Origin of the sequence: Pseudomonas sp. SMSB3, from assembly GCF_052041965.1 — a bacterium.
In the GTDB taxonomy this organism is placed as follows: Bacteria; Pseudomonadota; Gammaproteobacteria; order Pseudomonadales; family Pseudomonadaceae; genus Aquipseudomonas.
In genome coordinates this window covers 1-57,055 of the sequence record NZ_JBKGGV010000014.1, presented here as the reverse complement: position 1 = coordinate 57,055, position 57,055 = coordinate 1, and the positions used below count along the sequence as shown (strand labels likewise).

The 57,055-nt window shown below is 63.5% G+C and carries 47 protein-coding genes, 2 tRNA genes and 1 pseudogene (1 of these 50 cut by a window edge); 26 read left to right on the top strand and 24 right to left on the bottom strand.

What is annotated here, in order from left to right:
- The 17 genes from rlmE to ACLEJW_RS19855 form a co-directional block, all read left to right on the top strand.
- Positions 1 to 524, top strand: partial view of a 23S rRNA (uridine(2552)-2'-O)-methyltransferase RlmE gene (gene rlmE, locus ACLEJW_RS19935; RefSeq protein WP_145190746.1) — the 3' portion only. It extends 103 nt beyond the left edge of the window; the window shows 524 of its 627 coding nt (coding positions 104-627); its start codon lies beyond the left edge, outside the window; it ends in the stop codon at positions 522 to 524.
- A 201-nt stretch (positions 525 to 725) separates the two neighbouring features.
- Entirely contained in the window at positions 726 to 2,630 is a 1,905-nt protein-coding gene (gene ftsH, locus ACLEJW_RS19930) for an ATP-dependent zinc metalloprotease FtsH (protein ID WP_145190749.1), read from the top strand.
- 8 nt (positions 2,631 to 2,638) lie between these two features.
- Positions 2,639 to 3,490 carry a dihydropteroate synthase gene (gene folP / locus ACLEJW_RS19925; protein ID WP_313299351.1) on the top strand — a complete coding sequence of 284 codons (852 nt, stop codon included), beginning with the start codon at positions 2,639 to 2,641 and terminating at the stop codon, positions 3,488 to 3,490.
- 16 nt (positions 3,491 to 3,506) lie between these two features.
- Positions 3,507 to 4,847, top strand: coding sequence for a phosphoglucosamine mutase (glmM, locus tag ACLEJW_RS19920; protein ID WP_145190755.1), 1,341 nt, complete (start codon positions 3,507 to 3,509; stop codon positions 4,845 to 4,847).
- A gap of 66 nt (positions 4,848 to 4,913) precedes the next feature.
- Entirely contained in the window at positions 4,914 to 5,669 is a 756-nt protein-coding gene (gene tpiA / locus ACLEJW_RS19915; RefSeq protein ID WP_145190758.1) for a triose-phosphate isomerase, read from the top strand.
- Positions 5,670 to 5,673: 4 nt separating this feature from the next.
- Positions 5,674 to 6,069 (top strand): preprotein translocase subunit SecG, encoded by a 396-nt coding sequence (gene secG, locus ACLEJW_RS19910; protein WP_145190761.1) that lies wholly within the window; start codon positions 5,674 to 5,676, stop codon positions 6,067 to 6,069.
- A gap of 21 nt (positions 6,070 to 6,090) precedes the next feature.
- A tRNA-Leu gene (locus ACLEJW_RS19905) sits at positions 6,091 to 6,176 on the top strand.
- Between the two features lie 100 nt (positions 6,177 to 6,276).
- Positions 6,277 to 6,353: transfer RNA gene (locus ACLEJW_RS19900), tRNA-Met, on the top strand.
- Between the two features lie 130 nt (positions 6,354 to 6,483).
- Entirely contained in the window at positions 6,484 to 6,942 is a 459-nt protein-coding gene (rimP, locus tag ACLEJW_RS19895; protein ID WP_033696040.1) for a ribosome maturation factor RimP, read from the top strand.
- Between the two features lie 59 nt (positions 6,943 to 7,001).
- Positions 7,002 to 8,483, top strand: a complete 1,482-nt coding sequence (nusA, locus tag ACLEJW_RS19890; RefSeq protein ID WP_145190764.1) for a transcription termination factor NusA — start codon at positions 7,002 to 7,004, stop codon at positions 8,481 to 8,483.
- 27 nt (positions 8,484 to 8,510) lie between these two features.
- A complete protein-coding gene (gene infB / locus ACLEJW_RS19885; protein ID WP_145190767.1) occupies positions 8,511 to 11,036 on the top strand; it encodes a translation initiation factor IF-2 in 2,526 nt (841 codons plus the stop codon).
- Positions 11,037 to 11,152: 116 nt separating this feature from the next.
- Positions 11,153 to 11,548, top strand: a complete 396-nt coding sequence (gene rbfA / locus ACLEJW_RS19880; RefSeq protein WP_145190769.1) for a 30S ribosome-binding factor RbfA — start codon at positions 11,153 to 11,155, stop codon at positions 11,546 to 11,548.
- A gap of 3 nt (positions 11,549 to 11,551) precedes the next feature.
- On the top strand, positions 11,552 to 12,469 hold the full coding sequence (truB, locus tag ACLEJW_RS19875) for a tRNA pseudouridine(55) synthase TruB (RefSeq protein WP_145190772.1): 918 nt from the start codon (positions 11,552 to 11,554) through the stop codon (positions 12,467 to 12,469).
- 147 nt (positions 12,470 to 12,616) lie between these two features.
- Positions 12,617 to 12,886, top strand: a complete 270-nt coding sequence (rpsO, locus tag ACLEJW_RS19870) for a 30S ribosomal protein S15 (protein WP_016391796.1) — start codon at positions 12,617 to 12,619, stop codon at positions 12,884 to 12,886.
- 46 nt (positions 12,887 to 12,932) lie between these two features.
- Complete coding sequence (locus tag ACLEJW_RS19865; protein ID WP_440778099.1) at positions 12,933 to 13,121, top strand: hypothetical protein; 189 nt, start codon at positions 12,933 to 12,935, stop codon at positions 13,119 to 13,121.
- 15 nt (positions 13,122 to 13,136) lie between these two features.
- Complete coding sequence (pnp, locus tag ACLEJW_RS19860) at positions 13,137 to 15,242, top strand: polyribonucleotide nucleotidyltransferase (RefSeq protein ID WP_313299365.1); 2,106 nt, start codon at positions 13,137 to 13,139, stop codon at positions 15,240 to 15,242.
- A gap of 268 nt (positions 15,243 to 15,510) precedes the next feature.
- Complete coding sequence (locus tag ACLEJW_RS19855; RefSeq protein ID WP_313299368.1) at positions 15,511 to 15,861, top strand: BON domain-containing protein; 351 nt, start codon at positions 15,511 to 15,513, stop codon at positions 15,859 to 15,861.
- Positions 15,862 to 15,946: 85 nt separating this feature from the next.
- Here the strand turns inward: ACLEJW_RS19855 and ACLEJW_RS19850 are convergent, their stop codons facing one another.
- The 5 genes from ACLEJW_RS19850 to ACLEJW_RS19830 form a co-directional block, all read right to left on the bottom strand.
- On the bottom strand, positions 15,947 to 18,883 hold the full coding sequence (locus ACLEJW_RS19850; protein ID WP_440778098.1) for a DUF748 domain-containing protein: 2,937 nt from the start codon (positions 18,881 to 18,883) through the stop codon (positions 15,947 to 15,949).
- Positions 18,884 to 18,962: 79 nt separating this feature from the next.
- A complete protein-coding gene (locus ACLEJW_RS19845) occupies positions 18,963 to 19,832 on the bottom strand; it encodes an oxygenase MpaB family protein (protein ID WP_440778097.1) in 870 nt (289 codons plus the stop codon).
- A 42-nt stretch (positions 19,833 to 19,874) separates the two neighbouring features.
- On the bottom strand, positions 19,875 to 21,809 hold the full coding sequence (gene acs / locus ACLEJW_RS19840) for an acetate--CoA ligase (RefSeq protein ID WP_440778096.1): 1,935 nt from the start codon (positions 21,807 to 21,809) through the stop codon (positions 19,875 to 19,877).
- A gap of 130 nt (positions 21,810 to 21,939) precedes the next feature.
- Positions 21,940 to 23,604, bottom strand: a complete 1,665-nt coding sequence (pgi, locus tag ACLEJW_RS19835) for a glucose-6-phosphate isomerase (RefSeq protein ID WP_145190790.1) — start codon at positions 23,602 to 23,604, stop codon at positions 21,940 to 21,942.
- 157 nt (positions 23,605 to 23,761) lie between these two features.
- Complete coding sequence (locus tag ACLEJW_RS19830; RefSeq protein WP_440778095.1) at positions 23,762 to 25,099, bottom strand: MATE family efflux transporter; 1,338 nt, start codon at positions 25,097 to 25,099, stop codon at positions 23,762 to 23,764.
- A 179-nt stretch (positions 25,100 to 25,278) separates the two neighbouring features.
- On the opposite strand from ACLEJW_RS19830, the gene ACLEJW_RS19825 reads away from it, so the two are divergent.
- Complete coding sequence (locus ACLEJW_RS19825) at positions 25,279 to 30,177, top strand: alpha-2-macroglobulin family protein (protein WP_440778094.1); 4,899 nt, start codon at positions 25,279 to 25,281, stop codon at positions 30,175 to 30,177.
- A gap of 76 nt (positions 30,178 to 30,253) precedes the next feature.
- Here the strand turns inward: ACLEJW_RS19825 and ACLEJW_RS19820 are convergent, their stop codons facing one another.
- Positions 30,254 to 30,547: a hypothetical protein gene (locus ACLEJW_RS19820; protein ID WP_440778093.1), complete on the bottom strand. Its 294-nt coding sequence runs from the start codon at positions 30,545 to 30,547 to the stop codon at positions 30,254 to 30,256.
- Positions 30,548 to 30,624: 77 nt separating this feature from the next.
- Here ACLEJW_RS19820 and pbpC point away from each other — a divergent pair, with 77 nt between their 5' ends.
- Complete coding sequence (gene pbpC, locus ACLEJW_RS19815) at positions 30,625 to 32,979, top strand: peptidoglycan glycosyltransferase PbpC (protein ID WP_440778092.1); 2,355 nt, start codon at positions 30,625 to 30,627, stop codon at positions 32,977 to 32,979.
- A gap of 18 nt (positions 32,980 to 32,997) precedes the next feature.
- Here pbpC and ACLEJW_RS19810 read toward each other — a convergent pair whose 3' ends face one another.
- From ACLEJW_RS19810 to ACLEJW_RS19775, 8 genes are all read right to left on the bottom strand, one after another.
- Entirely contained in the window at positions 32,998 to 33,774 is a 777-nt protein-coding gene (locus ACLEJW_RS19810) for a response regulator transcription factor (RefSeq protein ID WP_145190804.1), read from the bottom strand.
- A gap of 120 nt (positions 33,775 to 33,894) precedes the next feature.
- A complete protein-coding gene (locus ACLEJW_RS19805) occupies positions 33,895 to 34,365 on the bottom strand; it encodes a prepilin peptidase (RefSeq protein WP_313299397.1) in 471 nt (156 codons plus the stop codon).
- 162 nt (positions 34,366 to 34,527) lie between these two features.
- Entirely contained in the window at positions 34,528 to 35,097 is a 570-nt protein-coding gene (locus ACLEJW_RS19800) for a DUF4136 domain-containing protein (RefSeq protein ID WP_440778091.1), read from the bottom strand.
- Between the two features lie 19 nt (positions 35,098 to 35,116).
- Entirely contained in the window at positions 35,117 to 35,752 is a 636-nt protein-coding gene (locus ACLEJW_RS19795) for a DUF4136 domain-containing protein (RefSeq protein WP_313644121.1), read from the bottom strand.
- A 21-nt stretch (positions 35,753 to 35,773) separates the two neighbouring features.
- Positions 35,774 to 36,523: a methyltransferase domain-containing protein gene (locus ACLEJW_RS19790; protein WP_313299406.1), complete on the bottom strand. Its 750-nt coding sequence runs from the start codon at positions 36,521 to 36,523 to the stop codon at positions 35,774 to 35,776.
- On the bottom strand, positions 36,520 to 36,825 hold the full coding sequence (locus tag ACLEJW_RS19785) for a MazG-like family protein (protein WP_145190821.1): 306 nt from the start codon (positions 36,823 to 36,825) through the stop codon (positions 36,520 to 36,522). The genes ACLEJW_RS19790 and ACLEJW_RS19785 overlap by 4 nt, the downstream gene beginning before the upstream one ends.
- A gap of 66 nt (positions 36,826 to 36,891) precedes the next feature.
- Positions 36,892 to 37,743, bottom strand: a complete 852-nt coding sequence (locus ACLEJW_RS19780; protein ID WP_440778090.1) for a MaoC family dehydratase — start codon at positions 37,741 to 37,743, stop codon at positions 36,892 to 36,894.
- Between the two features lie 2 nt (positions 37,744 to 37,745).
- Positions 37,746 to 39,098 carry a 3-oxoacyl-ACP reductase gene (locus ACLEJW_RS19775; protein ID WP_440778089.1) on the bottom strand — a complete coding sequence of 451 codons (1,353 nt, stop codon included), beginning with the start codon at positions 39,096 to 39,098 and terminating at the stop codon, positions 37,746 to 37,748.
- A 117-nt stretch (positions 39,099 to 39,215) separates the two neighbouring features.
- Between ACLEJW_RS19775 and ACLEJW_RS19770 the strand changes: the two genes are divergently transcribed.
- Together ACLEJW_RS19770 and ACLEJW_RS19765 are read left to right on the top strand one after the other, a co-directional pair.
- The gene (locus ACLEJW_RS19770) at positions 39,216 to 40,493 is read left to right on the top strand and encodes an acetyl-CoA C-acetyltransferase (protein WP_145190831.1); all 1,278 of its coding nucleotides are present in this window, start codon (positions 39,216 to 39,218) and stop codon (positions 40,491 to 40,493) included.
- A gap of 52 nt (positions 40,494 to 40,545) precedes the next feature.
- Positions 40,546 to 41,325 carry an AraC family transcriptional regulator gene (locus ACLEJW_RS19765; protein WP_145190834.1) on the top strand — a complete coding sequence of 260 codons (780 nt, stop codon included), beginning with the start codon at positions 40,546 to 40,548 and terminating at the stop codon, positions 41,323 to 41,325.
- 38 nt (positions 41,326 to 41,363) lie between these two features.
- Here the strand turns inward: ACLEJW_RS19765 and ACLEJW_RS19760 are convergent, their stop codons facing one another.
- The 5 genes and pseudogenes from ACLEJW_RS19760 to ACLEJW_RS19740 form a co-directional block, all read right to left on the bottom strand.
- The gene (locus ACLEJW_RS19760; RefSeq protein WP_371918165.1) at positions 41,364 to 42,092 is read right to left on the bottom strand and encodes a methyl-accepting chemotaxis protein; all 729 of its coding nucleotides are present in this window, start codon (positions 42,090 to 42,092) and stop codon (positions 41,364 to 41,366) included.
- A gap of 129 nt (positions 42,093 to 42,221) precedes the next feature.
- Positions 42,222 to 43,307, bottom strand: a pseudogene (locus tag ACLEJW_RS19755) (HAMP domain-containing protein); the annotation flags it as partial.
- Positions 43,308 to 43,487: 180 nt separating this feature from the next.
- Positions 43,488 to 43,898, bottom strand: coding sequence for a Cu(I)-responsive transcriptional regulator (gene cueR / locus ACLEJW_RS19750; protein WP_440778088.1), 411 nt, complete (start codon positions 43,896 to 43,898; stop codon positions 43,488 to 43,490).
- Positions 43,895 to 46,294, bottom strand: coding sequence for a heavy metal translocating P-type ATPase (locus tag ACLEJW_RS19745; RefSeq protein WP_440778087.1), 2,400 nt, complete (start codon positions 46,292 to 46,294; stop codon positions 43,895 to 43,897). The genes cueR and ACLEJW_RS19745 overlap by 4 nt, the downstream gene beginning before the upstream one ends.
- 52 nt (positions 46,295 to 46,346) lie before the next feature.
- Positions 46,347 to 46,733, bottom strand: a complete 387-nt coding sequence (locus tag ACLEJW_RS19740) for a hypothetical protein (protein WP_313299430.1) — start codon at positions 46,731 to 46,733, stop codon at positions 46,347 to 46,349.
- Positions 46,734 to 46,878: 145 nt separating this feature from the next.
- Between ACLEJW_RS19740 and ACLEJW_RS19735 the strand changes: the two genes are divergently transcribed.
- The 3 genes from ACLEJW_RS19735 (at position 46,879) to ACLEJW_RS19725 (ending at position 49,405) form a co-directional block, all read left to right on the top strand.
- Entirely contained in the window at positions 46,879 to 47,076 is a 198-nt protein-coding gene (locus tag ACLEJW_RS19735; protein WP_145190846.1) for a heavy-metal-associated domain-containing protein, read from the top strand.
- A gap of 104 nt (positions 47,077 to 47,180) precedes the next feature.
- On the top strand, positions 47,181 to 48,359 hold the full coding sequence (locus ACLEJW_RS19730; RefSeq protein WP_145190848.1) for a multidrug effflux MFS transporter: 1,179 nt from the start codon (positions 47,181 to 47,183) through the stop codon (positions 48,357 to 48,359).
- A gap of 338 nt (positions 48,360 to 48,697) precedes the next feature.
- Positions 48,698 to 49,405, top strand: a complete 708-nt coding sequence (locus ACLEJW_RS19725) for an ArsR/SmtB family transcription factor (RefSeq protein WP_145190851.1) — start codon at positions 48,698 to 48,700, stop codon at positions 49,403 to 49,405.
- Positions 49,406 to 49,422: 17 nt separating this feature from the next.
- On the opposite strand, the gene ACLEJW_RS19720 is transcribed toward ACLEJW_RS19725, so the two are convergent.
- From ACLEJW_RS19720 to ACLEJW_RS19700, 5 genes are all read right to left on the bottom strand, one after another.
- Positions 49,423 to 50,370 (bottom strand): adenosine deaminase, encoded by a 948-nt coding sequence (locus tag ACLEJW_RS19720; protein ID WP_313299437.1) that lies wholly within the window; start codon positions 50,368 to 50,370, stop codon positions 49,423 to 49,425.
- Positions 50,371 to 50,452: 82 nt separating this feature from the next.
- Positions 50,453 to 51,139: an SDR family oxidoreductase gene (locus ACLEJW_RS19715; protein ID WP_145190857.1), complete on the bottom strand. Its 687-nt coding sequence runs from the start codon at positions 51,137 to 51,139 to the stop codon at positions 50,453 to 50,455.
- A 361-nt stretch (positions 51,140 to 51,500) separates the two neighbouring features.
- Positions 51,501 to 52,085 (bottom strand): IMPACT family protein, encoded by a 585-nt coding sequence (locus ACLEJW_RS19710; RefSeq protein ID WP_313299441.1) that lies wholly within the window; start codon positions 52,083 to 52,085, stop codon positions 51,501 to 51,503.
- A 20-nt stretch (positions 52,086 to 52,105) separates the two neighbouring features.
- On the bottom strand, positions 52,106 to 52,768 hold the full coding sequence (locus tag ACLEJW_RS19705) for a TetR/AcrR family transcriptional regulator (protein WP_145190862.1): 663 nt from the start codon (positions 52,766 to 52,768) through the stop codon (positions 52,106 to 52,108).
- A gap of 90 nt (positions 52,769 to 52,858) precedes the next feature.
- Positions 52,859 to 53,776 (bottom strand): LysR family transcriptional regulator, encoded by a 918-nt coding sequence (locus tag ACLEJW_RS19700; RefSeq protein WP_145190865.1) that lies wholly within the window; start codon positions 53,774 to 53,776, stop codon positions 52,859 to 52,861.
- A 118-nt stretch (positions 53,777 to 53,894) separates the two neighbouring features.
- On the opposite strand from ACLEJW_RS19700, the gene ACLEJW_RS19695 reads away from it, so the two are divergent.
- The gene (locus ACLEJW_RS19695; protein ID WP_313457973.1) at positions 53,895 to 55,241 is read left to right on the top strand and encodes an aspartate aminotransferase family protein; all 1,347 of its coding nucleotides are present in this window, start codon (positions 53,895 to 53,897) and stop codon (positions 55,239 to 55,241) included.
- A 73-nt stretch (positions 55,242 to 55,314) separates the two neighbouring features.
- Entirely contained in the window at positions 55,315 to 56,808 is a 1,494-nt protein-coding gene (locus ACLEJW_RS19690; protein WP_440778086.1) for a CoA-acylating methylmalonate-semialdehyde dehydrogenase, read from the top strand.
- Positions 56,809 to 57,055: the final 247 nt, after the last annotated feature.

Below are 57,055 nucleotides of genomic sequence, written 5' to 3'. Positions count from 1 at the left end.
ACAAACTGCTTGAGATCCAGGAAAAGGACCGCCTGATCCGTCCCGGCATGAGCGTCATCGACCTCGGCGCCGCGCCCGGCGGCTGGTCGCAGGTGACCAGTCGTCTGATTGGCGGTCAGGGGCGCTTGATCGCCTCGGACATCCTGGAGATGGACTCGATCCCCGACGTGACCTTCATCCAGGGTGACTTCACCCAGGATGAAGTGCTGCAGCAGATCCTGCAGGCGGTCGGCGATTCGCACGTAGACCTTGTGATTTCTGACATGGCCCCCAATATGAGTGGTACGCCTGCGGTCGACATGCCGCGAGCCATGTTCCTTTGCGAGCTGGCCCTGGATCTGGCGACGCGCGTGCTACGACCAGGCGGCGATTTCCTGATCAAGATTTTCCAGGGCGAAGGTTTCGACATGTACCTCAAGGACGTGCGTAGCAAGTTCGACAAGGTGCAGATGCGCAAGCCGTCGTCGTCGCGCGACCGTTCCCGCGAACAGTACCTGCTGGGCAAGGGTTTCAAAGGGGCATGAGGCGTTATGCGGGGTAACCGATAGTTATTTCCAATCGGCCGCCCCGTCTGGATTGTCCGAACTTCGTGTAGTCTAGCTTTCACAAAGGGTTACAGACGGTGCCTGCGGATGCGTAGGTAATGTAGTAAGTTAGGGCGATGAATATCATGCGAGGCACGGCTGCGTCGTGCGCCGGCCTCAGAGGGTAGCGAATTGAACGACATGGCAAAGAATCTGATCCTCTGGTTGATCATCGCAGCTGTCCTGGTGACAGTGATGAACAACTTCTCCAGCCCTAACGAGCCGCAGACCCTCAACTATTCCGACTTCATCCAGCAGGTCAAGGATGGCAAGGTCGAGCGCGTGACCGTCGACGGCTACATCATCACCGGCAAGCGCGCCGACGGCGACAGCTTCAAGACCGTGCGCCCGGCCATTACCGACAATGGCCTGATCGGCGACCTGGTCGACAACCACGTTACCGTCGAAGGCAAGCAGCCAGAGCAGCAAAGCATCTGGACGCAACTGCTGGTGGCGAGCTTCCCGATCCTGGTGATCATCGCCGTCTTCATGTTCTTCATGCGCCAGATGCAGGGTGGAGCAGGGGGCAAGGGCGGGCCGATGAGCTTCGGCAAGAGCAAGGCTCGCTTGCTGTCCGAAGATCAGGTCAAGACCACCCTGGCTGACGTCGCCGGTTGCGACGAGGCCAAGGAAGAAGTCGGCGAGCTGGTCGAGTTCCTGCGCGATCCGGGCAAGTTCCAGCGCCTGGGTGGGCGCATCCCGCGCGGCGTGCTGATGGTCGGCCCACCGGGTACCGGTAAGACCTTGCTGGCCAAGGCCATCGCCGGTGAAGCGAAAGTGCCGTTCTTCACCATCTCCGGTTCCGACTTCGTCGAGATGTTCGTCGGTGTCGGTGCCAGCCGTGTTCGCGACATGTTCGAGCAGGCCAAGAAGCACGCCCCGTGCATCATCTTCATCGACGAGATCGACGCGGTGGGTCGTCACCGTGGCGCCGGCATGGGCGGCGGTCATGACGAGCGCGAGCAGACCCTCAACCAGTTGCTGGTCGAGATGGACGGCTTCGAAATGAACGACGGCATCATCGTGATCGCCGCCACCAACCGTCCGGACGTGCTCGACCCGGCGCTGCTGCGTCCTGGTCGCTTCGACCGTCAGGTGGTGGTCGGTCTGCCGGATATCCGTGGCCGTGAGCAGATCCTCAAGGTCCACATGCGCAAGGTACCCGTGGGTGACAATGTCAACGCTGCAGTCATCGCCCGTGGTACCCCTGGCTTCTCTGGCGCCGACCTGGCCAACCTGGTCAACGAGGCTTCGCTGTTCGCTGCACGCTCGAACAAGCGCCTGGTCGAAATGAAAGAGTTCGAACTGGCCAAGGACAAGATCATGATGGGCGCCGAGCGCAAGACCATGGTCATGTCCGAGAAAGAAAAGCAGAACACCGCCTACCACGAAGCCGGTCACGCCATCGTCGGCCGTCTGGTGCCGGAGCATGACCCGGTCTACAAGGTCTCGATCATCCCGCGTGGTCGTGCCTTGGGCGTGACCATGTTCCTGCCCGAGGAAGACCGCTACAGCCTGTCCAAGCGCGCATTGATCAGCCAGATCTGCTCGCTGTACGGTGGTCGTATCGCTGAAGAGATGACCTTGGGCTTCGACGGCGTCACCACCGGTGCCTCCAACGACATCATGCGTGCCAGCCAGATCGCGCGGAACATGGTGACCAAGTGGGGCCTGTCCGAGAAGCTCGGCCCGCTGATGTACGCTGAAGAAGAGGGCGAAGTGTTCCTCGGTCGCAGCGCCGGCAGCCAGCACGCCAGCGTTTCTGGCGAGACGGCCAAGCTGATCGACTCCGAAGTGCGCAGCATCATCGACCAGTGCTATGCCACGGCCAAGCAGCTGCTCACCGACAACCGCGACAAGCTCGATGCCATGGCCGATGCCTTGATGAAGTACGAGACCATCGACGCCGAGCAGATCGACGACATCATGGCTGGTCGCACGCCACGCGAGCCACGCGACTGGGATGACGACTCGGCATCGGGCAATTCCGCGACCCAGGGCGACCGCCCGGAATCGCCGATCGGCGGCCCTGCGGCTCAACACTAAGGGCAGTTATGAGCTCACAGCTGTACCCGACCCGGTTGCCTTGCGGCAACCGGGTTCTTGATTTGTCCCGGACGCACGTCATGGGCATCCTCAACGTCACGCCCGATTCCTTCTCCGATGGCGGTCGCTTCAGCCACATGGATCAGGCCTTGCGCCATGCCGAGGCGATGGTCGCGGCAGGTGCCAGCTTGATCGACATTGGCGGCGAGTCGACCCGGCCGGGTGCGCGCGCGGTCTCGGTGACCGAAGAGCTCGAGCGCGTGGCGCCGATGGTCGAAGCGATCAACCAGCGCCTGGACGTGGTCATTTCGGTCGATACCTCGACCCCTGCGGTGATGCGCGAGTCGGCCCGTCTGGGCGCCGGCCTGATCAACGACGTGCGTGCCCTGGAGCGCGATGGCGCCCTGGATGCGGCCGCCGACACGGGCCTGCCGGTGTGCCTGATGCACATGCGCGGCGAGCCCGGCACCATGCAGGACGACCCGCATTACGATGATGTCAGTGCCGAGGTAACGCGCTATCTTGAACAGCGCATGGCCGCCTGCGCGGCCGCAGGCATTCCTGGCGAACGAGTCATCCTTGATCCAGGCTTCGGTTTCGCCAAGACGCTGGCGCATAACCTGAGCCTGTTCAAACACATGGAAGCGCTCTATCGTTTGCAGCGCCCGCTGCTGGTGGGTGTTTCGCGCAAGAGCATGATCGGCCTGACGCTGGATCGTCCGGTCGGTGAGCGGCTGTACGGCAGCCTCGCGCTGGCGGCTCTGGCCATGACCAAGGGGGCCAGTATCCTGCGCGTCCATGATGTGGCCGAGACCGTCGACGTGGTGCGCATGATTGCCGCGGTACAGCACGCCGAATAAAAACATTGGAGTCCCTATGAGCAGAAAATACTTTGGTACCGACGGCATTCGTGGCCGCGTCGGCGAATACCCGATCACCCCGGACTTCATGTTGAAACTGGGTTGGGCGGCCGGCATGGCCTTCCGCAAGCAGGGGCATTGCCGCGTGCTGGTGGGCAAGGACACGCGTATTTCCGGCTACATGTTCGAGTCCGCACTCGAAGCCGGTTTGTCCGCTGCTGGTGCCGACGTCATGCTGCTCGGGCCGATGCCGACTCCGGCGATCGCCTACCTGACGCGTACGTTCCACGCCGAAGCCGGCATCGTCATCAGCGCCTCGCACAACCCCCATGACGATAACGGCATCAAGTTCTTCTCCGGCCAAGGCACCAAGTTGCCCGACGAGGTCGAGCTGATGATCGAAGAGCTGCTCGACCAGCCGATGACCGTGGTCGAGTCCGGCAAGCTGGGCAAGGTCTCGCGCATCAACGACGCCGCCGGCCGTTACATCGAGTTCTGCAAGAGCAGCGTGCCCAGCAGCACCAGTTTCGACGGCCTCAAGCTGGTGGTCGACTGCGCCCACGGCGCCACCTACAAGGTCGCGCCCAGCGTGTTCCGCGAGTTGGGCGCCGATGTCACGGTGTTGCATGCGCAGCCGGACGGGCTGAACATCAACGAAGGTTGTGGCTCGACCCATATCGAATCGCTGCAGGCCGCAGTGTTGGTCGGCCATGCTGACCTGGGCATTGCCTTCGATGGCGATGGCGACCGGGTGTTGATGGTCGATCACACCGGGGCCATCGTCGATGGTGACGAACTGTTGTACGTCATCGCCCGAGACTTGCAGGAACGCGGCAAGCTGCAGGGTGGGGTGGTCGGTACCCTGATGAGCAACCTGGGCCTGGAGCTGGCGCTCAAGGATCTGGACGTGCCGTTCGTGCGGGCCAAGGTCGGTGACCGCTACGTGATGGCCGAGCTGCTCGAACGCAATTGGCTGCTCGGTGGCGAAAATTCGGGTCACGTGGTGTGCTGCAACCACACCACCACGGGGGATGCGATCATCGCGGCGCTGCAGGTGCTGATGGCGCTCAAGCGCCGCGGGGAAACCCTGGCGCAGGCGCGTCAGGCCTTGCGCAAGTGCCCGCAGGTGTTGATCAATGTGCGCTTCGGCGCCAGCCAGGTCGATCCGCTGGAACATCCTGCGGTCAAGGAAGCCAGCGCCAAGGCCACCGAAGCCATGGCTGGTCGCGGGCGGGTGCTGTTGCGCAAATCCGGTACCGAGCCGCTGGTGCGGGTCATGGTCGAAGGCGACGATGAAACCCAGGTTCGCGGCCACGCGGAGGCTCTGGCCAAGCTGGTAACGGAAGTTTGTGCCTGAAAGAGGCTTGCCAGCGCAGATCGGGTTGGGTAAGATCTGCGCCCACTTTGACCGACGAGGTAAAGCATGCGTCGCCCCATGGTAGCTGGTAACTGGAAGATGCACGGTACCCGCGCCAGCGTCGCTGAGCTGATCCTGGGCCTGGGCAATTTGTCCGTGCCGAACGGTGTCGAAGTCGCGGTGTTTCCACCGTCGTTGTTCATCCATCAGGTTGTCGATGGCTTGGCCGGCAAAGGAATCACCGTTGGCGCACAGAATTCCGCAGTAAAGCCCGAGCAGGGCGCGCTGACAGGTGAAGTTGCACCGAGTCAGTTGGTTGAAGCGGGTTGCAAGTTGGTGTTGATTGGCCATTCCGAGCGCCGCCAGATCATTGGCGAAAGCGAAGAAGTGTTGAAAGACAAGTTTGCAGCCGCTCAACTTAGTGGTTTAATGCCGGTGCTCTGCGTAGGGGAAACCCTCGAGGAGCGTGAGGCAGGCAAGACGCTCGAAGTTGTAGGGCGTCAACTAAGCAGTATCATCGACGCGTTCGGTGTTAAGGCTTTTGCCAATGCAGTTATCGCCTATGAGCCGGTATGGGCCATTGGCACAGGTTTGACGGCTTCGCCACAACAAGCTCAGGATGTGCATGCTGCCATCCGGGCCCAGTTGGCGGCCGAAGACGCCGAAGTTGCCGCTAACGTGCAGCTTCTCTACGGCGGCAGCGTGAAGGCGGCCAATGCGGCCGAACTGTTCGGCATGCCGGATATCGATGGGGGGCTCATTGGTGGAGCGTCCCTGAACGCAGACGAATTCGGTGCAATTTGTCGCGCCGCAGGAAACTGAACAAATGCTGGAAACAGTTATCGTTGTTTTTCATCTGTTGGCAGCGCTGTCGCTTGTAGTGCTGGTTCTGCTGCAACAGGGTAAAGGTGCGGAAGCAGGTGCATCTTTCGGCGCAGGTGCTTCTAACACTGTGTTCGGGAGTCAAGGTTCTGCAACGTTCCTAAGTAAATTAACTGCAATACTCGCTGCCACTTTCTTTTTGACAGCACTTGGGTTAGGATACTTCGCGAAGCAACAAGCTCACCAGCTGAGCCAAGCGGGTCTTCCAGATCCAGCAGTGCTTGAAGTGCAAGAGCAGAAGAAGCCGGCAGTTAATGATGATGTACCGGTGCTCCAAGAGCAGAAGAGCGAAACCACCCCAACCGGTGATGTACCTCCTCCCGCCGAAGAGCAGAAGTAACGGGTTTCAAGTAGTAGTATTGCCGAGGTGGTGGAATTGGTAGACACGCAACCTTGAGGTGGTTGTGCCCATAGGGTGTAGGGGTTCGAGTCCCCTTCTCGGTACCAATTGAAGCTTGAGAGCCCGCTTTAGCGGGCTTTCTTGCAGGTGAAGGTTTGGGTTTGACCCTCAAGCGGGTTAGGTCTTATACTTTCGCCCCAGCTTTGTCGCGGGGTGGAGCAGCTTGGTAGCTCGTCGGGCTCATAACCCGAAGGTCGTTGGTTCAAATCCAGCCCCCGCAACCAGCTTCAGCGGAGCCCCTTTTCAGGGGCTTTTTGCTAGCCGAACAATTTACGGCGTCGTTGTCCTACGGCGCTTTCAGGGATGGGCGCTTCGCCCATTTTTTATTTGCACAGCATGCACGAGGGGGTTCAGGTGTCGAGCAAGCTAGAACAGTTGCAGGCCTTGTTGGCCCCGGTGGTCGAGGGTCTGGGCTATCAATGCTGGGGGATCGAATACGTTTCCCAGGGTAAGCATTCGGTACTGCGCATCTATATCGACAAGGAAGACGGCATCCTGGTGGACGACTGCGAAGCGGTCAGCCGACAGGCCAGCGCGATCCTCGATGTGGAAGATCCGATCAGCAGCGAATATACCCTTGAGGTTTCCTCTCCAGGCATGGATCGCCCGCTGTTCACGCTGGAACAGTTTGCCTCGCATGCCGGCGAACAAGTGAAGATCAAGCTGCGTTCACCCTTCGAGGGTCGTCGTAACTTCCAGGGTCTCCTCCGCGGTGTGGAGGATCAGGATGTGGTGGTCCAGGTGGACAACCAAGAGTTCCTGCTGCCGATCGACTCGATCGACAAGGCCAATATTATTCCCAGTTTTGACTGAGACGTGCCGGGCCCGGCGGACGATCCGGGCCCAATGGCTTGCGCAAGGCGAGGCGTACGATGAGCAAAGAAGTACTGCTGGTTGTTGAATCGGTATCCAACGAAAAAGGTGTACCGCCCGGCGTCATTTTCGAAGCGCTGGAAGTGGCCCTGGCTACTGCAACCAAAAAACGTTTTGAAGACGAAGTCGACCTGCGTGTGGAAATCAACCGCCACACCGGTAGCTACGAGACGTTCCGTCGCTGGACCGTGGTCGACGAGAACGACCTGGACGACCCGGCAATCGAAACCTGGCTGGACAAGATCAAGGACACTCATCCCGAAGCCAAGATTGGCGACGTGATCGAGGAAAAGATCGAGTCCATCGAATTCGGTCGTATCGCCGCGCAGACTGCCAAGCAGGTCATCGTGCAGAAGGTCCGTGAAGCCGAGCGCGCCCAGGTGGTCGACGCCTACCGCGAACGGGTCAACGAGATCATCTCCGGTACCGTCAAGAAAGTTACCCGCGACAACGTCATCGTTGACCTGGGCAACAACGCCGAGGCCTTGCTGGCTCGCGAAGACATCATCCCACGCGAGACTTTCCGTGTTGGCGTGCGCCTGCGTGCGCTGCTCAAGGAAATCCGCACCGAGAACCGCGGTCCTCAGCTGATCCTGTCGCGCACCGCGCCGCAGATGCTGATCGAACTGTTCCGCATCGAAGTGCCGGAAATCGCCGAAGGCCTCATCGAAGTCATGGCCGCCTCCCGTGATCCGGGTTCGCGTGCCAAGATCGCCGTCCGCTCCAAAGACAAGCGCATCGACCCGCAAGGTGCCTGCATCGGCATGCGCGGTTCGCGCGTGCAAGCTGTCTCCGGCGAGTTGGGCGGTGAGCGTGTGGATATCGTCCTGTGGGACGAGAACCCGGCGCAATTCGTCATCAACGCCATGTCGCCGGCCGAAGTCGCGGCGATCATCGTTGATGAAGATGCCCATGCCATGGACATCGCAGTTGGCGAAGACAACCTGGCGCAAGCCATTGGCCGTGGTGGCCAGAACGTTCGCCTGGCCAGTCAGTTGACCGGCTGGACCCTGAACGTGATGACCGAGAAGGACATCCAGGCCAAGCAACAGGCTGAAACCGGCGATATCCTGCGTAACTTCATCGAGGAACTGGAAGTCGACGAGGAGCTGGCCCAAGTGCTGGTCGACGAAGGCTTCACCAGCCTCGAAGAAATTGCCTACGTACCGTTGGAAGAAATGCTCAACATCGATGGCTTTGACGAAGAAATCGTCAATGAGCTGCGCGCTCGTGCCAAGGACCGTTTGTTGACCAAGGCCATCGCTACCGAAGAAAAACTGGCAGACGCCCATCCGGCCGAAGACCTGCTCTCCCTCGAGGGCATGGACAAGGACCTGGCGGCGGAACTGGCGGTGCGCGGCGTGGTTAACCGCGAAGACCTGGCCGAGCAGTCGATTGACGACCTGCTCGACATCGACGGCATCGACGAAGAGCGTGCCGGCAAGTTGATCATGGCCGCCCGAGCCCACTGGTTCGAGTAATTAGGCGCGGCCTGAGGAGAGAAGTGCATGACGCAAGTCACGGTGAAAGAACTGGCCCAAGAGGTCGAGGCACCGGTAGAGCGCCTGCTGCAGCAGATGCGTGAGGCAGGTCTGCCGCACACCGACGCCGGTCAGGTAGTGACCGACAATGAGAAGCAGACCCTGCTGACTCATTTGAAGAGCAGCCACAAGAGCAAGGCGGAAGAGCCGCGCAAGATTACCTTGCAGCGCAAGACCACCAGCACCCTGCGTGTCGCCGGTAGCAAAAGCATCAGCGTAGAAGTACGCAAGAAGAAAGTCTTCGTGCAGCGCAGCCCTGAAGAAATCCAGGCTGAGCAGAAGCGTGAGCTGGAAGAGCGCCGTGCGGCTGAAAACGCTGCCCGCGACAAGGTCGAGGCCGAAGTTCGCCAGCGCAACGAAGAGCAAGCGCGCCGTCAGGCTGCCGAGGCTCCAGCGGCCCCTGCGCCTGCCGCCAAGCCGGCACCGGCACCTGCCGCTGCCCAGGCTCCGGTAGTTGCCGACGCCCCGGCGTCCGAAGACGCCGCAGCCCGCGCTGCCGAGCGCAAGAAAGACGAGACCCGTCGCAACGAAAGCCGCACCCGTGATGACGACCGTCGTCGTGGCGAAGCCCCTCGTGTGTCGATCAAGGTCAAGGTCAAAGAGAAAGAAAAGGCACCGACCCCACGTGCCGCTCCGCGTACCACCGACGAAGAGAGCGATGGCAATCGTCGTGGTCGTGGTGGCAAGAGCAAGCTGAAGAAGCGTAACCAGCACGGCTTCCAGAACCCGACTGGCCCCGTCATCCGTGACGTGACCATCGGCGAGACCATCACCGTCTCGGAACTGGCCCAGCAGATGTCCGTCAAGGGCGCCGAAGTGGTCAAGTTCATGTTCAAGATGGGCACTCCGGTCACCATCAACCAGGTGCTCGACCAGGAAACCGCGCAGCTGATCGCCGAAGAGCTGGGCCACAAGGTCACCTTGATCAGCGACAGCGCCCTGGAAGATTCCCTGGCCGAATCGCTGAAGTTCGAAGGCCAGACCGAGTCGCGCGCGCCGGTGGTTACCGTCATGGGTCACGTTGACCATGGCAAGACCTCGCTGCTCGACTACATCCGTCGTGCCAAGGTTGCCGCTGGCGAAGCCGGTGGTATCACCCAGCACATCGGTGCCTACCACGTGGAAACCGACCGCGGCATGGTTACCTTCCTCGACACCCCTGGCCACGCTGCGTTTACCCAGATGCGTGCCCGTGGTGCCAAGGCGACCGACATCGTCATCCTGGTGGTGGCGGCGGACGACGGCGTGATGCCGCAAACCCGCGAAGCGGTTCAGCATGCCAAGGCAGCTGGCGTGCCGCTGGTGGTCGCGGTGAACAAGATCGACAAGCCGGGTGCCGACCTCGATCGCATCCGTAACGAACTGGCCGTCGAAGGTGTGACCTCCGAGGACTGGGGTGGCGACACGCCATTCGTCAAGGTTTCGGCGAAGATGGGTACCGGTGTCGACGAGCTGCTCGAAGCGGTGCTGCTGCAGGCCGAGATCCTCGAGCTGACCGCCACTCCGACCGCTCCAGGTCGTGGCGTGGTCGTCGAATCGCGCCTGGACAAGGGCCGTGGCCCAGTGGCGACCATCCTGGTTCAGGACGGTACCCTGCGTCAGGGCGACATGGTGCTGTGCGGCTCCAACTATGGCCGCGTGCGCGCCATGCTCGACGAGAACGGCAAGCCGGTGAAGGAAGCTGGCCCGTCGATCCCGGTCGAGATCCTCGGTCTGGATGGTACGCCGGAAGCCGGTGACGAGCTGTCGGTGGTTGCCGACGAGAAGAAAGCCCGCGAAGTTGCCATGTTCCGTCAGGGCAAGTACCGCGAGGTCAAGCTGGCCCGTGCTCACGCCGGCAAGCTGGAAAACATCTTCGAGACCATGGGTCAGGAAGAGAAGAAGACCCTCAACATCGTCCTCAAGACCGACGTGCGTGGTTCCCTGGAAGCACTGCAGGGTTCGCTGGGCGGTCTGGGCAACGACGAAGTTCAGGTCCGCGTGATCGGTGGCGGCGTCGGTGGTATCACCGAAAGCGACGCCAACCTGGCGCTGGCTTCGAACGCGGTGCTGTTCGGCTTCAACGTGCGTGCCGATGCCGGTGCGCGCAAGATCGTCGAGCAGGAAGGTCTGGATATGCGTTACTACAACGTGATCTACGACATCATCGAAGACGTCAAGAAAGCCCTGACCGGCATGCTCGGCAGCGATGTTCGCGAGAACATCCTGGGCGTCGCCGAAGTGCGTGACGTGTTCCGTTCGCCGAAGTTCGGCGCCATCGCTGGCTGTATGGTCATCGAAGGTACCGTGCACCGCAACCGTCCGATCCGCGTACTGCGCGACGACGTGGTGATCTTCGAAGGCGAGCTGGAGTCGCTGCGTCGCTTCAAGGACGACGCTGCCGAAGTCCGTGCCGGCATGGAGTGCGGTATTGGCGTCAAGAGCTACAACGACGTCAAGGTCGGCGACAAGATCGAAGTCTTCGAGAAAGTCCAGGTTGCTCGTACCCTCTAAGGGTGAGCAGGGCGCCAGCCCCCGCCGCAGGGCGGTGGGCTGCGCCTCGGTAGGTAGCGCCCGGTCAGGCCTCAGCCTGACCGGGCGTTTGCCGCTTTAAGTTACAGGTAGCAAGAATGGCCAAAGAATACAGCCGTACCCAACGCATCGGCGATCAGATGCAGCGTGAGCTGTCGGAACTGATCCGCCGTGAAGTCAAAGACCCGCGCGTCGGCCTGGTGACCATCACCGCGGTCGATGTCAGCCGTGACCTGGGCCATGCCAAGGTGTTCATCACCGTCATGGGCGAGGAAACCCCGGACGCCGTGCAGCAGTCGCTCAAGGCGCTCAACAGTGCCGCCAGCTTCCTGCGCTTGCACCTGGGGCGCTCGATGCAATTGCGCAGCGTGCCGCAACTGCACTTCCACTTCGACGAGAGCGTCAGCCGTGGTGCCCACCTGTCGGCACTGATCGAGCGCGCGGTCGCCGAAGACCGTCTGCACCAGGATTCCAAGCCGGACACCGAGGAGTAAGCGGTGGCCCAGGTCAAACGTATCCGCCGCAATGTCAGCGGCATCATCCTGCTCGACAAGCCGCTGGGGTTCACTTCCAATGCGGCGCTGCAGAAAGTCCGCTGGTTGCTCAATGCCGAGAAGGCCGGCCACACCGGTAGCCTCGACCCCCTGGCCACCGGCGTCCTGCCGCTGTGTTTCGGTGAGGCGACCAAGTTTTCCCAGTACCTGCTCGACTCCGACAAGGGTTACGAGACGGTCATGCAGCTGGGCCAGACCACCACCACCGCGGACGCCGAAGGCGAAGTGCTGCAGACGCGCGAGGTGACCGTCGGTCGCGCCGATATCGAGGCGGTCATTCCGCGTTTTCGCGGTCAAATCCAGCAGGTGCCGCCGATGTACTCGGCGCTCAAGCGTGATGGCCAGCCGCTGTACAAGCTGGCGCGTGCAGGAGAGGTAGTGGAGCGCGAGGCGCGTTCTGTTACTATTGGCCGGTTAGAGTTGCTCGAGTGCGAAGGCACCCGTGCGCGACTGTCGGTCGGCTGCAGCAAAGGCACCTATATCCGCACCCTGGTGGAGGATATCGGCGAAGCCCTGGGCTGCGGTGCCTACGTCGCCGAGTTGCGCCGTACCCAGGCTGGGCCTTTCGTCCTGGCCCAGACGGTGACCCTCGAGGAACTCGAACAGGCCCACGCCGACGGTGGCAACGAAGCGCTCGATCGCTTCCTCATGCCCGCGGACAGCGGTTTGCAGGACTGGCCACTGGTGTGCCTGTCCGAGCACAGCGCGTTCTACTGGCTGCACGGCCAGGCAGTGCGTGCACCGGATGCACCGCAGTTCGGCATGGTCCGCGTACAGGATCACAATGCACGCTTCATCGGTATCGGTGAAGTGAGCGAAGACGGGCGCATTGCGCCGCGTCGACTGATTCGGTCGGAATGACCGAAACCACGGGCGAGGGCTTCGGCTCGAGCCGGTGGAACCGAGGGTGGCTGTCAGTAGGCACGGTCACAGCTCATTTTATTAATACAGGGATTTGTCCCTGGCCTATTGGACCTGTCAAAGGGTTCGTTTATCAGGAGAAGCCTCATGGCCCTCAGCGTTGAAGAAAAAGCTCAGATCGTTGCCGATTACCAGCAAGCCGCCGGCGATACCGGTAGCCCGGAAGTGCAGGTTGCTCTGCTGACCGCCAACATCAACAAGCTGCAAGGCCACTTCAAGGCCAACGATAAAGACCACCACTCCCGTCGTGGTCTGATCCGTATGGTCAACCAGCGTCGTAAGCTGCTGGATTACCTGAAGGGTAAAGACACCACTCGTTACAGCGCCCTGATCGGTCGCCTGGGCCTGCGCCGCTAATAGCGGCCTCGTCAGTGGTGTGCATGGCGTGTCGCAAGTTTCGGCTATGCTGCTTCGCAGCATCGTCGTCGGACACGCCACGCGTATCTACGAGGTTGGCAGCCTGGATTTGCTGAGCGGTTTACCGCTCGGCAGCCAGGCTCCCAACCTCGTGTTGTATCTGGACGGTCAATGGGGCCGATTCCCCGTTCTGCCCAAGAATTCGCAAGAAACCAGTTCCCCCAAGAGCCACTGAAAAAGGTAGGAAACCGTGAACCCGGTAATCAAGAAGTTCCAGTTCGGTCAATCGACCGTTACCCTCGAAACGGGCCGCATCGCCCGCCAGGCAACCGGCGCCGTGCTGGTTACCGTCGACAACGACGTCACCGTGCTGGTGACCGTAGTGGGTGCCAAGCAGGCAGATCCAGGCAAGGGCTTCTTCCCGCTGTCGGTCCACTACCAGGAAAAAACCTACGCTGCCGGCAAGATCCCGGGTGGCTTCTTCAAGCGTGAAGGCCGTCCTTCCGAGAAAGAGACGCTGACCTCGCGCCTGATCGATCGTCCGATCCGCCCGCTGTTCCCAGAAGGCTTCATGAACGAAGTGCAGGTCGTCTGCACCGTGGTCTCCACCAGCAAGAAGACCGACCCGGACATCGCGGCGATGATCGGTACCTCGGCTGCCCTGGCGATCTCCGGCATCCCGTTCGAAGGCCCGATCGGCGCCGCCCGCGTGGCCTTCCACGAAAGCACCGGCTACCTGCTGAACCCGACCTACGAGCAACTGGCTGCCTCGAGCCTGGACATGGTCGTCGCCGGTACTTCCGACGCCGTGCTGATGGTTGAATCCGAAGCGCAAGAGCTGACCGAAGACCAGATGCTGGGCGCCGTATTGTTCGCCCACGACGAATTCCAAGCCGTCATCCAGGCCGTCAAAGAGCTGGCCGCCGAAGCGGGCAAGCCGACGTGGGACTGGAAGCCTGCCGTTGCCAACACCGAACTGCTCAACGCCATTCGCGCCGAGTTCGGCGAAGCCGTTTCGCAGGGCTACACCATTACCGTCAAGGCTGACCGCTACGCCCGTCTGGGCGAGCTGCGCGACCAGGCCATCGCCAAGTTCTCCGGCGAAGAAGGCCAGCCTTCGGCTGCCGAGGTCAAAGAGATCTTCGGCGAAATCGAATACCGCACCGTTCGCGAAAACATCGTCAACGGCAAGCCACGTATCGACGGTCGTGACACCAAGACCGTGCGTCCGCTGAACATCGAAGTCGGCGTTCTGCCCAAGACCCACGGTTCGGCCTTGTTCACTCGCGGCGAAACCCAGGCCCTGGTCGTTGCGACCCTGGGTACTGCACGTGACGCGCAGTTGCTCGATACCCTCGAAGGCGAGAAGAAAGACCCGTTCATGCTGCACTACAACTTCCCACCGTTCTCGGTCGGCGAATGTGGTCGCATGGGTGGCGCCGGTCGCCGCGAAATCGGCCACGGCCGTCTGGCCCGTCGTTCGGTACAGGCCATGCTGCCAGCGGCCGATGTGTTCCCGTACACCATTCGCGTGGTGTCGGAGATCACCGAGTCCAACGGTTCGAGCTCGATGGCTTCGGTCTGCGGCGCCTCGCTGGCACTGATGGACGCCGGTGTGCCGATGAAGGCACCGGTCGCCGGTATCGCCATGGGCCTGGTCAAGGAAGGTGAGAAGTTCGCCGTTCTGACCGACATCCTCGGTGACGAAGACCACCTGGGCGACATGGACTTCAAAGTTGCCGGTACCGCCAAGGGTGTGACCGCGCTGCAGATGGACATCAAGATCAACGGCATCACCGAAGAAATCATGGAAATCGCCCTGGGCCAGGCCCTGGAAGCGCGCCTGAACATCCTCGGGCAGATGAACCAGATCATCGGCCAGTCGCGTACCGAGCTGTCGGCCAACGCACCGACCATGATCGCGATGAAGATCGACACCGACAAGATCCGTGACGTCATCGGCAAAGGCGGCGCCACCATCCGCGCCATCTGCGAAGAAACCAAGGCGTCGATCGACATCGAAGACGATGGCTCGATCAAGATCTTCGGCGAAACCAAGGACGCCGCTGAAGCTGCCAAGCAGCGCATCCTGGGCATCACCGCCGAAGCCGAGATCGGCAAGATCTACGTGGGCAAGGTCGAGCGTATTGTCGACTTCGGCGCCTTCGTCAACATCCTGCCTGGCAAGGACGGCCTGGTGCACATCTCGATGCTGAGCGACGCGCGTGTCGAGAAAGTCACCGACGTGCTCAAAGAAGGTCAGGAAGTCGAAGTGCTGGTACTGGACGTGGACAACCGCGGTCGTATCAAACTGTCGATCAAGGACGTAGCTGCCGCCAAGGCCTCGGGCGTGTAAGCGACCGAACTGCGACAGTAAAGAAGGGCTCCTGCGGGAGCCCTTTTTTTATGCCTGCATCGGAACCTTTTGCGGACTTGCATCTTGCATGCAGGTTTCAGCTGCCAATTGCAAAATGCACGATGACGCCATCGTCCTGGTATGCATAAGTCATTGATTTATAAGGAAACAAGCGAAGCGGAAAAGCTGGCACAGCACCTGCAATATCTCTTGTATCTGACGCCAGGGCATCCGGCGCAGACCTTTCGAATAAACAGGAGTGACCCAAATGAAGAAGTTCGCCATTGCTGCCGCTACTGCTACCGCTCTGACCCTGACCATGGCTAACGGCGCTTTCGCCGCTGAAGCTACCCAAGCTCCAGTGATGCTGGCCGCCAACACCGTGGACAACGCCAAGCAGGAAGGTTCTGACACCTGGATCACCACCAAGGTGAAAGCTGACCTGATGACTGAAAAAGGCGTTCCAGGCAGCGACATCAAAGTAGAAACCAGCCACGGCGTTGTGTCGCTGTCTTCCGACGTAAAAGTCACCGAGTCGCAAAAAGCTGAAGCTGTGCGCATCACCAAGAACATCAAAGGCGTCAAGAGCGTAATGGCTGACGGCCTGAAAGCCGAATAAGGATTGTCCCGTCGGCCAAACGGATTTGGCCACTTGCATCGAAGAACCCCGGCAATCGCCGGGGTTTTTCTATTTAAGTCGCTGCTTACTCAGCATCCAGGTGCATCGGGGTGATCACCCGACCATCAGGCTCGGCCTGGCCCAGATGGGTGTCGATGAAGTACACCCGGTCGTCTTCCAGCTTGCCCTTGTCGACCAGGTAATCCTTGATGCTGCTGGCCCGATCCTGGCCGAGCGTGCGCAGCAGCGCGGTGCTTTCAGCCCAGGACTTGAGCACGGCCTCGCGCAAGCGCGTGGTGCGTGCATCGCGGTCCAGTTGTTCCCACTCAGCGGGCGGTTGCTGCTTGAGACGAGTGCGGTAGATGCCTTCGAGCATCGCCGGCTTGTCGCTGTCATCGACGACCAGCAGTGAAGCATTGGCCGGCACCTTGTCACCGCGACGCTGCAGGATCTTGTACCAGATCGCCTGATACTCGCGTTCAAGCCGTTGCTCGGCGATCAGCGGGCCGTCACTGCTCTGTGCGCTGGTCCCTTCGATCTCCAGGCGCAATTGCGGGCGCTCCTTGAGCGCTGCGCCAAGCTTGTCCAGGGCCGCCTGCGCCTCGGCACTGAGGTCGCTGGAGCCGGGCGCGAACGCTACCGTGCCGAGGTCTTGCGAACCACCCCCGGCAATCAGGCCACCGATGAACTTGAACGGTGCCTGAGCGGCGCGCAGCACCAGGTTGCGCAGAGTTTGCCAAACGATCGGCATGACGCTGAACTGCGGGTTGTTGAGGTCGCCGCTTACCGGCAGCTCGATGGAAATCTTGCCTTGCGTGTCCTTGAGCAGGGCGACTGCCAGGCGCACCGGCAGGTCCACCGCATCGGGGCTGTCGACCTTCTCGCCCAACTGCAGCTGCTCGATCACCACTTTGTTTTCGGCCTTGAGTTGGCCGTTGCTGATCAGGTAGTGCAGGTCGAGGTTGAGCCGGCCCTTGCGAATGCGATAACCGGCGAACTTGCCCGAGTAGGGCGTCAGGGTGGTGAGCTCGACGCGCTTGAAACTGGTGGCGATATCCAGGCTGGCCAAGGGGTTGAACGGATTGAGCGCGCCTTTGATGGTTACCGGCGCGTAACGGTCGACCTTGCCTTTGACATCGACCTTGGCCGGCGCTGCCTGCCGATTATCGATGGTGCCAATCTGGCCGTTGAGCTGCTGTACGGCGGTGGCGAAGTTCGGCGTCAGGGTCAGGTCGGCGAAATTGGCCGAGCCGTCATTGATGGCGATCTGGCCGATGCGAATGCCCAATGGCTTGCTCGCGGCAGCGGTGCGCGACTGAGCAGGGCTGCCGGCCGGCGCTTCGGGCGCTTGCGCAATCAGCAAGTCGTCGACGCTGGTGCTGCGGTCCTCGTTGATGATGAAGCGGGCGTAGGGCTGCAGCAACGTCACCTTGTCGATCGACAGGGCATCGCCGTGTACATAAGACAGACCGTCGAGGCTGACCTGCTGCCATTTGACGAAATCGCGGCCCTTGATGGTGTCCAGCGTATGCAGCTGATTGACCTGGGCCTTGCCGGCCACGGTGAAGGCGAGCGGGCTGGTATTGCTCAGGTTGACCTGCAGGTCGCTGGCGAGCATGCCGCTGCGCAGTTCAAGGCGAATGTATGGGCTGAGGTAGGCCTGGGCAATCCGCAGGTCGATGTCGCGTGTGCTGACAGCGAGCTGGGCGGTCACCGGCGCCAGGTTGACTTGCCCGGCTGCCTGCAGCGTGCCCTGGCGTCCGACGCCGGTGTCGAGCTTGACGGTGAAGGGCGACTTGTTGAGGCTGTCGTAGCCTTGCATGTCGACATTCAGCGGGCCGATGTCCAGCGCCACCGGCTCTTGCTGGCTGCGGTCGGCGAGGTGGACCTGGTAGTTGCGCAGTTGCACATCCTTGAGCAACACCTGCCATGGCTTGCTTGGCTGGCTAGCTGCCTGTTCTTCGGCGCTCGGCGCGGCGGTGGCCGGCGCGGCTTTCTCCTTGGCGCTGGCTTTGCTCGGCTGGCTGGCGAACAGCTTCTGCCAGTCGAGCTGGCCGTCGGCTTCCAAGGCCGCCCAGGTTTCCAGTTTTTCGCTGCGTACCTTGCCGACGGTGACCTGTTGCCTGGCGAGGTCGAGCGTGGTGTCGCTGACCTGCAAACTGGCCAGGCGCGCCAATTGCCGCCCGTCAGGCGCCTTGATGGCGAACGGTGCGACCTTCACCGAGGCCTGTTCGAGGCGCAGCTCGGTCTGTTTCGACAGATTCAGGCTGTAGTGGGTATCGAGGTTGATCAGCCCGTCTTCGAGCACCAGCGGCACGGCGTCGCGCACGTAGGGCCAGAACAGCTTGATCTTGGCGTCGGTGATCTTCAAGGTGCCTTGCGAGGCGATCGGCGTCAGGCTCAGCGTACCGCTCCAGTCGACTCGGCCACCGTTCGGGCTCAAGGCGACCAGGGTCATGTCGGCGTTGTCGTCGGGCAGCGTGCTGAGGTTCTTGAGCTCCAGATTCATGTCATCGTAAAGGAACTCGATCGGCTCACTCGGGCGCAGGTCTGCGAAGCGCAGGTAGCCGCCGGCCAGCTTGATGCTGCCGATGCGCAGCGGAAATGGGTCGCTGGCGGGCTCGTCGGCTTTGGCCTGGCTGGGCGGCAGCTTGAACAGCTGGCTCAGGTTGAGCTTGCCGTCCTTGGCGAACAGCACCTCGGTGCGTGGTTTTTCCAGCTCGACGGCCTGCAGGTGCAGAGCGCCGCTCCACAGGCTGTCGAGCGCCAGGTTGGCGTAGAGGCGTTCAAAGCCAAGCTGTTCCTTGCCGGGCTCACCGACCTGCAGGCCCCACAGGGTCAGCTCGAGGCTGAACGGGTTGAACTCGATACGCTGCAAGTGCGCAGGCAGGCTGGCGTACTGCGCCAGTTGCTGGTTGGCGACACGCAGGGCGATACCCGGAACGATGAGAAAGCCCAACAGGCTGTAGAGGGCTACCAGAGTCAACAAGGCGCCCAGGGCGCGGGTCAATCCTTTGTACATGTGTCGCTTCGTCTGTCGGAGCAGGGGTGGTTGGAGTATGGCAGGTTAAATCGGTTCCGCTGCGCTGGGCACTTTACCCTCACTCGATGCCCATTCTGCGTTTGGCGCGGTGCGCCGAGCCATCGCGCATCGCCCAGCGCAGGATCGGCGCGGTGCGTTGCAGGCCAAGGCGGATCATGCGTTGCTGCAGCGGGCCCTGATGCAGCCCGAGCATGCGCCTGGCCCAGTCCGGCAACAGGTCGACGCCGGCCTGCAGCATCAACTTGCCCACCGGCTGCGCCAACCTGCTGGGGGCCGGCGCGTCGAGCAATATCCCCACCACTTCGAGGCTGCGCGCGCTGCACTGCAGCTGGCCACGCATGCGTTGCAGGTAAGCCTCGACCTGCTGGCAGGAACGCGGCACGCCGGCGGCGCCCAGGCGCTCGGCGATCAGGGCGATCTCGGCATAGTAGGCGTCCTGATCGGCTACCGGCAGGTGTGGATTGCAGTAACGCAGGTGGGCGGCGAGGAAGCTGCTGACCTCGGCCACGTGCACCCAGGTCAGCAATTGCGGGTCGCTGGCCGCGTAGGCGCGCCCGTCGGGCGCAGTGCCAGTGACTTGCAGGTGGATGGTACGCACTTTGTCGATCAGCCATTCGGCATCGCGGGTCGCGCCGAAGGTGGTGCCGGAAATGAACTGGCTGGTGCGGCGCAGGCGGCCAAGCAGGTCTTCGCGGAAATTGGAGTGGTCCCAGACCCCGGCCAGGGCCAGGGGGTGCAGCAGTTGCAGCATCAGGGCGCTGATGCCGCCGACCAGCATGCTCGGAAAATCGCCATGCACCTGCCAGCTGACGCTGTGCGGGCCGAACAGCCCAGGGTCGCCTTTGGGCGATTCCAGGTCCAGTTGCCCCAGGGCAAGCCCGGTAAGGCTCATGACTTGGGTTTCAATGCGACGGCGTAAAGCTTCCATGGCCACCTACGGCTGTAGGCGGCCATGCAAACGGGCCGCCGGTTATCGATTGAGGCGCGTGTCGATCAGGCCCTGCACCACGCTCGGGTCGGCCAGGGTCGAGGTATCGCCCAGGTTTTCCAGTTCGTTGCAGGCAATCTTGCGCAGTATACGCCGCATGATCTTGCCCGAGCGGGTCTTGGGCAGGGCCGGTGCCCACTGGATCAGCTCCGGCTTGGCGAAGCTGCCGATCTCCTTGCTGACCAAGGCCAGCAATTGCGCCTTGAGTGCCTCGTCGGGGGTGACGTCATTCATGGTGGTGACGAAGGCATACACGCCTTGGCCTTTGAGGTCATGGGGGTAGCCGACCACGGCCGCCTCGGCGACGCTGTCATGCAGCACCAGCGCGCTCTCCACCTCGGCGGTGCCGATGCGGTGGCCGGAGACATTGAGCACGTCATCGATGCGGCCGGTGATCCAGTAGTCGCCATCGGCATCGCGGCGGGCGCCGTCGCCGGTGAAGTAATAACCGGGCATGGGCTTGAAGTAGGTATCGACCATGCGCTGGTGATCACCGTAGACGCTGCGAATCTGCCCCGGCCAACTGGCCTTGATCGCTAGCAGGCCAGCGCCCGGGCCGTCGATCACCTTGCCTTGCTCGTCAAGCAGTACTGGCTGCACACCGAACATCGGCTGGGTGGCGCAGCCTGGCTTGAGCGTCTGCGATCCCGGCAGTGGCGTCAGCATGATGCCGCCGGTCTCGGTCTGCCACCAGGTATCGACGATTGGGCAACGCTGTTGCCCGACCTCATTGAAGTACCATTCCCAGGCCTCCGGGTTGATCGGCTCACCAACACTGCCGAGCAGGCGCAGGCTGGCCCGCGAGGTGCCTTGCAGAGGCGCCGAACCTTCACGCATCAAGGCCCGCAACGCCGTGGGCGCGGTATAGAAGACATTCACCTGATGCTTGTCCACCACCTGCCAGAAGCGTGAGCTGTCGGGATAATTGGGCACCCCTTCGAACATCAGCGAAATCGCTCCATTGGCCAGCGGCCCATAGACGATGTAGCTGTGACCGGTGACCCAGCCAACGTCGGCGGTGCACCAGAACACCTCACCCTCGCGGTAGTCGAATACCACGTCGAAGGTCATTGCGGCTTGCAGCAGGTAGCCGGCGGTGCTGTGCAACACACCCTTGGGTTTGCCGGTGCTGCCCGAGGTGTAGAGGATGAACAGCGGATCCTCGGCGTGCATCGGCTCGACCGGGCACTCATCACCGGCCTGTTCGGTGGCCTGTGCGTAGCAGAGGTCGCGCCCTTCGCTCCAGGCTACCTCGGCGCCCGTGCGGCGCACCACGAATACGCTGCTGACCGCAGGACAACTGGCCAGGGCCTTGTCGACGTTGTGCTTGAGGGGTATGCGTTTACCGCCGCGCACGCCCTCGTCGGCTGTGATCACCGTGCGGCAGTCGGCGTCGAGGATACGGTCACGCAGGGCGTCCGGCGAAAAGCCGCCGAACACCACCGAATGAATGGCGCCGATACGCGTGCAGGCGAGCATGGCGTAGGCGGCCTCGGGAATCATCGGCATGTAGATGCACACCCGGTCGCCTTTTCTCACGCCACGCGCCTTGAGTGCGTTGGCCAGGCGGCAGACCTGACGGTGCAGTTCTCGGTAGCTGATGGCGCTCGAGTCCTTGGGGTCGTCGCCTTCCCAGAGCAGGGCAGTCTGCTCGCCGCGCTGGGCCAGGTGGCGGTCGATGCAGTTGTAGCTGACGTTCAGCTGGCCACCGTCGAACCAACGCGCCTCGCCGGTGCTGAGGTCGCTGCGCTGTACGGTGGACCAGGGGGTGATCCAGTCCAGGCGTTTGGCCTGCTCGGCCCAGAAGGCATCCGGGTCGTCGATCGACTGGCGGTAGAGGCGCTGATAATCGTCGGCGCTCAAGGCGGCGGACTGGCTGACGGCCAGGGCCTGGGGATACTGTCGGATATCGAACATGGCGGTGGTCCTGCTCGGGTCGGAGGGACTGCAACGGCTATTCGATGGACAGTGTAGCTGGCAGGGCTGTTCAACCTGGGCCGGCGTCACCGCAGTCGCTTGTGCGATGATGCCGTCCCCGGCGGCGCGATCAACCGCGGTGGCGACCGCGGAAGTAGTTGATCAGGCCTTGGGTGGAGCCATCTTCGGCGCTGTCTTCCTGGCTGCCGACCAGGCGCTGGTAGACACCTTTGCCCAGTTCCTTGCCCAGCTCCACGCCCCATTGGTCGAAGGCATTGATGCCCCAGACCACGCTCTGCACGAACACCTTGTGCTCGTACATCGCCACCAGCGCGCCCAGGCGCCGTGGGCTGATCCGTTCGACCACCAGGGTGTTGCTCGGGCGGTTGCCCGGGATCACCTTGTGTGGCGCCAGCTTGGCGACGTCCGCCTCGCTCAGGCCTTTCTCGCGCAGCTCTGCTTCGGCTTCTGCACGGGTCTTGCCCAGCATCAGTGCCTGGCTCTGCGACAGGCAGTTGGCATACAGCCACTGGTGGTGGTCTGCCACCGGATTGAAGCTCACCACCGGCACGATGAAGTCAGCTGGAATCAGCTGGGTGCCTTGGTGCAGCAGCTGATGATAAGCGTGCTGGCCGTTGCAGCCGACGCCGCCCCAGATCACCGGCCCGGTATCGGTCTTGACCGGGGTGCCGTCCTGCAGAACGCTCTTGCCGTTGGACTCCATGTCCAGCTGCTGCAAGTGCTTGGTGATGTTGCGCAGGTAGTGGTCGTAGGGCAGGATCGCATGGCTGCTGGCGCCCCAGAAGTTGCCGTACCACACGCCCAGCAAGGCCAGCAGCACCGGCATGTTCTGCTCGAACGGCGCGCTCTGGAAGTGCTGGTCCATGGTGTAGGCGCCAGAGAGCAGCTCCTTGAAGTTGGCGGTGCCGATGGCCAGGGCGATCGGCAAACCGATGGCCGACCACAGCGAGTAGCGCCCACCTACCCAGTCCCACATCGGGAAGATGTTTTCTTCACGAATACCGAAGGCCACGGCCGCCGCCTTGTTACTCGATACCGCGATGAAGTGGCGGTACAGCTCGGCTTCCGAACCGCCCTGGGCCAGGTACCAGGTACGCGCGGCCATGGCGTTCTTCAGGGTCTCGAGGGTGTTGAACGACTTCGACGAGACGATGAACAGGGTGGTTTCGGCGCGCAATTTGGCCGACAGCTCATGGAATTCACTGCCGTCGATATTGGCCAGGTAATGGCAGCGCACGCCACGCTGGGCGTAGGGCATCAGGGCCTCGGAGACCAGCTCGGGGCCGAGGAACGAGCCGCCGATGCCGATGTTGACCACGTCGGTGATCGGCTTTTCGCTGTAGCCGCGCCACAGGCCATCGTGAATACGACCGACCAGCTCGGTGATCTGGTTCAGCACCTTGTGCACTTCAGGCATCACGTTGACGCCGTTGACGCTGAGCTTGTCACCCACCGGGCGGCGCAGCGCGGTGTGCAGCACCGGGCGGCCTTCGGAGGCATTGATGATCTCGCCGCTGAACATCGCCTTGATCGCATCGCTCAGGCCGACTTGTTCGGCGAGCTCGACCAGCAGCGTGCGGGTTTCGTCCGTGATCAGGTTCTTCGAGTAATCGAGGAACAGGCCGCAGCTGCTCAGGGAAAACTGATCGAAGCGTTTGCCGTTTTCGGCAAAGGCTTCACGCATGCTGAAGCCTTGCATGGCGTCGCGGTGTTTCTGCAGGGCCTGCCAAGCGGGGAGGGCCGTCACATCGTGGGGTGTACGGTAATACGCCATTGCACGAAATTCCTTGCTGTAGCGCAGCGACAACAGCTGCGTGATCTGCCTTCGACTCGGCAGGTTTTGCCAGGTTCAGGCGGCGATCATTATAGGCATAGCCGGGCAGCAGGGAATGGGCCTGGCGGCGGATTTTGCAGCGTTGGTCCGGGCTGGCTCAGGCGAGCCACTTGCCGCGCGCCTGCAAGCGCCAGCCGACCCAGCCCAAGGTCACTGCACGCACTGCCATGAAGCCCAGAAACGCCAGCCACAGGCCGTGATTGCCCAGGCCACCGAGCAGCGCCGCCACCGGCAGCGCGAGCAACACCGAAACCAGCATGGCGTTACGCATCTCGCGGGCGCGGGTGGCGCCGATGAACAGGCCGTCGAGCAGGTAACTCCACACCGCGATCAGCGGCAGCACGGCCAGGTAGGGCAGGTAGGGATAGGCCGCCGCGCGCACGCTCGGGATATTGGTCTGCAGGTCGATGAACAGGTGGCCGCCCGCCAGGAACAGGCCGGCGAATACGACGCTGGTGATCAGCGACCAACCGCTGGCCACCACCAGCGCACGGCGCAAGGTCGTGCCATCGCGGGCACCGATGGCATGCCCGCACAGGGCTTCCACGGCATGGGCCAAGCCATCCAGCGCGTAAGCGGTCAGCAGCAGGCCGTTGAGCAACAGCGCGTTGGCCGCGACCGTCGCCTCACCCAAGCGCGCGCCTTGCACGGTGATCAGCAGAAACACCAGTTGCAGCGCCAGGCTGCGCAGAAAGATGTCCCGATTCACCGCCAGCAACGGACGCCAGGCCTGCCAGCGCCGCAGCGCCGGCCAGGCCATGCGCCCTGGGTAGGCGCGCAGGGCCGGACGGGTCAGGGCCAGGCCCAGCAGCGCTGCGCTCCATTCGGCGATCACCGAGGCCCGCGCCGAACCCAGCACGCCCCAGTCCAGGCCCACGACGAACCACAGGTTCAGGACGATATTGAGCAGGTTGGTGGTCAACAGAATCGCCAACGGTGCTCGCGCGTTCTGGGTGCCGAGGAACCAGCCGACCAGCGCGTAGCTGGCCAACGCGGCGGGCAGGCCGAGCAGGCGGGTATGGAAGAAATCTTCAGTGGCTTGCTGCAGTGCCGCGCTCGGCTGCATCGCATGCAGGGCCAGCTGGCTGAAGGGCACGGCCAGCGCGCCGATCAGCAACGCAAAGGCCACTGCCAGCAGCAGGCCTTGCAGCAGCACCTGGCGCAGCGCGGCGCCGTCGGCCCGCCCGGCGGCCTGGGCGGCGAAGCCGGTGGAACCCATGCGCAGAAAGCCCATCAGCCCGACCATGAAGGTGAACAAGGTAGCGCCCACGGCCACCGCGCCCAGTTGGTGGGCATGGGGCAGGTGGCCGATCACGGTGCTGTCGACCAGGGCCACCAGTGGCACCGATACATTGGAAAGGATCATCGGCGCGGCCAGCGCCCAGACCTTGCGGTGGGTCGGCCGGTGCTGCCAGTCGGTGGACAGTTGCGACATTCAAATACCTGGATCGGGAGGGCCGCGTAGCATCCGCGCTGATCGATTGCGCGGCATTGTAGCGCCAAGGCAGGCAGAGCGCGCCACTGCGGCCTGAAGCACGCAACGGCGCAAGTACTGCCAGCGCCGTTGCGCTATAGTTGCTGCCCTCACGTACACGCTGCCGAAGAGTTTCTTCCATGTTCAACAAAGGATTGTTGCTGGCCTGCGCGCTGGCCCTGCTCAGTGCCTGTGATTCCTCGACGCCCGAGGCCCCAGCGGCCTCCGCTCAAGCGCCTGCGAGCACGCCGCAAGCGGCACCGGCCAAGCGCGAAGACCCGGCGGTGCTGGCCAAGCGCTACGAAGGTCGCGCCCTCAGCGTGCTGGACGTCTCCGAGGTCCAGCTCGACGGTGCCAGCACGTTGTCGGTGAGCTTTTCGGCGCCGCTGGACGCCCAGCAGGACTTCGCCAGCAAGGTGCACCTGGTCGATACCGTCAATGGCAAGATCGACGGCGCCTGGGAACTGTCCGACAACCAGATGGAACTGCGCCTGCGTCATCTGGAGCCACAGCGCAAGCTGGTGCTGACCCTCGACAAGGGCCTGCTGGCGGTCAATGGCCAACAGCTCGAAAGCGAGGCGGTGAGCCGCCTGGAAACCCGCGACATGCAGCCCACCGTGGGCTTCGCCAGCCGTGGCTCGCTGCTGCCCACGCGCCTGGCCGAAGGCTTGCCGGTGATCGCGCTGAACGTGGCCAAGGTCGATGTCGAGTTCTTCCGGGTCAAACCCGAGATGCTTTCGGCGTTTCTCGTCAACTGGGGGCGCAACAGCAGCCTGTACTACTACCAGTCCAAGGAAACCCTGGACATGGCCGAGCTGGTCTACAGCGGCCGCTTCGACCTCAACCCGGCGCGCAATACCCGTGAGACCGTGCTGCTGCCGCTGGCCGGGATCAAGCCGCTGCAAGAGCCGGGGGTATACCTGGCGGTGATGCGTGCTTCGGGCACCTATGATTATTCGCAACCGGCGACCCTGTTCACCCTCAGCGACATCGGCGTCTCCGCCCACCGCTACCGTGACCGCCTGGACGTATTCGCGCAGGCGCTGGAGGGTGGCAAGGCCTTGAGCGAGGTCAACCTCGAGGTCCACGACGACAAGGGCAAGCTGCTGGCCCAGGCCAAGACTGACGGCGCCGGCCACGCCGAGCTGCCGATCACGGCCAAGGCCGATACCCTGATCGCCACCCAGGGCGTGCATACCACGTTGCTGCGCCTGAATACCGCTGCGCTGGATCTGGCCGAGTTCGATATCACCGGCCCGCAGTCCAATCCCCTGCAATTCTTCATCTTCGGCCCGCGCGATCTCTATCGCCCGGGCGAGACAGTGCTGCTCAACGGTCTGCTGCGCGATCAGGACGGCAAGCCGGTCAAGGCTCAGCCGGTCAGCGTCGAGGTGCGCCGTCCCGATGAGCAAGTCAGCCGCAAGTTCGTCTGGGAGGCCGACGCCAATGGCCTGTACCAATACCAGCTGCAACTGGCCGGCGAAGCGCCCACTGGGCGCTGGCAGCTGCTGCTGGACCTTGGCGGTGGGCGCAAGCAGGTGTACGAATTCCTGGTCGAAGACTTCCTGCCTGAGCGCCTGGCGCTGGAGCTCAAGGGCAGCGCCACGCCGCTTGCGCCCGAGCAGGATGCACGCATCCAGGTCAATGGGCGCTACCTCTACGGCGCCCCGGCCGCCGGCAATCGCCTGAGCGGCCAAGCCTACGTACGCCCGCTGCGCGAGGCGGTGCCGGCGCTGCCAGGCTATCAGTTCGGCTCGGTCACCGAAGGCGAGCTGACCCAGGACCTGGAACTGGACGAGGTTACCCTCGATCAGGCCGGCAAGGCGCTCGTCGATATCCCGAGCCGCTGGAGCGAGGCGCGCTCACCGCTGCAGTTGACCGTGCAGGCCAGCCTGCAGGAATCGGGTGGGCGCCCGATCACCCGGCGCCTGGAGCAGCCGATCTGGCCGGCCGAGCGCTTGCCGGGCCTGCGCGGTCTGTTCGACGGTGAAGAAACCGACGGCGACGGCCCGGTCGAGTTCGAGTTCCTGCTGGCCGATCGCGACGGCCACAAGCTTGCCGGCGACGACCTCAAGGTGCGGCTGGTGCGCGAGCGGCGCGACTACTACTGGAACTACTCGCAGAGCGACGGCTGGAGCTACAACTACAACGAGAAATTCCTCACCGAAAGTGAGCAGACCTTGAGCATCAAGGCCGGCTCGACCGCCAAGCTCAGCTTCCAGGTCGAGTGGGGGCCGTACCGCGTCGAGGTCGAAGACCCGCAGACCGGCCTGGTTTCCAGCGCGCGCTTCTGGGCCGGCTACCGCGCCCAGGATAACGCCGAGGGCGGCGCGGTACGGCCCGATCAGGTCAAGCTGGCGCTGGACAAGCCGGCCTACGCCGACGGCGCCACCGCCCAGGTCACTGTGACCCCGCCTGCCGCCGGCAGCGGCTACCTCATGATCGAATCCAGCGACGGCCCGCTGTGGTGGCAGGAAATCCAAGTGCCGGCCGAGGGCAAGACCTTCGCGGTCGAGCTGGACAAGAAGTGGGCGCGTCACGACCTGTACATCAGCGCCCTGGTGATTCGCCCCGGTGAGCGCAAGGCCAATGCCACGCCCAAGCGCGCCGTCGGCGTACTGCACCTGCCGCTGGCCCGCGCCGAGCGCAAGCTGGCGCTGAGCTTGCAGGCGCCGGAAAAAATCCGCCCCAAGCAGCCGCTGACGGTGAAGATCAAGGCTGCCAACGCTGATGGCAGCGTGCCCAAGCAGGCGCATGTGCTGGTGTCTGCGGTGGATGTGGGCATTCTCAACATCACCGACTTCAAGACCCCTGACCCGTTCGCCAGCCTGTTCGGGCGCAAAGCCTATGGCGCCGATCAGCTGGACATCTACGGCCAGCTGATAGAGGCCGGGCAGGGCCGCCTGGCCAGCCTGGCCTTCGGTGGCGACGCGGCGATGGCCAAAGGTGGCAAGCGCCCCAACACCACCGTCACCATCGTTGCCCAGCAAAGCCTACCCGTGACCCTCGATGAGCAAGGGCAGGGGCAGGCGACGGTGGACATCCCGGACTTCAACGGCGAACTGCGCCTGATGGCCCAGGCCTGGACCGATGAGCACTTCGGTGTCGCCGAAGGCAAGACCGTGGTGGCCGCGCCGCTGGTCGCCGAGTTGTCTGCGCCACGTTTCCTGGCCGGGGGCGACCGTACCAGCCTGGCCCTGGACCTGGCCAACCTGTCCGGGCGTGCCCAGCAATTGCAGGTCGAGATCACCACCGACGGGCAGCTGAGTCTGGCCGGCAGCGCCCAGCAGAACATCGCCCTGGCCGAAGGCCAGCGCACTACCTTGCTGATCCCGGTGGTGGCCGCAGGTGGCCTGGGCCAGGGCAAGGTGCAAGTCCGCGTCAATGGCCTGCAACTGCCCGGCGAGCCTGGCGGCGCTTTCGAGCGGGAATGGACGCTGGGCGTGCGTCCGGCTTATCCGGCCATGCTCAAGCACTACCGGGTTGCCCTGAACGATCAGCCTTGGTTCCTGCCCGAGGGCGACCTGGCGGCGTTCGAGCCAGCCGGCCTTGAGGCCAGCCTGGCCTTGTCGAGCCGGCCGCCGCTGAACCTTGCCGAGCAGATCCGTGCCCTGGAGGCCTACCCTTACGGCTGTCTCGAGCAAACCGCGAGCGGGCTTTATCCCTCGTTGTACGCCGATGAGGCCAGCCTCAAGCGTTTGGGCATCAAGGGCGAGCCGGCCGCCGTACGCAAGCGCAAGATCGAAATGGGCATCGAACACCTGCTGGGCATGCAGCGCTACAACGGCAGCTTTGGTCTGTGGAGCTCGGACAGCGAGGAAGAGTACTGGCTCACCGCCTATGTCACCGACTTCCTGTTGCGCGCCCGCGATCAAGGCTATGGCGTGCCCGCCGAGGCCTTGAAGAAGGCCAATGAGCGCCTGCTGCGCTACGTGCAGGAGCGCAACCTGATCGAAGTCGATTACAGCGAAAATGCCGAGCACACCCGCTTTGCCGTGCAGGCCTACGCGGCCCTGGTGTTATCGCGCAGCCAGCAGGCACCGTTGGGCGCCTTGCGCAGCCTGTTCGAGCGCCGCGCCGATGCCCGCTCCGGCCTGCCGTTGGTGCAACTGGCAGTGGCTCTGGACAAGATGGGCGACAAACCGCGCTCGCAGCAGGCCCTGCAAGCCGGGCTTGGGATCAGCCGCAGCAAGGGCTGGATGGCCGATTACGGCAGCAGCCTGCGGGACCAGGCGTTGATTCTGGCGCTGTTGCAGGAAAGCCAGCTGGCCAGCGATCAGGTCGATCAACGCCTGTTCGCACTGTCGGACGAACTGGCTGCCAACCGCTGGCTGTCGACTCAGGAACGCAACGCCCTGTACCTGGCCGGCCGCGGCCTGCTGGGTAAACCGCAGGCACCCTGGAAGGCACGGCTGGACAGCGCTGGGGAAGTGCGCGAATTGAGCGATGGCGAAGCGGGCATGAAGCTCGAAGGCCCCTTGCTGGCCTCGCCGCTGAGCGTGCAAAACCAGGGCAGCGAAACCCTCTATCAGCAATTGACGCTGTCCGGATACCCGCGTCAGGCGCCGGCTGCAGGCGGCACTGGCATGGAGATCCGCCGCGAGTATCTGGGCATGAACGGCCAGGCGCTGAATCTGCAGAACCTGCGCAGTGGCGAGCTGGTGCTGGTGCACCTGGCGGTCAAGTCTGCCGAGCGCGTGCCCGATGCTCTGGTGGTCGATCTGCTTCCGGCAGGCCTTGAACTGGAAAACCAGAACTTGGCGCAAAGCGCCGCGAGCCTGGACAACGCCAGCAGCGCCGTGAAGCAATGGCGCGAGTCGATGCAGAATGCCAGCATTGTGCACCAGGAATACCGCGACGACCGCTACGTGGCGGCCGTGCAACTGGACGGCTACGCCACCACGCACCTGCTGTACCTGGCCCGCGCCGTTACCCCAGGCACCTACCGAGTACCGCCGCCCCAGGTCGAGTCGATGTACCGTCCCAACCTCCAGGCCCTGGGCGAAACGACGGGGGACCTCACGGTCAGGGCGCGCTGACGCGCTTCAAGCCGCAAGCTGCAGGTAAAAGCAGATCTGCTTCTGCTTGCAGCTTGCAGCTTGCGGCTCGCAGCGCTCAATGCACGACCCAGCTCATGACCCAGAGCCCCAGGGCCAACCAGATGATGCCGAGGATGATGGATGCGCGCATGAAGGCGCGGATGGCCAAGTACAACAGCAGCAAGCCGACGATCAGGGCCAGGATGCTCACCAGGGAGGTGTCCATGCCCAGCGTGCGGGCCAGGCCATCGATGAAGTTGCCGCCGGCATTGGCCAGTACGTTGAACAGACCGCTCAGGGCGTCGACGATGATCCTGATCACCGACCCCAGGGCCTGACCCAGCCATTCGAAAAAACCTTCTACATGCATAGTTGCTTCCTGATCAACGAATCGGCGAGTTTGCCGCTTTCAAGCCTTTGGCCATTATCTGCCAGGGTCGGTTCCCGATGCCAAGCTTAGCCCGGCCCCACACCCGTGGCGCGAGGCATGTACGCAGCATTGTGATCGTGGTGCTGATTGCCCTCGGCCTGCTGTGGCTGGCCGATCGCCTATGGCCGTTGCCGATGCCGGGCAACGACCTGGCCCGGGTAGTGCTGGCCGAAGACGGCACGCCGCTGTGGCGCTTTGCCGATGCCGATGGCGTGTGGCGCTACCCGGTCAGCCCCGAGCAAGTGTCGCCGCTGTACCTGCAGGCCTTGCTGACCTACGAGGACCGCTGGTTCTACCGGCATCCGGGGGTCAACCCGATGGCCATGGTCCGCGCAGCCTGGCTCAACCTGCGCGCAGGGCGCGTGGTGTCGGGCGGCAGCACGTTGTCGATGCAGGTGGCGCGCCTGCTCGATCCGCATGACCGCACCTTCACCGGCAAACTGCGACAACTGTGGCGCACCCTGCAGCTGGAGTGGCACCTGTCCAAGCGTGAGATTTTGCAGCTGTACCTCAATCGCGCGCCCTTCGGTGGCACCTTGCAAGGGGTGGCCGCAGCCAGCTGGGCATATCTGGGCAAATCGCCGCAGCACCTGACCCACGCCGAGGCGGCGTTGTTGGCGGTGTTGCCCCAGGCCCCCAGCCGGCTGCGCCCGGACCGTCACCCGGCCCGTGCCCAGCACGCCCGCGACAAGGTGCTCGAGCGCCTGGGCGAATACCAGGTGTGGCCGGCCCAGGTGCTCAAGGAAGCTGCCGAAGAGCCGCTGCTGCTGGCCCCGCGACAGGAGCCGGCGCTGGCGCCCTTGCTGGCACGGCGGCTCAACAGCCCTGACAGCCCGACGCTGATCTACACCACCCTCGACGCCTCGTTGCAACGGCGCCTCGAAGACCTGTTGCTGGGTTGGCGTGCGCGCCTGCCGGAACGCACGTCGGCGGCGATCCTGGTGGTCGAGGCGCAAAGCATGGCAGTGCGGGCTTACCTGGGCTCGGTGGACATGGCCGATGAACGCCGCTTCGGCCATGTCGACATGGTCCGTGCGCTGCGCTCGCCAGGCTCCACGCTCAAGCCGTTTCTGTACGGCTTGGCCTTGGATGACGGGCTGATCCATTCCGAATCGTTGTTGCAGGATGTACCGCGGCGCTACGGCGACTACCGTCCTGGCAACTTTTCGATGGGCTTCAGTGGGCCGGTATCGGCAAGCTCGGCGCTGGCGCTGTCGCTCAATTTGCCAGCGGTGCAGTTGCTCGAGGCTTATGGCCCCAAGCGCTTTGCCGGGCAGCTGCGCATGGCTGGGGTGCCGTTGGCGCTGCCACCGCTTGCCGAACCGAACCTGTCGCTGATTCTCGGCGGTGCCGGCAGCCGCCTGGAGGATCTGGTCGGCGGTTACGCGGCGCTGGCCCGCGGCGGCAACAGCGCGCGGGTGCGCCTGCAACCGCAGGACCCGCTGCTCGAGCGCAGGCTGATGTCAGCCGGCGCCGCCTGGATTGTCCGGCGCATCCTCAGCGGACAGGCCCGGCCAGACCGCGATCCGCATGCCGAGTTGGTGCAGCGCCCGCAGCTGGCGTGGAAAACCGGCACCAGTTACGGCTTTCGTGATGCCTGGTCGATCGGCGTGGGCCCGCGTTATCTGATCGGCGTATGGATCGGCCGCCCGGACGGCACGCCGGTGCCAGGGCAATTCGGCCTGGCCTCGGCGGCGCCGCTGATGCTGCAGGTGCATGATCTGCTGAGCAACCGCGACAGCCAGCGCGGTATCCGGTTACCCGTGGAGCGCGTGCCGGCCAGCGTGGGCGTGGCTGCGATCTGTTGGCCCCTGGGCCAGCCGATGAGCCGGCAAGACCCGAACTGTCGGCGTCAGCGCTTTGCCTGGACCCTCGATGGCACCACGCCACCGACCTTGCAGGCGGCCGATCAACCCCTGGGGCTAGGGCTGCATGAAACCGTCTGGACCGACACCCAGGGGCTGCGCGTCGACAGCAGTTGCCCAGGCGCCACGTCCCACGACATTGCCCTGTGGCCGGCGCCCCTGGAACCCTGGCTGCCGAAAGTCGAGCGGCGCGCAGCGCGCCTGCCGGGGATCGATCCGCTTTGCCCGCCGCAGGTGCCGGCCAGCGCGCCGCCGCTGGCGATCGTCGGGGTTCGGGCAGGCGATCACCTGCGTCGCCCGGCCACCAGCAGCGAGGTGTTGCAGGTGCAGGTTTCGGCATTGGGCGGCGGCGGTCGGCGCTGGTGGTTCCTCAATGGCCAACCGGTGGGGCAAAGCGACGGTCAGCAGAACCTGTCGGTGCGCTTCGATCACGCCGGGCAATTCGAGCTCAGCGCCCTGGACGAGAGCGGCGAGACGGCCCGGGTGGCGTTTCAGGTCAACGATTGAGGCGCGCCGCAACGCGCCTCAGTGGGTGGTGAAGCGCTGGAACACCGGTGAAGAGCTCGGCGTCAGCGCCAAAGCCAATTGGGTGCGGTTATGCATGTGCGTGAGCCGCAACACCTGCGACACATACAACTTCACCGTATTCTCGGTAATACCCAGTTCACAGGCGATCTGATAGTTGGTCTTGCCCTTGCTGACCAGGCGCGCAACCTCCATCTGTCGAGGCGACAGCTTCTCGAAGGCTGCAGGCAGCTCGGCGTCGCTTTCCAGCACGTCGCTGGAGCGACGATGCACACCTTGGCCACGGGCTTTCTCCAGGTCCTGGTAAAGCTCATCGATGGAGCCTGCCAGATCCTGCAGGCGCTGGTTGAGATTGCCCAGGTGCTGAAGATTGGCCTTGCGTTCAAGCAGCACTTGCTCTTGCCGGCGCACGCCCTCAAGGAGCTCGTCGAGGTCCATGGGCTTTTGATAATAATCAGCGAAGCCTTCGCGGAGGGCGCGGATCACATCCTGCTTCTCTGCGCGCCCGGTGAGCATGATGGCTTCGAACAGCCGCTCACGCCCGCCCAGTGCCTTGAGCGCGCGCACCAACTCGACGCCATCGCGCTCGGGCATATGCAGGTCGCACAGCACCAAGCCAATGGTCTCGTCGGCGATGAACTGCTCGATGGCTTCATCGCTGGAATGGGCCGCAGCGCACTGGTAGCCCTTGATGCCAAGATACTCACACAACTGTTCGACAATGACTGGCTGGTCATCGACGACCAGCACTTTTACCTCGCTGTAAGACTTGCTCACACCCCACCTCCATGTTCTCAAGCGGCCCTGCTCCCGGGCCAGACGCTCTGGCAGCTTAACGGTAGCCGCTGTCAGCGAATCTGCAAAACATCCTACAAGTCATCCGACAACAGGGGGGGGTTATTGGATCCATACGGCTGTCAGGAGAAAGCCGGTGAGCACGTACGGAACGAACGCCTGCCTGTCGCCCATCTGTTCGGTGAGGGCGGTCAGGTGTTTTTTCAGTTTTGGGTTGAGCAGTTTCCACAGCCGCCTGCGCAACAGCAGCCAGAGCACCACGCTGACCCCGGCGCCGATGAACGTGCCGAGGACATAATGCGGACTGGTGGCCAAGGCCAGGGCGCCCATCAGCTTGACGTCGTCGGCTGCCAGGCGCCCGAGCATGTAGCCTGGCAAGGTCAGCAACATCACGATGGCCAAGGCCCAGCCGGCGTCGCTGGCCTCGGCGCCGATCCAGCTGTGGCCGGTTGCGAAAAGCCAGACCAGGGCGCCAGTGGCGACACCCACGGTCAGCATGTTGGCGATCTGACGCTGGCGCAGATCTTGTTCGGTGCACAAGGCAAGCCACATCAGAAGGACCATGCTTTGCATCGGCAGCCCGCCATCCTAATCATTGAACACGTCTACCCGATCGGTCAGGTTTCCTAATCAGGGTAGACGCGATCTGACGAACGGACAGGTCGGGATGGCAAAAAGCGTCGCTGCAGGGGCGACTAGGCGTCGCAACAGGCCCGGCAGCAGCTGACGAGCGGTCTACTTAGCTCGGCCTGGGGGGTAGTTGCCGAGCACTTGCGCGACGGTTTTCTGAATGGCGCTGTTGCGCTCGTCGGGGCTCGGCGGGTAGCTGTTCATGATCTGTTCAGCACTGCCGCGCCACACCAACTTGCCATCACGGCCATCGAACAGGTCGAGCTGAATGGTCGCGACCTTGTAATCGACGCTGCGCGTCTCGTTGTACATCGGGCCGCCCCAGTAACCGTTCCAGTAGCCGCCCCAGGCGCCGCCGTAATGGGTGGTGATCTGTTGCTGACGCTGCTCGACGATCAGGTAGGCGCGCACTTTCACATCCGCCTTGGCCGAGCCCTGGGCCGGGCGCAGTCCGCGTTGATCGAGCTGTTGCGCCACCGCCGTGCGGATGCGTTGTTCGGTCAGGTCGCTCTTGATGCGTGGGTCATCCGGGCGGTACTGCAGCGCCGGCTCCTGCCAGGCCCAGCTGCGGTAGGCGGCAAAGTCGCGGCTGGCGTCGAAATCCTGCTGCACGTTAGTGCTCGAACAGGCCGCGAGCAACAACACGGCCGTCACTAAAACGAGACGATGCCACATGATGGTTCTCCGTTAGGGATCAACTGGGAGGATAGCCGCTGAGCGCTTTGTCGACCGATTCACGCAGGGCCCTTTCACGCGCCCGCGGCGAGCTTTTGTCACCAGAGGTTTCGGCGCTGGCGCTCCATACCGGCTGGCCAGTAGCGGCGTCGAACAGGTCAATGCGCACCACCAGTACCTCTACTTCATAGGTACGCACCACCGGAACGCTGCCGTAGGCGCCGTAGCCATTGCGATAGCCACCAACGCCGACGCCGCCGTATGGGTAGGGACCGTAGTAGGGGTCGTAACTGTCGTAGTCGCGCACCTGGCGCAAACGCCGCTCTACACGCATGTTGGCACTGACCAGCACGTCGCCACGGCCGCCGCGAGCCGGGCGTAGACCGTGCTGGTCAAGGGCGCCGCTGACTGCATCGGCGAGCTGCCCCGGGTCGCCACCTGCCACGCCGCTGGGCGATTGACCGGCGCGCCAGCTCCAACTGCGGTAGCGGCCATAGTCGCGCGGTGCGGCCGGGTAGGCGCTGGCATCGAAGGTATGTGCCGCTTGCGCCGGTGCCGGCGGCAGCGGCCGGCTGCTGGCGACATAGGGGTTGCTGCCCTGGCAGCCCGCCAGGGCGAACGCGGCAAGGGCCAGGCAAAAAGCGCGATACAGCATGGGTTGCTCCTCAGGAATGAGTCAGCGAGGGCGGCACATCCAATGCAGGTAGCGGCCAAGGCCGGCGAAGCTTGGGTGACGGCGGTGGGCCAGCTCCATTTCCAGCAGGTCGAGCAGCTCGGCCTTGTCCTGGAATTCCTTGGGCATGTAGTCGTGGAAGACCCGCACGCCACTTTCGCTTTCGACCTGCCACAACGGTTCAAGTTGCGCCTGCAGCTGCCGCGGATCAAGCGGTTTTTGCGGCGTGAGGCTCTGTTTCTCGCCTTCCAGGCGATTGCTGCGCAGCTTGCGGAAATGCCCCTTGAGCAGATTGCGATAGACCAGCGCGTCGCGGTTGTAGAACGCCAGTGACAGCCAGCCATCCGCGGCGGTGAGCTGATGCAGCACAGGCAGGATGCTCGGCGGTTCGGCCAGCCATTCCAGCACTGCATGGCACAGCACCAGGTCATAAGGTTCGGTGAGCTGGCCCAGCAGGTCCTGCCAGGGCGCCTGGATGAACGTCGCCTGTTGACCGGCTTGTGCAAAACGCGCCCGGGCCCCTTCGAGCATCGGCGCGGCGGGTTCTGCCAACGTGACCTGGTGCCCGCGTTGCGCCAGCCACAGGGCCATGTGGCCAAGGCCTGCACCTATATCCAGCACACGCAGCGGGCGATCGGGCAGGGCCTCGGCCAGGTCCGCCTGCAACACGGCCAAGCGGATCGCACCTTTGGCGCCGCCGTAGATTTTTTCGGCAAAGCGCGTGGCCAGCTCATCGAAATGACGGTCGTTCATCGAGCGAAGCGCCGTTCGCTGTCGGCCAGCTTGGCCTTGACCACCTGCTCCAGGTCCAGGCCCAGCTCGCTGCACAACAGCAACAGGTACAGCACGATGTCGCCGACTTCCTGGCCTGCGTGGGTAAGCTGGTCGGCTGGCAACTGGCGCGACTGCTCCTCGGTGAGCCACTGGAAGATCTCCACCAGTTCGGCCATCTCGACGCTGGCAGCCATGGCCAGGTTCTTGGGGCTGTGAAAGCCTCGCCAATCATTGGCGTCGCGGATTCGGTGCAGGCGTTGGGTGAGTTCTTGCAGGTTCATCGGGGCTCTCCAAATGCCGCATAGCTTCTGCCCAGGCCCGCTGCAAAGCAAGCGCAAATCAACGTGCTAGAGCACTGCCCAGCGCCCCACCATATGCTCCAGATCGCCTTGGCCTTGCAGGCGTAAACTGCCAGCCGGGCCAGCCTCGCTGGCGCTGAGGAGCACCTTCGAAGGCAAGCGCACCGGTTTGCGAAACGCCACCTCGATGCGGTAACCGCTGTTGGGCATGTGCCCGCGCAGGGCGGCCAATGCCATGGCAGTGCTCCACATGCCATGGGCGATGGCGGTGGGAAACCCAAACAGGCGGGCACTGGCTGCGCTCAGGTGGATCGGGTTGTAGTCGCCGCAAACCTTGGCGTAGCGCCGACCGATATCGCTGTCGGCATACCAACGGGTCACCTGCGCAAGGCCATCAGGCTCAGGCTCGTCGTTTGGCGGCGCCTGGTCGTCAACCTTGAGACCGCGCACCAGCATGCGGCTGGTCTCCCGCCAGAGCACGCCAAGACCGTCTTCGGCTTCGGTGACCAGGTCAAACGTACCGCCTTTGGCATGGGCCTGGAGATTATCGGCGTAGACGGCGAACTGCAAGGCGTCGATCCCGCCCAGCGGGCGCACGACGTCGATACGGTTGTGCAGGTGCACCAGCCCCAGCAGCGGGAAGGGGAAATCCTGCGCGGTCAGCAACTGCAACTGCAGGTTGAACGCCATGACATGTGGGTAGCTGCAGGGCAGCCGGCCATCATCGGGGAAGTGGCAGAGCCGGCGGTAGGCGGCCAGGTTGTCCGGCTGCACGCGAATCATGCTGCGCAAGCCGCGTGTAGGCAGGCTCGCGCCGCTGATCTTGCGCTTGCTGGCCGCACGCAGGTACAGGCTGGCGCGCGAGTCGGGGCTATGCAGATCTTGCCATTGACGGTTCATGTTCAGGCTCCCATCAACGCTTGGCCGCACACCCGCAGGACCTGACCGTTGACCGCCCCCGAACCCGGTTGGCTGAGCCAGGCCACGGCCTCGGCAACATCCTGGGGGCGCCCACCTTGGCCAAGCGAACTGAGCCGTCGCCCGGCTTCGCGCAGGCCCACGGGCATCGCGGCGGTCATGTGCGTTTCGATGAACCCGGGCGCCACGGCATTGATGCTGGCGCCACGCTCGGCGAGCTTGCTTGCCCAGGCCTGGGCGAAGCCGACCAGGCCGGCCTTGCTCGCGGCATAGTTGGCCTGGCCGCGATTGCCGGCGATGCCGCTGACCGAGGCCAGCAGGGTAATGCGCGCGTGTTCGCCCAGCGCACCGGCATCGAACAGCGCCTGGGTCAGTAGCTGCGGAGCTTTCAGGTTGACCGCCATGACCGCGTCCCAGTACTCCGGGGTCATGTTGGCCAAGGTCTTGTCGCGGGTAATGCCGGCGTTGTGCACGACGATGTCGATGCCATCGGGCAGGGCCTCGAGCAGGCGAGCAGGTGCATCGCTGGCGCAGATGTCCAGCGCCAGGGCTTTACCGCCCAGGCGTGCGGCGAGGGCATCGAGCTCCTGCTGGGCTTGCGGCACGTCCAGCAGCAGCACCTGGGCGCCGTCGCGCGCGAGGGTTTCGGCGATGGCCGCACCGATGCCGCGGGCGGCACCCGTGACCAGGGCGCGGCGCCCGCCCAGAGGACGCGTCCAGTCTTCGACCTGCGCGGCGCACGCTTGCAGGCGCAGGACCTGACCGGAGATGAACGCGCTTTTCGGTGACAGGAAAAAGCGCAAGGCGCCTTCGAGCTGAGCATCCGCACCTGGCTCGACGTACAGCAATTGCGCGGTGGCGCCATTGCGCAGTTCTTTGGCCAGCGAGCGGCTGAAGCCTTCGAGGGCGCGCTGGGCCACGCTCGCCAGCGGGTCGTCGAGGGTCTCTGGCGCGCGGCCCAGAATCAGCAGGTGGGCACAGCGGTCGAGGCTGCGCAGCAGGGGCTGGAAGAATTCGCGCAACTGCTTGAGCGCGTCGGTGTCGGACAAATGGCTGGCATCGAACACCAGCGCCTTGATCTTCGGGCCGAGCCCGGCGACCCAGGCCGGTGCCTGCAGGCCGCTGCCAGCGAAGCTGTACACGGTGTCGGTCAGGCGCGGGGCGATCGCTTCGACCTGACCGGCCAGCGCTCCGCCGCCCACTACCAGGGCGCCGTCGACCGGGCGCAGGCGCCCGGCCTGCCAGCGCTCCAGCGGAGCCGGGCTGGGCAGGCCGAGCGCGTCGACCAGGCGGCGCCCGAGGTTGGAGTTGGCAAAGCCGAGATAGCGATCGCTCATGTGCGGGTCTCCTGAAAGCAAGCTTGCAAGTGTGGACCAACTTTCAGGCAGGGTCGTTCGAATGGGGCAAAAACGCCTAGGCTGTACCGAACAATTTGTTTCAGGAGGAAAAAACGCATGGGTTCCACTCGCCGGGTCGCCATCTTGGGCGGCAACCGAATTCCTTTCGCACGCTCGAACGGTGCCTATGCGACGGCCAGCAATCAGACGATGCTGACCACCGCCCTGGAAGGACTTGTCGAACGTTACCGCCTGCACGGCCTGCGCCTTGGCGAAGTGGTGGCGGGCGCGGTGCTCAAGCACTCACGGGACATGAACCTGAGCCGCGAATGCGTGCTGGGCTCGCGCCTCTCGCCGGCGACGCCGGCCTACGATATCCAGCAGGCCTGTGGCACGGGCCTTGAAGCGGCGCTGCTGGTGGCCAACAAGATCGCCCTCGGACAGATCGACAGTGGCGTGGCGGGCGGGGTCGACACCACCTCCGATGCGCCGATCGGGGTCAATGAAGGGCTGCGCCGCCTCTTGTTGCAGGCCGGGCGCGGCAAGACCCTCGGCGAGCGGCTCAAACCCTTTCTGCAGTTACGCCCCGGCCATATCAAGCCCGAGCTGCCGCGCAACGGCGAGCCGCGCACCGGCCTGTCGATGGGCGAGCACTGTGAGCGCATGGCCCAGACCTGGGCGATCGAGCGCGCCGAGCAGGATGCCTTGGCGCTGCACAGCCACCGGCAGCTGGCCGCAGCGTATGCCGAGGGTTGGCAGGATGATTTGCTGACGCCGTTCATGGGCCTGGTGCGCGACAACAACTTAAGGCCTGAGCTGACCCTGGAGCAGTTGGCCAAACTCAAGCCCGCCTTCGATCGCTCAGGCCAGGGCACGCTCACCGCGGGCAACTCCACGCCCCTGACCGATGGCGCCTCGGTGGTGTTGTTGGGCTCGGAGCAGTGGGCCGCGCAACAAGGTTTACCGGTGCTGGCCTACCTGGTCGATGGCGAAACCGCTGCGGTGGACTTCGTCAGTGGTCATGAAGGTCTGCTGATGGCCCCGGCCTACGCGGTGCCGCGCCTGCTGGCACGCAACGGCCTGAGCCTGCAGGATTTCGACTACTACGAGATTCACGAGGCGTTCGCAGCTCAGGTGCTGTGCACCCTGAAAGCGTGGCAAGACCCTGATTTCTGCCGCGATCGCCTGGGCCTGGATGCGCCTCTGGGCGCCATTGACCGCAGCAAGCTCAACGTCAAAGGCAGCTCCCTGGCCGCTGGCCACCCGTTTGCCGCAACCGGGGCGCGCATTCTGGCCAACCTTGCCAAGTTGCTGGCGCAGGCGGGCAAGGGCCGTGGGCTGATTTCGATCTGTGCCGCCGGTGGGCAAGGGGTGACGGTGATCGTCGAACGCTGAGCGGCTGTCGATCTCTGATAGGCTTGTCTGCTCGCCACTACCCGACACCGCCATGCACACCACCGGACAGCCGCGTGCCCTTCCTAGCCTGGCGCAATTGCCGCGGCCGTTGTACGCCCGCGCCGAAAGCCTTGGCGCCGGATCGTGGACGACGCGGCACCGCCATTCCTGGGTGCAGTTTTCCTACGCCATCAGCGGTGTCCTGGGGGTCTACACCGCAGACGGCAGTTATTTCGCACCGCCGCAGTGGGGCGTTTGGATTCCGGCTGATGCCGAGCATGAGGTGGTCACCTCAGGTCAGGCGGAGATGCGCAGTTTGTACATCCGCTGCGATGCCTGCGTGTGGGCACCGGCGCATTGTCGAGTGCTCGAAGTCACGCCGCTGGCCCGTGAGCTGATCAAGGCGTTCTGCCGTTTGCCTGCCGAATACGCCGAAGGTGACAGCGCCGAAGCGCGCCTGGTGGCGGTGCTGCTCGATCAGTTGCGGACCTTGCCCGAAGTGGGGTTTTCCCTGCCGCTGCCGCGTCATCCAGGCCTGCTGGCCTTGTGTAACGGCTTGATTGCCGAACCGGAGCGGGCGCAGACCCTGCAGGCCTGGGCCACCCAGCTGAGCTGCTCGGAAAAGACCCTGATGCGCTTGTTCCAGCGTGAGACTGGCTTGAGCTTTCGCCATTGGCGCCAGCGCATGCGGCTGTTGTCGTCGCTGGCGTCATTGGAGGCGGGGCAGAGCGTGACCGAGGCGGCTCTGGCCTGCGGCTATGACTCCACCTCGGCTTACATCGCGGCGTTCAAGCAGCTGTTCGGTGCCACGCCCGGCGAACTGAAACTGTAGCGATCCGCTACCGACGACGGCCAGTAGCGGATCACTGCTCAGGTGCGAAAACGCCGTACCAGCGAATCCAGCTCGTTGGACAGCCCGGCCAGGCTCTCGGAATCCTGGCGCGCGGCCTGGGCCAGCTCGGCCACCAGTTGCGCATCGCCATGGATCTGGCTGATGTGGCGGTTGATATCCTCGGCGACTTGGTGTTGCTCCTCGGCGGCAGTGGCGATCTGGGTGTTCATGTCGCGAATGACGTCCACCGACTCACGAATCTGCCCGAAGCTGTCGCGCGCCAGGCCAATGCGGCTTACCGACTGTTGAGAGACCTCCAGGCTGGCATGCATCTGCTCGGCCACCTCGGCGGTGCGGCTGGCGAGGTTGCCTAGCAAACCGTCGATTTCGGCCGTGGAGTCGGCCGTGCGCTTGGCCAGCGCGCGGACTTCATCGGCCACCACGGCGAAGCCGCGGCCTTGCTCCCCGGCGCGGGCCGCTTCGATGGCCGCGTTAAGCGCCAGCAGGTTGGTCTGCTCGGCGATCGAGCGAATGGTGCCGAGAATCGACTGGATGGCGTTGCTGTCACGCTCCAGCTGCTGGATCGACTGTGCCGACTGCTCGATCTCCTGGCTCAGCCGATCGACGCTGTTGACCGCGGCATCGATCTGCTGCTGGCCTTCGCGTGCCTGTTGCTGGCCGCTGTCGGCAGACTGTGCGGCCTGGCTGCACGAGCGCGCCACTTCGTTGGCGGTAGCGACCATTTCATGGAAGGCGGTGGACACCATGTCGACCGCTTCGCGTTGGCGTCCGGCCGCTTCGGCCATGTCGCTGGAAACCCGCGTGGAGCTGCTTGAAGTGCTGAGGATCTTGCCTGCGGCCGAGCCAATGTGCTGGATCAGGCTGCGGATGGCGCCGAGGAACTGGTTGAACCAGCTGGCCAGTTGCGCGGTTTCATCGCGGCCGCGCACGTCCAGGTTACGGGTGAGATCGCCTTCGCCTTGGGCGATGTCTTCCAGGCCGCTGGTGACGCTGTTGATGGGGCGCACGATGAGTTTGGCGAATGCGGTACCGACCAGGGCGAACAGCGCGGCCAGGACCAGCGCGACCGTGCCGATGAGCCAGGTCAGGCGGGTGGTGGTCTGCATCACTTCGCCTTGCTGGATCAGGCCGATGAAGGTCCAGCCGAGCTTTTCGTCAGGGTAGACATTGGCCATGTAGCGTTCGCCGTCGATCTGCACTTCGACCAGCCCTTGACCGGCCTTGGCAAGCTCGGCGTAGCCATCACCGAAGCTGGCCAGTTGCTTGAAGTTGTGTCCGGCGTCGCGCGGGTCGACCAGCACGTTGCCGTTCTTTTCCACCAGCATCAGGTAGCCGCTTTCACCCAGCTTGATCTGCTTGACGATCTCGGTGAGGCTTTTTAGCGACACGTCGATGTTGACCACGCCGCCTGGGTTGCCCAGTTGGTTGGCCACGGTCCGCACGGTGCTGATCAGTACCGCATCGTCAGTAGCCCAGTAGTAGGCCCCGGTGCGCAGGGTTTTGCCGGGATTGGCCATGGCTTGCTGGTACCAGGGACGCGAACGCGGGTCATAGTTGCTGAACTTCTGCCCGGCCGGCCAACCGACGTAGCCGCCGTCGCTGACCCCGTACGACAGATAGGCATAGCTGGGATGGGCCTCGGCCAGGCGGGTGAAGAAGTCCAGCAGCTGCTTGTCATGCTCGCCCAACTCGACGGAAGGGTTGGCGCTGATGAACTTGTTCAAGTTGTTGCCGGTGGCCGCGACCAGGGGTTGCGACGCCAGGTAGGCGACGTTCTGGTCGATGCCCTGGAAGAAGATGTTCATCGCGTTGCTGACCTGACGGATTTCCCGGTTGCTGCTGTCGAGGAAACCATCGCGGGCTTCACCGCGCAGGTTGATCACCACCAAAGTGGCCACGAGGACGATGGGCAAGCCCGCGATGATCGCGAACGCCCAGGTCAGTTTTTGTTTGATGTTCATCGACACTCCCGGAATTATTTTTTTGCAGGCGAGGCAGGTAACAACTGCATCGGCTGCATGCCGGGTTTTTTTAGCCCAACGCCCCGTATTTATTAGGCGAAGTCGTATTTGGCGACTAATCGGTCGGTTGCAGGCTAATATGGCATACCAAGAGCGGCCAGCGCGGCCCTTTTTAGCGCATCAGCCTTGATCGCAGCAGCCGCTGCCGTTGGCCAGGTCCTGGAGGATCGGGCAGTCCGGACGGTCGTCGCCTTGGCAATGGGCAACCAGTTCGCCGAGGGTGTCGCGCAGGCTGATCAGTTCATCGATGCGCTTGTTCAGTTCGTCGATGTGCTGCATGGCCAGCGCCTTGACATCGGCACTGGCACGTTCGCGGTCTTGCCACAGGGTCAGCAGCTTGCCCACTTCTTCTAGGGAAAACCCCAGGTCACGGGAACGCTTGATAAATGCCAGGCGGTGCAAGTCCTCGGTCTGGTACGTCCGATAGCCGCTGTCGCTGCGGGTGGCCGGTTGCAGCAGGCCGATGGCTTCGTAGTAGCGGATCATCTTGCTGCTCAGCCCGCTGCGTCGGGCGGCTTGGCCAATGTTCATCGTGGCTCCTGGGTAAGGGACGTGGGTTTCCAGGTTTTCAGCCACAGGGCATTGCTGACCACGCTGACGCTCGACAACGCCATGGCGGCGCCAGCCAGCACCGGATTGAGGTAGCCCAGCGCGGCCAGGGGAATGCCGATCATGTTGTAGATGAAGGCCCAGAACAGGTTCTGGCGAATCTTCGCATAGGTCTTGCGGCTGATCTGCAACGCGGCGGGCACCAGCTCCGGATCGCCGCGCATGAGGGTGATGCCGGCAGCGTGCATGGCGACGTCGGTACCCGCGCCCATGGCAATGCCGACATCGGCGGCAGCCAGGGCCGGCGCATCATTGATGCCATCGCCGACCATCGCCACCACACCTTGTCGCTTGAGTACGGCCACGCTGGCGGCCTTGTCGGCCGGCAGCACTTCGGCCTGCACGTCGTCGATGCCCAACGCAGCGGCCACCACCTGCGCACTGCCGCGGTTGTCACCGGTCAACAGATGGCTGCTGATGCCGCGCGCACGCAGCGTGGCGATCGCCTGCTCGGCGCCGGGCTTGAGGGTATCGCCAAAGGCGAACAGACCCAGCACGCGGGGGCTGCTGCCAAGCTCGATCAGCCACGACAGGGTGCGGCCTTCGGCTTCCCAGGTGGCCGCCTGTTCTGCCAATCGACCCGGCGGCACATGGTGCTCTTCGAGCAGGCGCCGATTGCCCAGGGCCAAGCACCGCCCTTCGACTTGACCGCTGATGCCGCGACCGGCGAGCGTCTGGCTGTCAGCCACTGGAGGGACTGTCAGGCCTTGCTCGGCGCAGCTGGCCAGTACCGCCGTGGCCAGGGGATGCTCGCTACCGCGCTGCAGGGCGCCGGCCAGCCGATGCAGTTCGCCAGCATTGCCGTCGACGGCCTGGCTATGGACGATCCGTGAACTGCCGGAGGTGAGCGTGCCGGTCTTGTCGAACACCACATGGCTGACCGCATGGGCGCGCTCCAGTGCTTCGGCATCCTTGATCAGAATGCCGTGGCGGGCGGCGACGCCGGTACCGGCCATGATCGCCGCTGGTGTTGCCAGGCCCAGTGCACAAGGGCAGGCGATGACCAGCACCGCCACGGCGTTGATCAGCGCCGTCTGTGCGGTGGCGCCTGCCAGCAGCCAACCGACCAGGGTGAAGGCGGCCAACACCAGCACGGCCGGAACGAATACCTGGCTGACTCGGTCGACCAGCTTCTGAATCGGCGCCTTGGCCGCTTGTGCGTCCTCGACCAGGCGGATAATCTGCGCCAGTACCGTCTCGGTGCCCAGGGCCTGGGTGCGCACCAGCAATTGCCCTTCGCCGTTGATGGCACCGCCGGTCACGCCAGCGCCGGGGTGCTTGGCGACCGGCAGGCTTTCACCGCTGATCAGGGCCTCGTCGGCATGGCTGTGACCTTGCTCGACCTGGCCATCGACCGGGAAGCGTTCGCCGGGCTTGACCAGCACCAGGTCGCCCAGGCGCAGCTGTTCGATCGCCACGTTCTGTTCGTGGCCATCGACCACACGCACGGCGCGTTGCGGACGCAGGGCTTCGAGCGCGCGAATGGCGCTGGCGGTCTGGCGCTTGGCGCGGCTTTCCAGGTACTTGCCCAGCAGTACCAGGGCGATGACCACGGCCGAGGCTTCGAAATACAGGTGTGGCGTACTGCCCGCCGGAGCCATCGCCCACTGGTACAGGCTCAAGCCGTAGCCGGCGCTGGTACCCAGGGCGACCAGCAGGTCCATGTTCCCGGCACCCGCGCGCAGCGCTTTGTACGCGGCTTTGTAAAAGCGCGCGCCGAGGATGAACTGCACGGGGGTGGCGAGGCTGAATTGCACCCAGGCTGGGAGCATCCAGTGCACACCCAGTGGTTGCAGCAGCATGGGCAGCAGCAATGGCAGCGCCAGCAACAGAGCGCCGGCGAGCGCCAGCCGCTCGTTGCGCAGCTGGCGGCGTGCATCACGCCGGTTGGCGTTGAACGGCTGTACGGGGCTAGCGCTGTAGCCGGCCTTGGCGACGGCGTCGATCATCTGCGCATCGGCAAGTGTCTGCACAACCTCAAGATGGGCGCGTTCGCTGGCCAGGTTGACGCTGACCTGCTCGACGCCAGGCAACTTGCTCAGAGCGCGTTCGACACGGCCCACGCAGCTGGCGCAGGTCATGCCGGCAATCTGCAGCTCGACGCTGCGCGTCGCCACGCCATAGCCTGCCTTGCGAACCGCAGCGAGCAAGGCCGGCAGACTGCCTGCCGGCGCTTGCAGCCTGGCATGTTCATTGGCCAGGTTGACGCTGACCTGTTCGGCGCCGTCGACCTTGCGCAGGGCGCGTTCGACGCGTCCAGCACAACTGGCGCAGGTCATGCCGCTGATCGGCAGATCGAAGGTTGTGGATGCAGGCATGGCTTTGCTCCTTGGCTAGGCGTCAAGCATCAACCTTGCCACCTGGGTAAGGTCAATAGCCCAGGCTTGCTCGCCTCAACTCCAGCCCCTGGTGACCCATGGCGATGCGGTACTTGCTGATCTGCCCGGCCTGCAAGGTCAGGCGGGTGCTGCGTTGGTCTTCGATACCGGGTGCGCAGCCGGGCATCTGCCCTGGCAGCAAGCGCAGGCGCACATCGACCGGGCCTGGCGGCAGGTTGAACGAGGTTGCTTGCTCCTGAAACAGGCGCCCGGAGAGTTGATCGTTGAGGTAAACGCCGATCTCGCAGCTGGTCGCCACCTCCAGGCGTTCCCGAGAAATGATCAGCACACCGTAGCCCTCGTTACCCTCGGCGCTGACCGGTGGCGCCAAGACCAATGCGCCCAACAGCCCGACGAGGCCCGCTGCTGTCCTGAACATGAAGAGTCTCCTGCTTGGCAAAACGTCAAAGGCGCAGCTTGGCCGAGGTCTTCACGGATTTCCACCCCGGCCGTTGCGTTCAGAACTTGACCTTGCCGTAATGGCAAGGTTGAGACTGAGTGAAACTTCGATGGAGACGATCAGCATGTACGTATTCAATGTTCAAGGCATGACTTGCGGCCACTGCGTCAAAGCCGTGACCCAGGCAGTCCACGCGCAGGATGGCAACGCCCGAGTGGAAGTCGACCTCGCGGCCAATCAGGTGCGCGTCGACAGTGGCTTGCCCGCGCCGCAGATCATCACGGCAATTGAAGAAGAGGGCTATGCGGCCCAGCTTGCCTGAGCCGCAGCGAGCGATCGTCGGCGCGTTATTGTTACGAATGTTTTCATGCAGGGGCGTGCACAGCAGGTAGACTTAGCGGCTTGCTTAGCCTGCTATGGATTTTTATGAACCTGCGAATGGTGCTGATTCTGGGCGCGTTGACCGCGTTCGGACCCTTGGCGATCGACTTTTACCTGCCGGCGTTCCCGGCCATGGCACAAGCGTTCGCTACCGATGAAAAACATGTACAAACCACCTTGGCTGCCTATTTCCTGGGCCTGTCGATCGGCCAGTTGGCCTATGGTCCGGTGGCTGATCGATTTGGCCGGCGCAAGCCGCTGTTGTTTGGCGTGGCGCTGTTCGCCCTGGCATCGCTGGGCTGCGCCTTCGCGCCAAATCTCGACAGCTTGATCGTCGGGCGCTTCATCCAGGCCTTGGGTGGTTGCGCAGGCATGGTGCTGGCGCGCGCCATCGTCAGCGACAAATGCGACCCGGTGGCCTCGGCCAAGGTGTTTTCACAACTGATGCTGGTGATGGGCCTGGCGCCGATTCTGGCACCGCTGCTTGGCGGCATGCTGATTAACGTGGCCGGTTGGCAGTCGATCTTCCTGGTCTTGAGCCTGTTCAGCGCCGGCGCGCTGCTGGCCATCGGCCTGGGCTTGCCGGAAAGCCTGCCTGCACATGTGCCGCGCCAGCCGCTTTCAGGTGCTTTGCGCCAGTACCTGCGCCTGGCTGCCGATCGGGTGTATCTCGGTCATGCCTTGACCGGCGGCATCGCCATCGCCGGCATGTTTGCCTATATCGCCGGTTCGCCGTTCGTGTTCATCAAGCTCTACGGCGTTCCCGCCGAACACTATGGCTGGTTGTTCGGCACCAATGCTGCGGGCTTCATCCTTGTGGCGCAGGTCAATGCGCGACTGCTGGCCAAGCGCGGGCCTGCGTTCCTGCTGGTGCGTGCAGTCTGGGTCTATCTGCTCGCAGGACTTGTGCTACTGGCCGTGGCGGCATTGCGTCCGACCCAGCTGTGGCCGTTGCTGATTCCGTTGTTCGTCTGTCTTGCCAGCTTGGGTTGCATCATCCCCAATGCGGCGGCGTGCGCCATGAACGGGCAGGGGGCACGCGCGGGCAGCGCCTCGGCGTTGATGGGCAGCTTGCAATTTAGCGTCGCCGCTGCAGCCGCGGCGTTGGTTGGCGTGCTGCATGACGGTAGCGCCGTGCCGATGGCGCTGGTGTTGAGTGTGTGCGGGGCGTTGGTGGTCAGTGTCGCCTTGCTGACCCGGCGCTTGCAGGCCGCGCGCGGCTGATCGGCCGCGCGGTGGCGCACTGTCCTAGGATCGCGGTGGAAGCTTCGCTTTGATTTGCGCTACTTGAGGAACTGCACTGTCAGCAGAGTCGCTGCTTACTCCGGGCGATTGTTCCTCATGTCCTTTGTTTGCCTTTATCTGTCGGTGGCGAGCCTCCTTCCTGGGTAGGCTCGCTAGCATCGAGGGTCGGCCTACCCACGCCCGTTGAGCTGTTCAGCCCGCCTGAGCAGTGCATTGCAGCGGCTTATACTGGCCTGGGCGCTGAGCCTGGGGGCGAACAGCATTGCCAAGGCAGGCCTCGGAAAACCAGACGTGATCATGCGGAGAAATACAGGGACATGAATGCAGCCAGCAGTATCAGTCAGATTGCCGGCCTGATGGCCGACCCCAAGCGCAGCGCGATGTTGTGGGCGTTGATCGACGGCACGCCGCGACCCACCGACGAACTGGCGATGATGACGGGGCTGACGTCTTCCTCGGCCTGCGCCCATCTTTCGCTGCTGTCTTCGGCGGGCCTGCTCAGGCTCGAGGCGCGTGGCCGCAAACGTTACTTCCGCTTGGCCACCCCGCAAGTGGGCGTTGCTGTGGAAGCGCTGGCCAGCGTCCTGCTGGCCACGGACAAGCGCCCAGGCGGCGACGCCCTGCAGCTGCCGATGTCGATGCGCAGGGCACGCCGCTGTGGCGATCACCTTGGCGGTGAGCTGGCAGGTGAGCTGTATCACCGGTTGGTCGTGGCGGGGTGGCTCGATGGCGGCGAGGGCGGGCTGGTGGTCAGCGACGAGGGGCGCAAGCAGCTTGCGGCCATTGGCGTGTACATCGACGCCCTGGCCTCGCGACATCGCCACGTCTGCACCATCTGCCACTGCAATGAGTGGAGCGACCAAGGCCCTCACCTGGGCGGCAGCTTGGGTAAGGCCCTGCTCACGCTGTTTCTGCAATCGGGCTGGATCCGCGAGCAGGACGGCAGCCGGGTGCTGCAGATTTCCGCCGACGGCGTACAGCGGATCAACGGCATCGGCCGGGTGACGACGTTGCAGATGGGCTAGCTGCAACGTCGCGAGGGTTACACCAGGCGGGCGTCCAGGCTGTTCTGCGCCAGCCGGCGAGCCTGGTCTTCGCTCATGCCCAGGTGGGTGTGCAAGGCGTGGAAGTTCTCGGTGACGTAGCCGCCGAAGTAGGCTGGGTCGTCAGAGTTGACCGTGACCTTCACGCCGCGCTCGAGCATGTCGAGAATGTTGTGCTGGCTCATGTGGTCGAACACGCACAGCTTGGTGTTGGACAACGGGCACACCGTGAGCGGGATCTGTTCGTCGATGATCCGCTGCATCAGGCGCTCGTCTTCGATGGCGCGCACACCATGGTCGATGCGCTTGATCTGCAGCAGGTCCAATGCTTCCCAGATGTACTCGGGCGGGCCTTCTTCACCGGCATGGGCGACAGCAACGAAACCTTCGCTGCGGGCACGGTCGAACACGCGCTGGAACTTGCTCGGCGGATGGCCCATTTCCGAGCTGTCCAGGCCCACGGCGATGAAAGCGTCGCGGTACGGCAGCGCTTGGTCGAGGGTCTTGTGCGCTTCGTCCTCGCTGAGGTGGCGCAGGAAGCTCAGGATCAGGCCGCTGCTGATGCCGAGCTGGTCGCGACCATCCTTCAAGGCCTGATTGATGCCGTTGAGCACCACTTCGAAGGGGATACCGCGGTCTGTGTGGGTCTGCGGGTCGAAAAAGGGCTCGGTGTGGATAACGTTCTGCGCCTTGCAGCGCTGCAGGTAGGCCCAGGTCAGGTCGTAGAAATCCTGCTCGGTGCGCAGTACATCGGCACCCTGGTAATACAGGTCGAGAAATTCCTGCAGGTTGTTGAAGGCGTAGGCGCTGCGCAGGGCCTCGACATCGTTCCAGGGCAGGGCGATCTTGTTGCGCTCGGCCAGGGCGAACAACAGTTCGGGCTCCAGCGAACCCTCAAGGTGCAGGTGCAGTTCAGCCTTGGGCAGGGCATTGAGCCAGTCGTACATAGGGTAGATCTCGAATCAGGAACGGTTGCCAGCATTCTACAGGGCTGAGCCGGGCATTGCGCCCGGCCTGTCGCGTTTCTGATCACCAAGTCAACGATTCACCCTTGTAATTGATGAAGCGCAGGCCGCCATTGCCGCTCTGGGCCTTGATCTGCTCGAGCATGCCGCGGGTGCTGGTGAGCACGTCGATTTCGGCATTTTCGCCGCCCATGTCGGTCTTGACCCAACCGGGGTGCATGGCCAGCACGCACAGGTCAGGCCGCTGCAACTCGACCACGAAGCTGTTGATCATTGAATTCAGGGCAGCCTTGCTGGCCTTGTACAGGCAAATCTCACCGCCATCGGGGATGCTCACGCTGCCCAGTATCGAGCTCATGAACGCCAATACACCGCTGCCTTCACGCAGGTTGCCGGCCAGACGGCGGGCAACACGAATGGGGGCCACGGCGTTGGTCATGAACAGCTCGCCGATCGCCTGGGTCTGTACCGTTTCCAGCTCTTGCGGCAATGGCCCCATGACACCGGCATTGACGAACACCAGGTCGAACACCTGGTCTTGCAGACGCTGCTGCAGGCCGTCGAGCTGCGCGGTGTCGTTCATCTCCAGTTGCTCGATGCGCACCCCCGGTACCTCGGCGAGCGCCCCAGGACGCTGTGGGTTGCGCACCGTAGCGGTGATGGCCCAGCCGTCTTCGTGCAGGCGCTGCACCAGGCCCAGCCCAAGGCCGCGGGATGCGCCGATGATGAGGGCAGTCTTAGTGTTGACCATGAAGGGCTCCTTTGTCGGTTGCGTTGGAAGCGCTCAGCATACGTCAGGCCTGCCCCCCGCGCTTGGAATCGATTGAACAAAAAATGATCAGCACTCTGTAACCGTTAACCATCGCGGGGCTGGCGGGTTGGCTAACGGGTTATCCACAGGCTCGTCCACAGTAAATGTGCGCAACGGCCTGCCAGGGTGGGAAAGCCCGGTGATTCCTGTTGGGGATAACTCGATGAGTGTCAGGCGGTTAGGGCTGTCATCAGGTGCTGATCAAATTATGATCAGAGGGCTGCAGCGCTTACCTGGCGTGGCTTGGAGCAGAGTGCCCCAAGCTTATCCACAGCCAGGCCCACAGCAGTTGTGGGCAGATTCACTGCGCCTGCAAGCGAATTCGGCCGCGGCTCAGATCAGCCAGCTGCTGGCGCAGGAGAGCGACCTGGTCAGCACCCACGGCGATCTGCAGGTCGACGCCATTGGCGGTGAACTGTTCGGCCAGTACCAGGCCTTCGGCCTCGGCCAGACGCAATTTGACGAGGGCCAACTCGGCGAAGGTGCAACTGCAGGTGTAGTCGTCGCGTTGCACCAGCAGCCGTTTGCCTGCCTGCTGCAGGCATTTGTTGGCGCCACCCCCGTAGGCGCGCGCCAATCCACCGGTGCCCAGCTGGATCCCGCCGTACCAGCGGATCACCAGCACCACGACCTGGTCGCAGTCCTGTGCCTCGATGGCGGCAAGAATAGGCCGGCCGGCGGTCCCGCCGGGTTCGCCGTCGTCATTGCTGCGGTATTGCCCGGCGATCTTCCAGGCCCAGCAATTGTGTGTCGCGCCAGGGTCGCTGTGGCGCTCGATGAAGGCTGCAGCATCGGCGGCGCTGGTGATCGGCCCGGCCAGGGTGATGAAACGGCTCTTGCGGATTTCTTCGCGAAATTCGCAGAGCTCGAGCAGGGTAGAAGGCATTGGTGGACCAGCTCGTGGTGTCAGGCAGTCGGCTGAATGCCGCACCCCTTGAGAATGATGTGAATAAGGTTGTTGCTCGCGTCTTCCATGTCTTGCTTGGTCAGGCGATTGCGCCCGGTGACCTGGCAGATTTGTGTGGCGAAATCGGCATAGTGCTGGGTGCTGCCCCACAGCAGGAAGATCAGGTGCACCGGGTCGACCGGATCCATCTTGCCGGCTTCGATCCAGGCCTGGAAGACCGCAGCGCGGCCACGGAACCACTCACGGTAGTCAGCACTGAAATACTCGGTCAGGCAATTGCCACCGCTGATCACTTCCATCGCGAAGATGCGCGAAGCCTGCGGGTTACGCCGGGAGAATTCCATCTTGGTGCGGATGTAATGGCTCAGCGCCTGGCCAGGGTCATCCTCCACGCTAAGTGCGTTGAAGGTACTGTCCCACAGCTCGATGATGTTGCTGAGCACGGCGATGTACAGGCCGAGCTTGTTGGTGAAGTAGTAATGCAGGTTGGCTTTGGGCAGGCCGGCTTTCAGCGCGATGGTGTTCATGCTGGTGCCTTTGAACCCGTGACGGGCGAATTCGTCTTCGGCGGCCTGGATGATGGCTTGTTCGTTTTTCTGGCGGATGCGGCCGGCAGGCTTGCCCGAGGCGGCGAGGCGATGCGCAGGGACTTCAAGGGTCATGGACGATTCCGTACAGGTCTGTGGCAACGGATGTCGGACAAGATTACCTGCCTGTGCTCAAGTGACAAGCGTTAGCGTCAGTGGCAGGCATCAGCGTGTCGCAGCCAGACTGTCGAGGAAGCTCTCCAGGACCAGGTTGGGGCGGCGTCCCTTGCGCGTGACCCAGCTCAGGCTGAGGTCATAGAAGCGCTGGCCCGACTTGAGCGCACGCAGGCGCCCTTGCTGAACCCAGAAACTGGCGTAGTGGTCAGGCAGGTAGCCGATGTAGCGGCCAGTGAGAATCAGGAAGGCCATGCCTTCGCGGTCCGAGGCGCTGGCCGTGCAGTTGAGCGCCTGGTAGTGCGCCTGGACCTCGGCGGGCAAGCGAAACGTCGGCGCAATCGCCTCTTGGCTGTTGAGCCGCGCGTCGTCGATCTGCTGGTCGTCGGCGTAGAACAGTGGGTGGCCGACAGCGCAATAAAGCAGTGAACGTTCGCTGTACAGCGGTTGGTAATCGAGGCCCGACAGCGGGCTGGTCTGCGGCACCACGCCGACGTGCAGGCTGCCGTCGAGCACGCCTTGTTCAACTTGGCTCGGGGCGATCATGCGGATCTGGATGCGCACCTCAGGACCGCGATCCTTGAGCTCGGCCAGCGCATGGGTAATGCGCATGTGCGGCAGGGTCACCAGGTTGTCGGTCAAGCCGATGTTCAGCTCGCCGCGCAGGTGCTGATGCAGGCCGTTGACTTCGGTGCGGAAGGTTTCCAGTGCGCTCAGCAATTGCAGCGCCGACTGATAGACCTCGCGACCTTCTTCGGTCAGTGAAAAGCCGGCGCGGCCCCGTTGGCACAGCCGCAGGCCCAGGCGCTGCTCAAGGTCGTTCATCTGCTGGCTGATCGCCGAGCGGCCGATACCCAGCACATTTTCGGCAGCGGAAAAACCGCCGCACTCGACCACGCTGCGGTAGATTTTCAGCAGGCGGATGTCGAAGTCGCTGACTTGCGCGAGAGGATCGGGGCGTCGGCTCATTAGTTTAGTCTTGGGCTAACTGAAGATTACAAATGCAAGCTTTTTCAGACTTTATCCTCGTGCGAATTTAGCTGCAACAACATCCATCGTTGCCTATTCGTATGCCGAGGAACCGCCGATGAACATGCCCGAAACCGCTCACCCCGGTATCGCCAGCCAGCTCAAGCTGGATGCCCACTGGATGCCTTACACCGCCAACCGTAACTTCCAGCGCGATCCGCGGTTGATCGTGGCTGCCGATGGCAACCACCTGGTCGACGACAAGGGGCGCAGGATCTTCGATGCCCTCTCGGGCCTGTGGACCTGTGGCGCTGGGCATACGCGCAAGGAGATCACCGACGCAGTGACCCGACAGCTCGGTACGCTGGATTACTCGCCAGCCTTCCAGTTTGGCCACCCGCTGTCGTTCCAACTGGCCGAGAAGATCGCAGAGCTCACCCCGGGCGACCTCAATCACGTGTTCTATACCAACTCCGGCTCCGAGTGCTGCGACACCGCGCTGAAGATGGTGCGCGCCTACTGGCGCCTGAAGGGCCAGGCCAGCAAAACCAAGATCATCGGCCGTGCCCGGGGTTACCACGGGGTGAACATCGCCGGCACCAGCCTGGGGGGCGTCAATGGCAACCGCAAGATGTTCGGGCAGTTGCTGGACGTCGATCACCTTCCACACACCGTGCTGCCGGTGAACGCGTTCTCCAAGGGCTTGCCGGAGGAGGGTGGCATCGCCTTGGCCGATGAGATGCTCAAGCTGATCGAGCTGCACGACGCATCGAACATCGCTGCGGTCATCGTCGAGCCTCTGGCGGGCTCGGCAGGTGTCTTGCCGCCGCCGAAGGGCTACCTCAAGCGCCTGCGCGAAATCTGCACCCAGCACAATATTCTGCTGATCTTCGATGAAGTCATCACCGGCTTCGGTCGCATGGGGGCAATGACTGGCGCCGAGGCGTTCGCTGTGACGCCTGACTTGATGTGCATCGCCAAACAGGTTACCAACGGCGCCATCCCGATGGGCGCGGTGATCGCCTCGAGCGAGATCTACCATACCTTCATGAATCAGCCGACGCCGGACTACGCCGTGGAATTCCCCCATGGCTATACCTATTCGGCCCACCCTGTGGCGTGCGCGGCCGGTATCGCTGCGCTCGACCTGCTGCAACGGGAAAACCTGGTGCAGTCGGCTGCCGAACTTGCGCCGCACTTCGAGCAGCTGCTGCATGGCGTCAAGGGCACCAAGAACGTCGTCGATATCCGCAACTACGGCCTGGCCGGCGCGATCCAGATCGCCGCGCGCGATGGCGATGCGATCGTACGCCCCTATGAAGCGGCGATGAAGCTGTGGCAAGCCGGCTTCTATGTGCGGTTCGGCGGTGACACCCTGCAGTTTGGCCCGACCTTCAATACCCAGCCGCACGAGCTGGACCGCCTGTTCGACGCAGTTGGCGAAGCGCTGCATAAAATCGACTGACGTTTGGTTTTCGTTGGCTGGTGCGGGGCCTTGATCACGCGCCAGCTTCGACCTTCTTTATCTGGAGTACTGCATGAGCATTGTTCAGCACCTGATTCACGGCGAACTGGTCAGCAATGGTGAGCGCACCGCCGATGTCTTCAATCCGTCCACCGGGCAAGCGGTGCGCAAGGTCGAACTGGCCAGTCGCGCGACCGTGCAAGCGGCGATCGATTCGGCCAAGGCGGCATTCCCGGCTTGGCGCAACACCCCACCGGCCAAGCGCGCCCAGGTGATGTTCCGCTTCAAGCAATTGCTGGAGCAAAACGAAGCACGCATTTCGCAAATGATCAGCGAAGAGCACGGCAAGACCTTGGAAGACGCCGCGGGCGAACTCAAGCGCGGCATCGAGAACGTCGAGTTCGCCTGCGCAGCGCCTGAAGTGCTCAAGGGTGAATACAGCCGCAACGTCGGCCCGAACATCGATGCCTGGTCGGATTTTCAGCCACTGGGTGTGGTAGCCGGCATCACGCCGTTCAATTTCCCGGCCATGGTGCCGCTGTGGATGTACCCGCTGGCGATCGCATGTGGCAATGCGTTCATCCTCAAGCCTTCCGAGCGTGACCCTAGCTCGACCTTGTTCATTGCCCAGCTGTTGCTGGAGGCGGGTTTGCCAAAAGGCATCCTCAATGTGGTGCACGGCGACAAGGAAGCGGTCGATGCACTGATCGAGGCGCCGGAGGTCAAGGCGCTGAGCTTCGTCGGTTCGACGCCGATCGCCGAGTACATCTATGCCGAGGGCACCAAGCGCGGCAAGCGCGTGCAAGCGCTGGGTGGGGCCAAGAACCACGCGGTACTGATGCCCGACGCCGATCTGGACAACGCTGTCAGCGCACTGATGGGCGCCGCTTATGGTTCTTGCGGCGAGCGCTGCATGGCGATTTCGGTCGCCGTGTGTGTGGGTGACCAGGTGGCCGATGCCCTGATCGCCAAACTGGAGCCGCAGATCAAGGCCCTGAAGATCGGCGCCGGCACCTCGTGCGGACTGGACATGGGGCCATTGGTGACGGCAGCTGCGCGGGACAAAGTGGTGGGCTACATCGACGAAGGTGTGGCGGCGGGGGCCAGGCTGGTGGTCGACGGTCGCGGCCTGCGTGTGGCGGGTAACGAGGATGGCTACTTCGTCGGCGGTACCTTGTTCGACAAGGTCACCCCAGAGATGCGTATCTATAAAGAAGAGATCTTTGGCCCAGTGCTGTGCGTGGTGCGCGTGAACAGCCTGGAGCAGGCCATGCAGCTGATCAACGAGCATGAGTACGGCAACGGTACCTGCATCTTTACCCGGGACGGTGAAGCGGCGCGGCTGTTCTGCGATGAGATCGAAGTCGGCATGGTCGGGGTCAACGTGCCATTGCCGGTGCCGGTGGCCTACCACAGCTTCGGCGGCTGGAAGCGCTCGCTGTTTGGCGATCTGCATGCCTACGGACCGGACGGCGTGCGTTTCTATACGCGCCGCAAGGCGATCACTCAGCGCTGGCCGCGACGCGCCAGCCACGAAGCGTCACAGTTTGCCTTCCCAAGCCTTTGACGGGTTGAAGTGAAGCGGGGAGGCCGAGTGGCCTCCCCGCTTTGTTTTTCAGCGATAGCTGCATTTAATCAAATTAACGGTTGACGCCCTCTCGAATCCCCTTATAATGCGCCCCACTTCCAGCGACAACGGAACGAGAAACTCCTTGAGATTCAACGAGTTAGATTGTTCAAGCGGTGTTGGGAGCGCTTCGATCGTCAGATCGGCAGCGGTTGAGATGAATGGTTGACAGCGGTTTTAAACGCTG

Bases quoted from the DNA above. Each gene is read 5' to 3' on its own strand.
- ftsH (WP_145190749.1), top strand. From the start codon at position 726: ATGGCAAAGAATCTGATCCTCTGGTTGATCATCGCAGCTGTCCTGGTG.
- folP (WP_313299351.1), top strand. From the start codon at position 2,639: ATGAGCTCACAGCTGTACCCGACCCGGTTGCCTTGCGGCAACCGGGTT.
- glmM (WP_145190755.1), top strand. From the start codon at position 3,507: ATGAGCAGAAAATACTTTGGTACCGACGGCATTCGTGGCCGCGTCGGC.
- tpiA (WP_145190758.1), top strand. From the start codon at position 4,914: ATGCGTCGCCCCATGGTAGCTGGTAACTGGAAGATGCACGGTACCCGC.
- secG (WP_145190761.1), top strand. From the start codon at position 5,674: ATGCTGGAAACAGTTATCGTTGTTTTTCATCTGTTGGCAGCGCTGTCG.
- nusA (WP_145190764.1), top strand. From the start codon at position 7,002: ATGAGCAAAGAAGTACTGCTGGTTGTTGAATCGGTATCCAACGAAAAA.
- infB (WP_145190767.1), top strand. From the start codon at position 8,511: ATGACGCAAGTCACGGTGAAAGAACTGGCCCAAGAGGTCGAGGCACCG.
- rbfA (WP_145190769.1), top strand. From the start codon at position 11,153: ATGGCCAAAGAATACAGCCGTACCCAACGCATCGGCGATCAGATGCAG.
- rpsO (WP_016391796.1), top strand. From the start codon at position 12,617: ATGGCCCTCAGCGTTGAAGAAAAAGCTCAGATCGTTGCCGATTACCAG.
- ACLEJW_RS19865 (WP_440778099.1), top strand. From the start codon at position 12,933: ATGCTGCTTCGCAGCATCGTCGTCGGACACGCCACGCGTATCTACGAG.
- ACLEJW_RS19855 (WP_313299368.1), top strand. From the start codon at position 15,511: ATGAAGAAGTTCGCCATTGCTGCCGCTACTGCTACCGCTCTGACCCTG.
- ACLEJW_RS19850 (WP_440778098.1), bottom strand. From the start codon at position 18,883: ATGTACAAAGGATTGACCCGCGCCCTGGGCGCCTTGTTGACTCTGGTA.
- ACLEJW_RS19845 (WP_440778097.1), bottom strand. From the start codon at position 19,832: ATGGAAGCTTTACGCCGTCGCATTGAAACCCAAGTCATGAGCCTTACC.
- acs (WP_440778096.1), bottom strand. From the start codon at position 21,809: ATGTTCGATATCCGACAGTATCCCCAGGCCCTGGCCGTCAGCCAGTCC.
- pgi (WP_145190790.1), bottom strand. From the start codon at position 23,604: ATGGCGTATTACCGTACACCCCACGATGTGACGGCCCTCCCCGCTTGG.
- ACLEJW_RS19830 (WP_440778095.1), bottom strand. From the start codon at position 25,099: ATGTCGCAACTGTCCACCGACTGGCAGCACCGGCCGACCCACCGCAAG.
- ACLEJW_RS19825 (WP_440778094.1), top strand. From the start codon at position 25,279: ATGTTCAACAAAGGATTGTTGCTGGCCTGCGCGCTGGCCCTGCTCAGT.
- ACLEJW_RS19820 (WP_440778093.1), bottom strand. From the start codon at position 30,547: ATGCATGTAGAAGGTTTTTTCGAATGGCTGGGTCAGGCCCTGGGGTCG.
- pbpC (WP_440778092.1), top strand. From the start codon at position 30,625: ATGCCAAGCTTAGCCCGGCCCCACACCCGTGGCGCGAGGCATGTACGC.
- ACLEJW_RS19805 (WP_313299397.1), bottom strand. From the start codon at position 34,365: ATGCAAAGCATGGTCCTTCTGATGTGGCTTGCCTTGTGCACCGAACAA.
- ACLEJW_RS19800 (WP_440778091.1), bottom strand. From the start codon at position 35,097: ATGTGGCATCGTCTCGTTTTAGTGACGGCCGTGTTGTTGCTCGCGGCC.
- ACLEJW_RS19795 (WP_313644121.1), bottom strand. From the start codon at position 35,752: ATGCTGTATCGCGCTTTTTGCCTGGCCCTTGCCGCGTTCGCCCTGGCG.
- ACLEJW_RS19790 (WP_313299406.1), bottom strand. From the start codon at position 36,523: ATGAACGACCGTCATTTCGATGAGCTGGCCACGCGCTTTGCCGAAAAA.
- ACLEJW_RS19785 (WP_145190821.1), bottom strand. From the start codon at position 36,825: ATGAACCTGCAAGAACTCACCCAACGCCTGCACCGAATCCGCGACGCC.
- ACLEJW_RS19780 (WP_440778090.1), bottom strand. From the start codon at position 37,743: ATGAACCGTCAATGGCAAGATCTGCATAGCCCCGACTCGCGCGCCAGC.
- ACLEJW_RS19775 (WP_440778089.1), bottom strand. From the start codon at position 39,098: ATGAGCGATCGCTATCTCGGCTTTGCCAACTCCAACCTCGGGCGCCGC.
- ACLEJW_RS19770 (WP_145190831.1), top strand. From the start codon at position 39,216: ATGGGTTCCACTCGCCGGGTCGCCATCTTGGGCGGCAACCGAATTCCT.
- ACLEJW_RS19765 (WP_145190834.1), top strand. From the start codon at position 40,546: ATGCACACCACCGGACAGCCGCGTGCCCTTCCTAGCCTGGCGCAATTG.
- ACLEJW_RS19760 (WP_371918165.1), bottom strand. From the start codon at position 42,092: ATGGTGTCCACCGCCTTCCATGAAATGGTCGCTACCGCCAACGAAGTG.
- cueR (WP_440778088.1), bottom strand. From the start codon at position 43,898: ATGAACATTGGCCAAGCCGCCCGACGCAGCGGGCTGAGCAGCAAGATG.
- ACLEJW_RS19745 (WP_440778087.1), bottom strand. From the start codon at position 46,294: ATGCCTGCATCCACAACCTTCGATCTGCCGATCAGCGGCATGACCTGC.
- ACLEJW_RS19740 (WP_313299430.1), bottom strand. From the start codon at position 46,733: ATGTTCAGGACAGCAGCGGGCCTCGTCGGGCTGTTGGGCGCATTGGTC.
- ACLEJW_RS19735 (WP_145190846.1), top strand. From the start codon at position 46,879: ATGTACGTATTCAATGTTCAAGGCATGACTTGCGGCCACTGCGTCAAA.
- ACLEJW_RS19730 (WP_145190848.1), top strand. From the start codon at position 47,181: ATGAACCTGCGAATGGTGCTGATTCTGGGCGCGTTGACCGCGTTCGGA.
- ACLEJW_RS19725 (WP_145190851.1), top strand. From the start codon at position 48,698: ATGAATGCAGCCAGCAGTATCAGTCAGATTGCCGGCCTGATGGCCGAC.
- ACLEJW_RS19720 (WP_313299437.1), bottom strand. From the start codon at position 50,370: ATGTACGACTGGCTCAATGCCCTGCCCAAGGCTGAACTGCACCTGCAC.
- ACLEJW_RS19715 (WP_145190857.1), bottom strand. From the start codon at position 51,139: ATGGTCAACACTAAGACTGCCCTCATCATCGGCGCATCCCGCGGCCTT.
- ACLEJW_RS19710 (WP_313299441.1), bottom strand. From the start codon at position 52,085: ATGCCTTCTACCCTGCTCGAGCTCTGCGAATTTCGCGAAGAAATCCGC.
- ACLEJW_RS19705 (WP_145190862.1), bottom strand. From the start codon at position 52,768: ATGACCCTTGAAGTCCCTGCGCATCGCCTCGCCGCCTCGGGCAAGCCT.
- ACLEJW_RS19700 (WP_145190865.1), bottom strand. From the start codon at position 53,776: ATGAGCCGACGCCCCGATCCTCTCGCGCAAGTCAGCGACTTCGACATC.
- ACLEJW_RS19695 (WP_313457973.1), top strand. From the start codon at position 53,895: ATGAACATGCCCGAAACCGCTCACCCCGGTATCGCCAGCCAGCTCAAG.
- ACLEJW_RS19690 (WP_440778086.1), top strand. From the start codon at position 55,315: ATGAGCATTGTTCAGCACCTGATTCACGGCGAACTGGTCAGCAATGGT.